General features: G+C 26.9%; 62 protein-coding genes (1 of these 62 running past the window's edge). 27 read left to right on the forward strand and 35 right to left on the reverse strand.

Annotated features, from left to right (window positions below; translation table 11 throughout):
• Positions 1 to 99: 99 nt before the first annotated feature.
• On the reverse strand, positions 100 to 1944 hold the full coding sequence (locus FDK22_RS09125; protein WP_171012957.1) for a PAS domain-containing sensor histidine kinase: 1845 nt from the start codon (positions 1942 to 1944) through the stop codon (positions 100 to 102).
• Positions 1945 to 2249: 305 nt separating this feature from the next.
• On the opposite strand from FDK22_RS09125, the gene FDK22_RS09130 reads away from it, so the two are divergent.
• The 15 genes from FDK22_RS09130 to FDK22_RS09200 all read left to right on the forward strand — a co-directional run bounded on the left by FDK22_RS09130 (position 2250) and on the right by FDK22_RS09200 (position 14026).
• Complete coding sequence (locus FDK22_RS09130; RefSeq protein ID WP_138152626.1) at positions 2250 to 3005, forward strand: SDR family NAD(P)-dependent oxidoreductase; 756 nt, start codon at positions 2250 to 2252, stop codon at positions 3003 to 3005.
• Positions 3005 to 3424 (forward strand): nuclear transport factor 2 family protein, encoded by a 420-nt coding sequence (locus FDK22_RS09135; protein WP_138152627.1) that lies wholly within the window; start codon positions 3005 to 3007, stop codon positions 3422 to 3424. The genes FDK22_RS09130 and FDK22_RS09135 overlap by 1 nt, the downstream gene beginning before the upstream one ends.
• A 6-nt stretch (positions 3425 to 3430) precedes the next feature.
• The gene (locus tag FDK22_RS09140; RefSeq protein ID WP_138152628.1) at positions 3431 to 4666 is read left to right on the forward strand and encodes an MFS transporter; all 1236 of its coding nucleotides are present in this window, start codon (positions 3431 to 3433) and stop codon (positions 4664 to 4666) included.
• A 73-nt stretch (positions 4667 to 4739) separates the two neighbouring features.
• Positions 4740 to 5288, forward strand: coding sequence for a lipocalin family protein (locus FDK22_RS09145; RefSeq protein WP_228711684.1), 549 nt, complete (start codon positions 4740 to 4742; stop codon positions 5286 to 5288).
• Positions 5285 to 6535, forward strand: coding sequence for an NAD(P)/FAD-dependent oxidoreductase (locus tag FDK22_RS09150; RefSeq protein ID WP_138152629.1), 1251 nt, complete (start codon positions 5285 to 5287; stop codon positions 6533 to 6535). Before FDK22_RS09145 ends, FDK22_RS09150 begins: the two co-directional genes overlap by 4 nt.
• A complete protein-coding gene (locus FDK22_RS09155; RefSeq protein WP_228711685.1) occupies positions 6532 to 7278 on the forward strand; it encodes a DUF1365 domain-containing protein in 747 nt (248 codons plus the stop codon). The genes FDK22_RS09150 and FDK22_RS09155 overlap by 4 nt, the downstream gene beginning before the upstream one ends.
• Before the next feature lies 1 nt (position 7279).
• The gene (locus FDK22_RS09160; protein WP_138152630.1) at positions 7280 to 8506 is read left to right on the forward strand and encodes an SAM-dependent methyltransferase; all 1227 of its coding nucleotides are present in this window, start codon (positions 7280 to 7282) and stop codon (positions 8504 to 8506) included.
• Positions 8503 to 9039 carry a DUF3833 domain-containing protein gene (locus FDK22_RS09165; RefSeq protein WP_138152631.1) on the forward strand — a complete coding sequence of 179 codons (537 nt, stop codon included), beginning with the start codon at positions 8503 to 8505 and terminating at the stop codon, positions 9037 to 9039. The genes FDK22_RS09160 and FDK22_RS09165 overlap by 4 nt, the downstream gene beginning before the upstream one ends.
• 30 nt (positions 9040 to 9069) lie before the next feature.
• The gene (gene thiD / locus FDK22_RS09170) at positions 9070 to 9837 is read left to right on the forward strand and encodes a bifunctional hydroxymethylpyrimidine kinase/phosphomethylpyrimidine kinase (RefSeq protein WP_138152632.1); all 768 of its coding nucleotides are present in this window, start codon (positions 9070 to 9072) and stop codon (positions 9835 to 9837) included.
• The gene (thiE, locus tag FDK22_RS09175; RefSeq protein ID WP_138152633.1) at positions 9828 to 10445 is read left to right on the forward strand and encodes a thiamine phosphate synthase; all 618 of its coding nucleotides are present in this window, start codon (positions 9828 to 9830) and stop codon (positions 10443 to 10445) included. Before thiD ends, thiE begins: the two co-directional genes overlap by 10 nt.
• 18 nt (positions 10446 to 10463) lie before the next feature.
• Positions 10464 to 10820 (forward strand): sirohydrochlorin chelatase, encoded by a 357-nt coding sequence (locus FDK22_RS09180; protein WP_171012958.1) that lies wholly within the window; start codon positions 10464 to 10466, stop codon positions 10818 to 10820.
• Positions 10821 to 10892: 72 nt separating this feature from the next.
• Entirely contained in the window at positions 10893 to 11174 is a 282-nt protein-coding gene (locus FDK22_RS09185; protein ID WP_138152635.1) for a hypothetical protein, read from the forward strand.
• 1 nt (position 11175) lies between these two features.
• Positions 11176 to 12234, forward strand: a complete 1059-nt coding sequence (locus FDK22_RS09190; RefSeq protein ID WP_138152636.1) for an EAL domain-containing protein — start codon at positions 11176 to 11178, stop codon at positions 12232 to 12234.
• Positions 12235 to 12245: 11 nt separating this feature from the next.
• Complete coding sequence (locus FDK22_RS09195) at positions 12246 to 13784, forward strand: ABC1 kinase family protein (protein ID WP_138152637.1); 1539 nt, start codon at positions 12246 to 12248, stop codon at positions 13782 to 13784.
• Entirely contained in the window at positions 13781 to 14026 is a 246-nt protein-coding gene (locus FDK22_RS09200; RefSeq protein WP_138152638.1) for a TIGR03643 family protein, read from the forward strand. Before FDK22_RS09195 ends, FDK22_RS09200 begins: the two co-directional genes overlap by 4 nt.
• Before the next feature lie 3 nt (positions 14027 to 14029).
• Here the strand turns inward: FDK22_RS09200 and FDK22_RS09205 are convergent, their stop codons facing one another.
• The 16 genes from FDK22_RS09205 to FDK22_RS09280 form a co-directional block, all read right to left on the reverse strand.
• Positions 14030 to 15793, reverse strand: a complete 1764-nt coding sequence (locus FDK22_RS09205; protein ID WP_138152639.1) for a sensor domain-containing diguanylate cyclase — start codon at positions 15791 to 15793, stop codon at positions 14030 to 14032.
• Positions 15794 to 15880: 87 nt separating this feature from the next.
• Complete coding sequence (locus tag FDK22_RS09210; protein ID WP_212744999.1) at positions 15881 to 16354, reverse strand: ATP-dependent zinc protease family protein; 474 nt, start codon at positions 16352 to 16354, stop codon at positions 15881 to 15883.
• A gap of 58 nt (positions 16355 to 16412) precedes the next feature.
• Positions 16413 to 16925, reverse strand: coding sequence for a lipocalin family protein (locus FDK22_RS09215; protein WP_138152640.1), 513 nt, complete (start codon positions 16923 to 16925; stop codon positions 16413 to 16415).
• Positions 16926 to 16927: 2 nt separating this feature from the next.
• Positions 16928 to 18217: a DASH family cryptochrome gene (locus tag FDK22_RS09220; RefSeq protein WP_171012959.1), complete on the reverse strand. Its 1290-nt coding sequence runs from the start codon at positions 18215 to 18217 to the stop codon at positions 16928 to 16930.
• Positions 18210 to 19598 (reverse strand): cryptochrome/photolyase family protein, encoded by a 1389-nt coding sequence (locus tag FDK22_RS09225; RefSeq protein WP_171012960.1) that lies wholly within the window; start codon positions 19596 to 19598, stop codon positions 18210 to 18212. Before FDK22_RS09225 ends, FDK22_RS09220 begins: the two co-directional genes overlap by 8 nt.
• Before the next feature lies 1 nt (position 19599).
• Positions 19600 to 20484, reverse strand: coding sequence for an ABC transporter substrate-binding protein (locus tag FDK22_RS09230; RefSeq protein WP_138152643.1), 885 nt, complete (start codon positions 20482 to 20484; stop codon positions 19600 to 19602).
• A 22-nt stretch (positions 20485 to 20506) separates the two neighbouring features.
• Positions 20507 to 21442, reverse strand: a complete 936-nt coding sequence (hemH, locus tag FDK22_RS09235; protein WP_138152644.1) for a ferrochelatase — start codon at positions 21440 to 21442, stop codon at positions 20507 to 20509.
• 59 nt (positions 21443 to 21501) lie between these two features.
• On the reverse strand, positions 21502 to 21969 hold the full coding sequence (locus FDK22_RS09240; protein ID WP_138152645.1) for an SRPBCC family protein: 468 nt from the start codon (positions 21967 to 21969) through the stop codon (positions 21502 to 21504).
• Between the two features lie 3 nt (positions 21970 to 21972).
• Positions 21973 to 22827, reverse strand: coding sequence for a TIGR01777 family oxidoreductase (locus tag FDK22_RS09245; protein ID WP_138152646.1), 855 nt, complete (start codon positions 22825 to 22827; stop codon positions 21973 to 21975).
• An 81-nt stretch (positions 22828 to 22908) separates the two neighbouring features.
• Complete coding sequence (locus tag FDK22_RS09250) at positions 22909 to 23616, reverse strand: LytR/AlgR family response regulator transcription factor (protein ID WP_138152647.1); 708 nt, start codon at positions 23614 to 23616, stop codon at positions 22909 to 22911.
• A 2-nt stretch (positions 23617 to 23618) separates the two neighbouring features.
• Positions 23619 to 24608: a sensor histidine kinase gene (locus FDK22_RS09255; RefSeq protein ID WP_138152648.1), complete on the reverse strand. Its 990-nt coding sequence runs from the start codon at positions 24606 to 24608 to the stop codon at positions 23619 to 23621.
• Entirely contained in the window at positions 24601 to 26019 is a 1419-nt protein-coding gene (locus FDK22_RS09260) for a phytoene desaturase family protein (protein WP_138152649.1), read from the reverse strand. Before FDK22_RS09260 ends, FDK22_RS09255 begins: the two co-directional genes overlap by 8 nt.
• The gene (locus tag FDK22_RS09265; RefSeq protein WP_138152650.1) at positions 26012 to 27343 is read right to left on the reverse strand and encodes a cryptochrome/photolyase family protein; all 1332 of its coding nucleotides are present in this window, start codon (positions 27341 to 27343) and stop codon (positions 26012 to 26014) included. Before FDK22_RS09265 ends, FDK22_RS09260 begins: the two co-directional genes overlap by 8 nt.
• Entirely contained in the window at positions 27343 to 28293 is a 951-nt protein-coding gene (locus FDK22_RS09270; RefSeq protein WP_138152651.1) for a YbgA family protein, read from the reverse strand. Before FDK22_RS09270 ends, FDK22_RS09265 begins: the two co-directional genes overlap by 1 nt.
• 75 nt (positions 28294 to 28368) lie before the next feature.
• Positions 28369 to 29289 carry an AEC family transporter gene (locus tag FDK22_RS09275; protein WP_138152652.1) on the reverse strand — a complete coding sequence of 307 codons (921 nt, stop codon included), beginning with the start codon at positions 29287 to 29289 and terminating at the stop codon, positions 28369 to 28371.
• Between the two features lies 1 nt (position 29290).
• Positions 29291 to 29641 carry a cupin domain-containing protein gene (locus FDK22_RS09280; protein ID WP_138152653.1) on the reverse strand — a complete coding sequence of 117 codons (351 nt, stop codon included), beginning with the start codon at positions 29639 to 29641 and terminating at the stop codon, positions 29291 to 29293.
• Positions 29642 to 29799: 158 nt separating this feature from the next.
• Between FDK22_RS09280 and FDK22_RS09285 the strand changes: the two genes are divergently transcribed.
• The 9 genes from FDK22_RS09285 to FDK22_RS15905 all read left to right on the forward strand — a co-directional run bounded on the left by FDK22_RS09285 (position 29800) and on the right by FDK22_RS15905 (position 40648).
• The gene (locus tag FDK22_RS09285; RefSeq protein ID WP_138152654.1) at positions 29800 to 31254 is read left to right on the forward strand and encodes an alanine/glycine:cation symporter family protein; all 1455 of its coding nucleotides are present in this window, start codon (positions 29800 to 29802) and stop codon (positions 31252 to 31254) included.
• A 94-nt stretch (positions 31255 to 31348) separates the two neighbouring features.
• Positions 31349 to 32476 (forward strand): sensor histidine kinase, encoded by a 1128-nt coding sequence (locus FDK22_RS09290; protein WP_138152655.1) that lies wholly within the window; start codon positions 31349 to 31351, stop codon positions 32474 to 32476.
• Positions 32477 to 32485: 9 nt separating this feature from the next.
• A complete protein-coding gene (locus FDK22_RS09295) occupies positions 32486 to 33166 on the forward strand; it encodes a response regulator transcription factor (protein WP_138152656.1) in 681 nt (226 codons plus the stop codon).
• 64 nt (positions 33167 to 33230) lie between these two features.
• The gene (gene aspA, locus FDK22_RS09300) at positions 33231 to 34634 is read left to right on the forward strand and encodes an aspartate ammonia-lyase (protein ID WP_138152657.1); all 1404 of its coding nucleotides are present in this window, start codon (positions 33231 to 33233) and stop codon (positions 34632 to 34634) included.
• 16 nt (positions 34635 to 34650) lie between these two features.
• Positions 34651 to 35145 carry an asparaginase domain-containing protein gene (locus FDK22_RS09305; protein WP_138152658.1) on the forward strand — a complete coding sequence of 165 codons (495 nt, stop codon included), beginning with the start codon at positions 34651 to 34653 and terminating at the stop codon, positions 35143 to 35145.
• A 174-nt stretch (positions 35146 to 35319) separates the two neighbouring features.
• The gene (locus FDK22_RS09310) at positions 35320 to 36672 is read left to right on the forward strand and encodes a TolC family protein (RefSeq protein ID WP_138152659.1); all 1353 of its coding nucleotides are present in this window, start codon (positions 35320 to 35322) and stop codon (positions 36670 to 36672) included.
• Positions 36673 to 36685: 13 nt separating this feature from the next.
• Positions 36686 to 37459 (forward strand): efflux RND transporter periplasmic adaptor subunit, encoded by a 774-nt coding sequence (locus FDK22_RS09315; RefSeq protein ID WP_138152660.1) that lies wholly within the window; start codon positions 36686 to 36688, stop codon positions 37457 to 37459.
• Complete coding sequence (locus tag FDK22_RS15900) at positions 37446 to 38978, forward strand: efflux RND transporter permease subunit (protein ID WP_138152661.1); 1533 nt, start codon at positions 37446 to 37448, stop codon at positions 38976 to 38978. The genes FDK22_RS09315 and FDK22_RS15900 overlap by 14 nt, the downstream gene beginning before the upstream one ends.
• 11 nt (positions 38979 to 38989) lie before the next feature.
• The gene (locus FDK22_RS15905; RefSeq protein ID WP_138152662.1) at positions 38990 to 40648 is read left to right on the forward strand and encodes an efflux RND transporter permease subunit; all 1659 of its coding nucleotides are present in this window, start codon (positions 38990 to 38992) and stop codon (positions 40646 to 40648) included.
• Here the strand turns inward: FDK22_RS15905 and FDK22_RS09330 are convergent.
• The 15 genes from FDK22_RS09330 to rplI all read right to left on the reverse strand — a co-directional run bounded on the left by FDK22_RS09330 (position 40645) and on the right by rplI (position 53772).
• The gene (locus tag FDK22_RS09330) at positions 40645 to 41874 is read right to left on the reverse strand and encodes a sensor histidine kinase (protein ID WP_138152663.1); all 1230 of its coding nucleotides are present in this window, start codon (positions 41872 to 41874) and stop codon (positions 40645 to 40647) included. The two genes, FDK22_RS15905 and FDK22_RS09330, sit on opposite strands and share 4 nt — an antisense overlap.
• 186 nt (positions 41875 to 42060) lie before the next feature.
• Entirely contained in the window at positions 42061 to 44901 is a 2841-nt protein-coding gene (locus FDK22_RS09335) for a transporter substrate-binding domain-containing protein (RefSeq protein WP_138152664.1), read from the reverse strand.
• Complete coding sequence (locus FDK22_RS09340) at positions 44898 to 45359, reverse strand: N-acetyltransferase (protein WP_138152665.1); 462 nt, start codon at positions 45357 to 45359, stop codon at positions 44898 to 44900. The genes FDK22_RS09335 and FDK22_RS09340 overlap by 4 nt, the downstream gene beginning before the upstream one ends.
• Positions 45349 to 45951, reverse strand: a complete 603-nt coding sequence (gene yihA, locus FDK22_RS09345) for a ribosome biogenesis GTP-binding protein YihA/YsxC (RefSeq protein ID WP_138152666.1) — start codon at positions 45949 to 45951, stop codon at positions 45349 to 45351. The genes FDK22_RS09340 and yihA overlap by 11 nt, the downstream gene beginning before the upstream one ends.
• The gene (gene lptA, locus FDK22_RS09350) at positions 45951 to 46448 is read right to left on the reverse strand and encodes a lipopolysaccharide transport periplasmic protein LptA (protein WP_138152667.1); all 498 of its coding nucleotides are present in this window, start codon (positions 46446 to 46448) and stop codon (positions 45951 to 45953) included. The genes yihA and lptA overlap by 1 nt, the downstream gene beginning before the upstream one ends.
• Positions 46449 to 46451: 3 nt before the next feature.
• Entirely contained in the window at positions 46452 to 46985 is a 534-nt protein-coding gene (locus FDK22_RS09355; protein ID WP_138152668.1) for a hypothetical protein, read from the reverse strand.
• Positions 46976 to 47473 carry a KdsC family phosphatase gene (locus FDK22_RS09360; RefSeq protein WP_138152669.1) on the reverse strand — a complete coding sequence of 166 codons (498 nt, stop codon included), beginning with the start codon at positions 47471 to 47473 and terminating at the stop codon, positions 46976 to 46978. Before FDK22_RS09360 ends, FDK22_RS09355 begins: the two co-directional genes overlap by 10 nt.
• On the reverse strand, positions 47470 to 48042 hold the full coding sequence (gene hisB, locus FDK22_RS09365) for an imidazoleglycerol-phosphate dehydratase HisB (protein ID WP_138152670.1): 573 nt from the start codon (positions 48040 to 48042) through the stop codon (positions 47470 to 47472). Before hisB ends, FDK22_RS09360 begins: the two co-directional genes overlap by 4 nt.
• A gap of 8 nt (positions 48043 to 48050) precedes the next feature.
• Positions 48051 to 48860: a septal ring lytic transglycosylase RlpA family protein gene (locus FDK22_RS09370; RefSeq protein ID WP_228711686.1), complete on the reverse strand. Its 810-nt coding sequence runs from the start codon at positions 48858 to 48860 to the stop codon at positions 48051 to 48053.
• The gene (locus FDK22_RS09375; protein WP_138152671.1) at positions 48847 to 50250 is read right to left on the reverse strand and encodes a lytic transglycosylase domain-containing protein; all 1404 of its coding nucleotides are present in this window, start codon (positions 50248 to 50250) and stop codon (positions 48847 to 48849) included. Before FDK22_RS09375 ends, FDK22_RS09370 begins: the two co-directional genes overlap by 14 nt.
• 38 nt (positions 50251 to 50288) lie before the next feature.
• A complete protein-coding gene (locus tag FDK22_RS09380) occupies positions 50289 to 51077 on the reverse strand; it encodes a TatD family hydrolase (protein WP_138152672.1) in 789 nt (262 codons plus the stop codon).
• Complete coding sequence (locus FDK22_RS09385) at positions 51071 to 51379, reverse strand: hypothetical protein (RefSeq protein ID WP_138152673.1); 309 nt, start codon at positions 51377 to 51379, stop codon at positions 51071 to 51073. Before FDK22_RS09385 ends, FDK22_RS09380 begins: the two co-directional genes overlap by 7 nt.
• A 71-nt stretch (positions 51380 to 51450) precedes the next feature.
• A complete protein-coding gene (hslU, locus tag FDK22_RS09390) occupies positions 51451 to 52779 on the reverse strand; it encodes an HslU--HslV peptidase ATPase subunit (protein WP_138152674.1) in 1329 nt (442 codons plus the stop codon).
• Between the two features lie 6 nt (positions 52780 to 52785).
• Positions 52786 to 53322 (reverse strand): ATP-dependent protease subunit HslV, encoded by a 537-nt coding sequence (gene hslV, locus FDK22_RS09395; RefSeq protein ID WP_138152675.1) that lies wholly within the window; start codon positions 53320 to 53322, stop codon positions 52786 to 52788.
• Complete coding sequence (gene rplI, locus FDK22_RS09400) at positions 53323 to 53772, reverse strand: 50S ribosomal protein L9 (RefSeq protein ID WP_138152676.1); 450 nt, start codon at positions 53770 to 53772, stop codon at positions 53323 to 53325.
• A gap of 160 nt (positions 53773 to 53932) precedes the next feature.
• Here rplI and FDK22_RS09405 point away from each other — a divergent pair, with 160 nt between their 5' ends.
• The gene (locus FDK22_RS09405; RefSeq protein ID WP_138152677.1) at positions 53933 to 54355 is read left to right on the forward strand and encodes a GNAT family N-acetyltransferase; all 423 of its coding nucleotides are present in this window, start codon (positions 53933 to 53935) and stop codon (positions 54353 to 54355) included.
• Between the two features lie 12 nt (positions 54356 to 54367).
• Here FDK22_RS09405 and FDK22_RS09410 read toward each other — a convergent pair whose 3' ends face one another.
• From FDK22_RS09410 to FDK22_RS09420, 3 genes are all read right to left on the reverse strand, one after another.
• Positions 54368 to 55339, reverse strand: coding sequence for a YeiH family protein (locus FDK22_RS09410; protein WP_138152678.1), 972 nt, complete (start codon positions 55337 to 55339; stop codon positions 54368 to 54370).
• A 69-nt stretch (positions 55340 to 55408) separates the two neighbouring features.
• Positions 55409 to 56050 carry a CBS domain-containing protein gene (locus FDK22_RS09415; protein WP_138152679.1) on the reverse strand — a complete coding sequence of 214 codons (642 nt, stop codon included), beginning with the start codon at positions 56048 to 56050 and terminating at the stop codon, positions 55409 to 55411.
• A 24-nt stretch (positions 56051 to 56074) separates the two neighbouring features.
• Positions 56075 to 56716 carry a recombinase family protein gene (locus tag FDK22_RS09420; RefSeq protein ID WP_138152680.1) on the reverse strand — a complete coding sequence of 214 codons (642 nt, stop codon included), beginning with the start codon at positions 56714 to 56716 and terminating at the stop codon, positions 56075 to 56077.
• 223 nt (positions 56717 to 56939) lie between these two features.
• Between FDK22_RS09420 and FDK22_RS09425 the strand changes: the two genes are divergently transcribed.
• Both FDK22_RS09425 and coaD read left to right on the forward strand, forming a co-directional pair.
• Positions 56940 to 57494, forward strand: coding sequence for a UbiX family flavin prenyltransferase (locus FDK22_RS09425; protein ID WP_138152681.1), 555 nt, complete (start codon positions 56940 to 56942; stop codon positions 57492 to 57494).
• A 2-nt stretch (positions 57495 to 57496) separates the two neighbouring features.
• Positions 57497 to 57671, forward strand: the start of a protein-coding gene (gene coaD, locus FDK22_RS09430; protein ID WP_138152682.1) for a pantetheine-phosphate adenylyltransferase. 326 nt of this gene lie beyond the right edge of the window; 175 of the gene's 501 nt are visible here — the first part of the coding sequence; the start codon lies at positions 57497 to 57499; its stop codon lies beyond the right edge, outside the window.

The raw sequence follows: 57671 nt of genomic DNA on the forward strand, positions 1-57671 counted from the left end.
TCTTGCCAAAGTCAAGATGATTGGTTATAATCCTACAGAGTCACAAGATACGGCGTCATGAAATAACTGACAAAAAATTTCAGGAGAAATTGTGCTGTGTCAGGTCAAGTCTAGTTTTGTACAGGTAATTATTACTTCAAAACATGCCCCTACATACTCTTTATTATTGTATGTAAACTTTTTATTGTATACATCTAATTTAAAGTTATGTCTTTCCCTTAAGATTTTGTCAACCATAACTAAACCTAGTCCTGTGCCCTGAGATTTATATTTTGTTGTAAAATATGGTTCGAAAATTCTATCTTTTATAGAAGAATCAATTCCCCCTGCACTGTCATAGATTCTTAAAACTAAACTGTTTCTATCTATTCTTTTTACTTCTATAAAGATATATCTATCTTCTTCATTTTCTACTAATTCTTTTAAAGCATCTTTTGCATTATTTAAGATATTAATAAAGGCTTCTGATAATTCGTTTTTACTTGCCACAATACTAATATCTTCATCTATCTTTGTTATTAGTTTAATATATGAACTATTTAATGAACTTTGAACTAAAGAGATAGAGTTTTCAATAACATTTTTAATACTAACTAAAGAAGTGCCCTTTTCATCTTTGATAAAGTTTCTAAAATTATCTATCGTAGTTGATAAATAATTAGCTTGTTTCATAACCTCTTCAGAACAATGTAAAATCTCTTCATTACTAATTGGCATTTCCATATCAACTTTTAAACTTAATCCACTAACATTTGTAGTAATTGCACTTAAAGGTTGTCTCCATTGATGGGCAATATTCCCAATCATTTCACCCATTGAAGCTAGTTTTGTTTGTTGCTCTACAATTTTTAAACTTGTTGTATCTTTTATAAATATCAAAAATCTTTGTTTATCTGGAAGTAAAGATATTGAATAATTAATTGGAATAAGCTTTTTATCAAAAGATATACAATTAGCCTCTTGGTTTTCAATAAAACCTTTTTCTAGAGCTATTTTAATTCCATTTAATAGTTTATCTTTATATTCTTCTACAAGGAGGTCTAAAAAATTCATTTTAAATGAGTTTTTTTCATCAAAGGCAAAAATAGTGATAAACTCTTTATTAAAATTGAATATATCAAGTTTTTTGTCAATAACCAAGATTGCATCCCTTGAATAATTAAAGATTGTTTCAAACTCCTCTTTTTGTTGAACCAATCTATTCTCATATTCTTTTTGTGCAGAGATATCTCTCATAGAGCAATAAACTAACTCTTCATCAAAGACTTTAATTCTAACAATGCTTACAAATACATCAAAAAGTGTTCCATCTTTTCTTTTATATTTTGATTCAAAACTTATGGGTTCAAAGCTTGTTTTATTTATATTTTCTAAAATCACCTCTTCTTCATGAATAGCTTCAAAATCTGTAACCTTGAAAGTTAATAACTCTTTATCTTCATAGCCTAATACTTTTTTAAATAATTTACTATATTCAATAAGATTTCCTCCTAAATCAACAATAAAGATTGCATCCGATGAGTTTTCTAATAAATACTTATATTTTTGTTTTTCAAAACTTATCTCTTCTTGTAGTTTTTTTTCTGCAGTAAAATCTCTACCAATACCTAAAACTCCAATTATTTTCCCACTATTATTTAAAACTTTTGTTTTTGTAGTTTTAAGATACTCTTCATGCCCATCATTTTTAAAAACTACTTTTTCAAAATTAGATAATGGGACATCTGATTCCATAGCATTTTTATCATGTTCAGTAAAAAATTCCGCCAACTCTTTATCTACAAAATCAAAATCTGTTTTTCCTATGATTTCTTCTTTTTTTGCACCAAAAAACTCTTCAAATCTTTTATTACACTCTAAAAATACCCCATTTTTATTTTTTATCCATAATAGGTCTGGAATATCATTTAATATAGTATCAAACTCATTTTTTCGAAGTTCCATTTTTTTCTCAAAACCTTTTTTCAATATAAAAACAATGATTGATAAAATTATTAGATTAAAAAATAAAAATAGATAAATTATTTGCGAGGATAAACTGATATGATACTGCTTTGTATCAGCAGAAAAAAGAAAAACTGTAAGAAATATTAAACTTAATATAATTTTTGTTTTCATTCTAAAACTCTCTATATGATTTAAATGATGCCTTAATAACTATAAAAACACAATAAACTTTCCTCTAAAAGGACATAAAAACTATACAAAAATACACATATACTCAATAAAATAAATAAAAAAGATTTATCATGGAAACAAATAATAGAATTTGGATTATTGGTGGAAGTAGCGGTATTGGACTTGAATTAGTGAAAATACTATTAAATAATAATCATTATTTAATAGTAAGCTCCAGAGATACAAATAACAATGAAGCCTTACAACTACTGCAAGAAAAATTTCAAAACAACCTTTATTTATTAGATTTAGATGTTAGTAAAGATAACTTTAAAAATGAGATTCAAGAGGCTTGGCAAGTATACAGAGGTTTAGATATTTGGTTTTACAATGCAGGAACTTATGAAGTTATGGATATAAACAATTGGAATAAAGAGCACTTTATTAAAATGAATGAAACAAATTACTTAGGCGTTGTAAAATTAATGTGTGAGATTATTCCATATTTTAAAAACCAAGGTTTTGGGAAATGGATATGGAATCTAAGTCTCTCTACATATTTTGGCTTACCAAAAGGTGGAGGTTACTCTGCACCTAAATCTGCTTTATTAAACCTTGCTCAATCTATTCATCCGGAGCTTGATTCCATTGGAGTTAAATTAAAAGTTATAAACCATGGTTTTGTAAAAACTAGACTTACTTCAAAAAATAATTTTGAGATGCCTCAACTAATGAGTGCTAGTTATGCAGCAAAAAAAATTAGTGAAGAGATATTTGATGATAAGAAATTCGAAATTTCATTTCCTTTTAAATTAAAAATGTTTTTAAAATTTCTATCTATACTTCCTTACAAAATCTCTTTATTTATTACAAGAAAGATGATTTAATGAAAATAGAAGAATATGCTTCTTTTTTTGAAAATATTAAAGAAGATACAAAAAAACAAGAATATGAAAAATATTTTAGTGAAGAGGTGAATTTTAAAGACCCTTTTCATCAAGTAGAGGGTATTGAAAACATCTATAATATTTTTCAAAATATGTTTCAAAACCTTGATAATACAAAGTTTGATGTCACTGAAATAGTTTCAAATAAAAAGATAGCTTATTTAAAATGGGATTTTACCTTTTCATTTAAAAATAAAAAAGAGATAAATAGATTTACAGGAGTTAGTAGAGTAGTTTTCGATGAAAACAACAAAGTTTTAATACATGAAGATTACTGGGATGCAGCACATAATATTTATGAAAAATTCCCTATTCTTTCAAGCTTGCTAAAATTTGCAAAATCAAAAATACAGAACTAAAATCAAATGAACTATTATTATCCACTAATTGCTATGCCCCTTGCAATACTTGGTTTACCATTATATATCTATCTTCCAACATATTATGCTGTTGATTTAAATATTAATATCACCCTTGTTGGTGTAGTTTTATTTTTAGCAAGATTAAGTGATGTATTTAGTGATCCTTTAATTGGGTTTTTAAGTGATAAATCCCAAAGGGTTTTAAATAGTAAAAAACCTATAATGTTTATAGGCTTTTTATTAGCCACATTTTCATTTTATGCCCTAATAAATCCAATCAAAGAGTATGCTTTATACTTTCTAATATTTTTCTCTATTTTAATCTATTTAGGGTTTAGTATGATTATGGTTCCTTATTTAACATGGGTTTCTGAAATAAGTGATGATTATAATGAAATTAGTTCCTTAAATAGTAATAGAGAACTTTTTACAATAATAGGTTTAGTTTTAGCTTTAATTGCCCCTACAATGATTGATTCCCAACAACTTTCCCAAAAACTAAACCTACTTTTTTTATTATTTATATTTTTATTTACCCCTTTATTTTTAATAACACTTTTAAAAATGAAAACAAAATTTACAAATAATCAAACTGAGATAAAATTAAGTATATTAAAACTACTTTATAAAGAGAAAGAGGATTATAAATATTTACAAATAGGATATTTTTTTAATTCTTTAGCAAATGCAATTCCTGCAACACTATTTATTTTATTTATTCAAGTAGTTATTCAAGACAAAAATTCTAATGAGTGGATTTTAATAGTATATTTTCTTGCAGGAATTATTGCTTTACCCTTTTGGAACAAACTATCAAAAAGCAAAGGTAAAAAACAAGTCTGGGTATTATCAATACTTTTAGCTTCCATAAGCTTTTTCTTTGTAGTTTTTCTAAAACAAGGGGATATCTTATGGTTTGCATTAATCTCATTTGTTACAGGCCTTAGTCTTGGCGCTGATATTGCTTTTCCAACTGCAATTCAAAGTGATATCATACAAAACTCAAAATATAAACAATTATCCTCTACGTCATTTGGAATATGGACGATGTTAACAAAACTTGCCCTTGCTAGTTCTGTTATGATAACTTTCTCAATTTTAGGATTAATTGGTTTTGATGAAAACAACATAAATCAAAATATGATTTTGACACTATCTTTACTTTATGCCCTTTTACCAGTTATTTTAAAACTTTTCTCTTTATATTTTATTCTTAAATTTAAAGAAAGAAGAAAATAATCTTATAAAAAGACAAAATATTCATACAAAAAAACTTCATTTGATTATAAAATCGTTTTCAAGAGGAGTTCATATGAAGAATTTTACATTCCTAGTAATATTTATGAGTATAGTTTCCTTAATAATTTTGACTAAAACTCCCTCTTACGCCAAAGCCCCAGCCCCCGTGATTTATGTAAACCCAATTGAATTCAGCGGGCTTTGGTACGAAATTGCAAGAACATATAATAGTTATGAAGAAAATTGTGTTGCACCTACTGTTGAATATAAAAAAATTTCTAAGACAAAACTTGAAGTATACAATAGATGTTTTAAAGAAAAAATTGGTGCAGATTTAAAAGAATATAAGGGTGTTGTTGAGCCTTTAGGCTCTAATGGCAATATGTCTTTAATGGAAAAAACATATTACTGGATTTTTTCTGAAGAGTATAGGATTATTTATCTAGACAATTATGAAACTGCAGTAGTAGTTGATGAAAATATGGAATATGTTTGGATAATGAATAGAAAACCTACTATAGAAAATAAAAAGTTAGGAGATATTATCTCAATGTTAAATAACTACATTGATACAGATAAATTAATATTTCCCTTGCAAGATAAAAATGGAAGATACAAATGAGTGAAAAAAAACTAAAAATTGCAGTAATTGGAGCTGGGATAAGTGGTCTTGGCTCAGCATACCTTTTAAGTAAAAAGTATAATGTTGATATTTTTGAAAAAGAGAATAGACTAGGAGGTCATGCAAGAACAACTCAAATTATGAATGATGGTAAACAGTTTGGAGTTGACACAGGTTTTTTGGTTTTTAATCATCAAACATACCCTCTTTTAACAAAACTATTTAAAGAGTTGGATGTAAAAATTGAAAAGAGTGATATGAGTTTTGCTTTTTGGGATAAAACATCAAATATAGCTTATAATGGACAATCATTAAAAGGGATGTTTGTACAAAAAAAGAATCTATTTAATCTAAGCCATTATAAAATGATAAGTGATATTTTAGATTTTAATAAAAAAGCAAATGATGATTTGGAAACAAACTCAAAGGATTTAGATGTTAGCTTAGAAGAGTATTTAAAACCCTATTCTAAATATTTTAAAGATAGATATATAATACCAATGGGTGCATCTATTTGGTCTACTCCAACTCAAAAAATGAATGAGTTTCCAGCAAGAACATTTTTGACTTTTTTTAAAAATCATGGTTTATTAGGTGTTGATACACACCACCAATGGTTAACTGTTAGTAATGGCTCTATAAATTATGTAAATAAAATCAAATCAAAAATCTCTGGAAAGATTTTTCTAAATTCAAATATAATATCAGTAAAAAGAGAAGATGATAAGGTTTATATCACAACAAAAGAAGACGGTGAATTAGAGTATGATAAAGTTGTTTTTGCCTTACATGCACCAGATGTATTATCTATTTTAGATGAGCCTTCTGTTGAAGAGTTAACTATTCTTTCATGTTTCAAATACAAAAAGAACAATGCTGTATTACATAATGACACTAAAGCTTTATACCCTAATAAAAAATCATACGCAGCTTGGAATTATAAAACAAATGGAAATGAAGAATCAGTTACCTTATCTTATTGGTTAAATTTACTTCAAAATCTAGATTCAAAAAAAGAGTATTTTGTTTCTTTAAATGAAACAGATTCTTTAGATAATGTGATTGAAAGAATTGAATACTCACATCCGCAATTTGACCAAAAAGCAATCAATGCTCAAGAAAAAAGAGAATTAATTAATGGAAAAAACAATACTTACTATGCAGGGGCATATTGGAGATACGGTTTCCATGAAGATGGTTTATATAGTGCAAATACTATAGCAAAAGAGTTTGGATGTGAATTATGATACAGCATAATTACCTTGATGGTTCAATTTTTCATAAAAGATTTCATCCTAAAACCCATGATTTTAAATACAAATTTTTTATGATTGATATTGATTTAAACTCTTTTGAAAAGTTAAATAACAATAGGCTATTTTCTTATAATAGTTTTAATCTATTTTCATTTTTTACAAAAGATCATTTTGGCAAAAGTGATGATTTTTTAAGAAATGTCGATGAATTATTAAGTAAATATAAAATAAAAAAAACATCAAAAATGAGATTTATAACCCTTCCTCGAATCTTAGGTTTTGTCTTTAATCCAATTAGCGTATTAATTTTATTTGAAAATAATAAACCTACATTTATGTTTGCAGAAGTTCACAACTATAATGGAGGAAGAGTTGTTTATCCAGTTGAATTAAAAGAGAAAAATGAAAAAACCCTAACTGGTAAAACTAAAAAAGATATGTATGTTTCCCCTTTTTTTAAAAGGGATGGGGATTATAGCTTTGATTTAACCTATGATGAAAATGATTTTCAACTATCAATTAAACTATATGAAGATGGCAAAAAGGTTTTAGTTTCAAACCTTATAACTAAAAAAATAGAATTTAGTGATAAAAAAACAATGAACTTGTTTTTTAAACACACCCTACTAACTTTTTGGGTTGTTACAAGAACAATCTACCAAAGTATAAAATTAAGGTTAAAAGGTCTTAAATGGACTAAACCAATTCCACAAGATCAAACAAGGAGAATATAAAATGGAAGCTTTCTGGAAAAAAATTGGGGAAAATTTTTTATCAAAAATTGAAATTGGAAGTTTAGAAGTTATATACCCAAATGGGGAGATTAAAAAATATGGAAAAACTTCATACCCAAAGGCAAAAATTAAACTTTATACAAATAAATTTTTTAAAAGAATAATGTTTTATGGGGATATAGGATTTGCAGAAAGTTATATGGATAAAGATTTTGATTGTGATGATTTAACCTCATTGATCAAGATTGCTTTATTAAACTCATCATCATTGCAAACAGTAAGTAATTATGAAAAAAACTTTTCTTTGTATAACCTATTTCCTTTTATAAATAAAGTCAAGCACTACTTAAGAAAAAACTCTAAAACAAAGGCCAGAAAAAACATCTCAAAACATTATGATTTGTCAAATGATTTTTTTAAACTCTTTCTTGATGATACAATGATGTATTCAGCAGCAGTTTTTAAAGACCCAAATGAACCATTATTTGATGCTCAAAAAAGAAAAATTGATATTTTAGCAAAAAAACTAAATCTAAAAAAAGGCTCAAAAGTTTTAGAGATTGGTTCAGGATGGGGAGCAATGGCTAGTCATTTAGTTAAAGAATATGATTGTAAAGTAACAACATTAACCCTATCTAAAGAACAAAAAAAACTATGTGAGGATAGATTTAAAGAGAACAAAATAGAAGAATCTATTGATGTTTTATTAAAAGATTACAGAGATATGGAGGGAAAATTTGATGCCATTATTGCTGTTGAGATGTTTGAAGCTGTAGGACGTGAATATTTTGATGTATTCTTCAAAAAATGTGAAGACTTATTAAAACCATCTGGAAATCTTGTTATGCAGATTATTACAATGCCAGACCAAAGATATGATTCATATTGTAAAGGGACTGATTTTATTCAAAAATATATCTTCCCAGGTGGCCACTTACCAAGTGTTTCTAAAATTTTAGATGTAACAACTAATCATACAAACTTAAACCTACTTCACATGGAAGAGTTTACAGAGCATTATGCAAAAACATTAAATATCTGGCATGATAATTTCAATAAAAAAATTGAAGAGATAAAAAAGCTTGGTTTTGATGATTATTTTATAAGAATGTGGAAAATGTACCTTTGTTATTGTGAAGCTGCATTTTTAACAAGAAATATTGGATTAGTTCAAATTACCTTAACAAGGTATAACAATATCCACTTAAACCAAGGTCTAGTAGCATGAAAAAACTACTTGCCTTATTAATATTTCTAACATTTTTTTTTACAGGATGTACGAAGATGCAATTAGAAGATTTTAAAGATAAAACACCAGAATTTATCCCACAGGAATATTTTAATGGAAAAATGACTGCTTATGGTTTAGTAAAAGATAGAAGTGGTCAAATTATTAGAACCTTTAAAGGTGTACTTATTGGCTCATGGGATGAAAAGGGAATTGGAACATTAGATGAAAAGTTTGTTTATGATGATGGGGAAGAGTTAACAAGAGTTTGGACTTTAAAACCTACAGGTGAAAAATCATTTGATGCAACCGCACATGATATAGTTGGAACTGCAAAGATGAAATCTCTAGGAAATACTGTAATGATAGATTATGTTATGAGAGTACCATATAATGATTCTACAATAGATATTAGTGTTAGAGATTGGTTACATTTGCAAGAAGATGGAGTAATAATCAACCACTCAAAAATGAAAAAGTTTGGATTTACAGTTGGAGAGCTTGTTATTACCATAATTAAAGACTTTCCATGATAAATTATTAAAAATGAAATAAGGATTTTTATGAAAGTCGTTTTAACTATTGCCGGTAGTGATAGTAGTGGTGGAGCAGGAATTCAAGCTGATTTAAAAACTTTTGAGAACTTTGGAGTTTTTGGGGCATCAGTTTTAACTGTCCTAACAGCTCAAAATACAACAGGTGTAAAAAGTATTAGTCAAATTGATTCAAATTTTGTAAGAGAACAACTTGAGATGGTTTTTGATGACTTTGAAGTTGCAGCTGTAAAAATTGGAATGCTTTTTTCAAATGAAATTATTGATACAGTTAGAGAATTTATAAAAAACTTAGATATTCCAATAGTACTTGACCCAGTTTTTGTATCAAAGGCTGGTTCTAAACTTTTAAGCGATGATGCAGTAGAAAATATGAAATCTTTATTTCCATACGTTACATTAATAACACCAAACACCTTTGAAGCAAAGGGTTTATTTAACTTCAATGAAAACAATAATAGTGGAGTTGAAGAGATAAAATCTTTACCTTGTAAAGTTTTAATTAAAAATATAAAAAAAGGAACTCAAAGTATAGATAGATTATATTCAAATGAAAATATCATAGAATTTGAATCTGCTTTTTTGAATTCTGAAAATACCCATGGTACAGGTTGTAGTTTTAGTAGTGCAATAGCCGCTAACATTGCCTTAGGTAAAAACTTAGAAGATGCAATTTCAGTTGCTAATAAATTTGTTTTTGAAGCAATTAAAAATGCCCCTGAACTAGGAAAAGGTAAAGGGCCTATTGCCCACAAAAAAGGATTTGAATGTCTATAAAATTAAATGGATTATATGTTATTAGTGATGATATCTTAACCCCTAAAGAAGTACTATTTGAAAAGATAGAAGAAGCTTTAAAAGGTGGGGCAAAAATTGTTCAGCTAAGAGATAAAAAATCATTAGATGAAGAGATAGAACAATTGGTGATAAACTTAGACGCTTTATGTAAAAAATATGAGGCATTATTTATTTTAAACGATAGAATTAATCTTGCTATAAAACTTCAATGTTCAGGTTTACATGTAGGTAAAAGTGATTACGAAAAAATAGATTATATTAGAGAAAATTTCAAAGGTATTCTTGGTATTTCATGTTATGGTGATTTAAAAACAGCAAAACTTATGGAAGAAAAAGGTGCTAACTACGTTGCCTTTGGATCTTTTTTTGCTTCACCTACTAAACCACAAGCAAAAGTGGTATCAAAAGAGATATTAAAAGAGGCTAAAAAACTATTAAACATTCCAACATGTGCCATTGGAGGAATCACTTTAAAAAATGCAAAAGAATTATTAGAAAATGATGTTGATATGTTAGCTGTTATTAGTGACATATGGAAAAGTGATAGTATTGAAAATAGATGTAATCAATTTTCTAAACTATTTTAATTATAAATGGAAAAAAAAATGAAAGCAATAATATTTATAGCCCATGGTAGTAAAAAAGAGCAATCTAATAATGAGTTTGTAAACTTAATTGAAAAAGTTTCAAAGGAAGATACTAAATATGACTTAAAAAAAGCAGCTTTTTTAGAACTAGCAACTCCTAGCGTCCAAGAATTAGCTGTTGATTTTATAAAAAAAGGTGCTAAACATATTAGTTTTTATCCATATTTTTTAAACTCTGGGAAACATGTATTAGTTGACCTTCCAAATATTATTGAAGATTTAAAAAAAGAGTATCCCCTTATAGAATTAAAATTACTTCCACACTTTGGAAAATCAGAAAAAATCAAAGATATAATCCTTTCTGACATAAACTAAAACATCATAAACTTACATTTTTTTACTACTAATATCTTCTTAAAAATAGAATAATTACAAAAAGGAGTTTATATGTTTAATGATATTGTTTTCACAGCGCTTGGTGCTACAAAAAAGATTAGAAAAAGTGTAAAAAAAGAATTAAAGTCTTTAGAAAAAAAAGGGATGCTAAGAAAAGAAGATTTAAAAGCATTTGTTGATAATCTTGAAGCAGAGGGAAGAATAGAAGATAAAAAGATAAAAAAAGAGATTAGATCAATGTTAAAAGAGATAATCAATGAACTTGGCCTTGCTACAAAAAAAGACCTTCAAAGACTAAAAGTAGAGCTTTTAGAAGAATTAAAAGGTAAATAATTTGAAATGTGACAAATGCAATGAAAAACTAGGGTTTGAATCATTACCATCAAAAATATATTTTGTAAGTGAATTTGATGAACTTATGGCAAAAAGCCGAATATTTTTAATGAAATTAGGTTTAAACCTATTTAAAATTCATGATTTACACTATATAAAAGTTGAGGATACAAAAGAGTTTTTTAAATCAAATATTGATGCAATAAAAAGTCACTTTAATCAAATGTCAGCACAAGATATAAAAGTTTATGTCGATTATGAAAATTTAGGTTTTTCATACAAAATGGTTTTACATGCAAAACCATTACAAAGATATATAAACATGATAGATGATAAAGAGTTTTTTGATGTGATAAATAATCAATCTTTAACTTCGTATTTCCAACCTATAATTGATGTAAATACAAACTCAATTTATGGGTATGAAACTTTAACAAGAGGAGTTAAAGCCGATGGTTCTTTAATCTATCCAGATGAATTATTTGAAAAATCTGCAAGAAATGATATGAACTTCAAACTAGACAGAATGTGTAGAGAAAGTGCTTTAAAAACTGCTGCTACTAAAAAAGTTAATAAAAAAGTATTTATTAATTTTTTACCAACTTCTGTTTATGACCCTGAGTTTTGTTTAAAATCAACTGTTAAATGGGCAAAACAACTAGAAATAGATCCCTCAAACATAATATTTGAAGTTGTTGAAACAGAAAAAGTAACAGACCAAAACCATCTAAAATCTATTTTAGAATATTATAGAAATGAAGGTTTTAAAATAGCATTAGATGATGTTGGAGAAGGTTATTCAAGTTTAAATATGATAATTGAACTAAAGCCTGATATCATTAAAATAGATAGAAATATTATAAAAGATATAGACAAAGATGATTATAAAGTCTCTGTTTATAAAGCATTAGTTAGTTTAGCAAGGGATAGAGGTATTAAAATATTAGCTGAAGGTATTGAAACAGCTTATGAGTTAGAGATAATAAAAGAGATAGGTGTTGACTATCTTCAAGGTTATTATTTTGCTAAACCATTACCTGAACCAATTAGAAAAATTTAGAAGGATAAGTTATAAAATATTTTTCACCATTAAGGGTTTATCAAGTATTTACATTTTTATTAACAATATATTTAGTAATAAAAAGAAAAAAAAGTTTTTTACTACTAAAACCTTTAAAACCTAAAAAGCTAAAGGAGACTATTGTAAAACTAGGAGCTAGTTTTATTAAACTTGCCCAAGTATTAGCTACAAGGTCTGATTTTTTTACAGAAGAGTATCTTAATGAACTAAAAAATCTCCATGACCAAATCCCTCCTATGAATCATAAACAATTTAATGAGGTATACAATATAGCTTTTAAAGATAAAGATATTTTTAAAAGTTTCCAAGAGTCACCTATAGCTTCTGCTTCAATTGGACAAGTTCATGTAGCATATCTTAAAAATGGGAAAAAGGTAGCTGTAAAACTAAGAAGAGTTGGAATAAAAGAACAAGTTTTAGCAGATATAAAAATCATTTCGATTTTTAACTTTTTATTTAAACCCCTATTCTCTTCTTATACAAAAAACTCTATAGAAGCTGTAGTTTCTGAATTTTCAAAAATGATAGTTGAAGAGATTAGTTTAAACCAAGAATTAAAAAATCTTAAAAACTTTAGAAGAGTTTACAAAAAACAAAAAGTTAAATTCCCAAAAGCTTATAAAAAATACTCTTGTGATGATGCGATGGTTATGAGTTTTGAAGAGGGATTTAGATTTGATGATAAAGAAAATATATTTAAAAACAATATTGATTTTAAATCAATAATCTCAAACTTAGTTGACTTTTATACAACTCAAATGTTGATAACTGGATTTTTCCATGCAGACCCACACCCAGGTAACCTATTAGTAAATAAAAAAGGTGAACTTATATTACTTGATTTTGGAATGGTTAAAACTGTACCAAATGACAAAAGAATAGCTATTATTGAGCTTATTAAAGCAGCAAATGAAAAAGATTATGAAACTTATATTAGTGCAAGTAAAAAACTAGGAACAATTGCATATGAAGCACCAACAAGTGAATTAGCAGAGTTTACTTCAAAAATGTTTGATATATTTTCAAATGATAATTTAGATAGTGAATCTATGCAAAAGCTTGCCTTTGAAATTCTTGAAACTACAAGAGATTTACCTTTTAAACTACCAAGTGATGCAATTTATATTTTAAGGGTAAGTGCAATTATAGAAGGTCTTGGCACAACATATATAGAAAACTTTAACGGGGTAAAAGACATTTTGCCAATATTGACTCAAAATCTGCCAAAGGCTTTAGGAACTAAAAGTACCATAAGTGAGACAATTATTGCGGAAGCAAAAGAACTACCATTTATCATAAAAGATTTTAAAGTGATGGTAAAAAAAGCTAGTGAAGGAACACTTGAAGTTGAAGTAAGTAGAAACCAGCTTGAGTACATAATCACAAGTTTAAAGAAAGTTCTTAAATCATACGCAATATCTTTTGGTTTTGTTTTAGCTTCTATGTTTTATTTAATGTATGGCTTTGAGCCTAAAGAGATATCAATTGTTTTATTTTTATTAGGATTTATAAGGGTATTTTACAAATGAAAAAAATCAATCTAAATGAAGAGGATAAAAACAGACTTATACAAATGGCCTGGCAAGATAGAACAACTTTTGAAGGTATAAAAAAAGAGTTTGGTCTAACAGAAAATCAAGTTAAAAATCTAATGAGAAAATTAATATCAAAAAATGGCTTTAAAAGATGGAGAAAAAGAGTTCAAGATAGAATAACAAAACATGAAAAAAAAGTTGACTTTAAACCTATTAGATTTAAAGGACCATGGTAAAAACTAAAGAACTACAACTTTATTTCTACCATCATCTTTAGCTTTATATAATGCATCGTCGGCTCTTTTTAAAATTGTACTAGCATCATCTTCTAAATCAAATAATGTTAATCCAAAACTTGCTGTAACAGTTCCCACAGTTTCAAAGCTTTCAGATTCTATTATCTTTTTTAAATCTTCCATAAGTTTTAAGGTTCCTTCTAATGAAGTTTCAGGACAAATTATAACAAACTCTTCTCCACCCCATCTTCCAAGGTAATCAACATTTCTAATATTTTCTTTTAAAATTTTAGCAATTTTAATTAATACACTATCACCTACTTGATGCCCATAATTATCATTTATACTCTTAAAATTATCAATATCAATAATAGCAAATCCAAAAGCATGATTATATCTTTTTGAACGAACTATCTCATTTTGTAGGAGCTCATCAATTTTCAATCTATTATTTATACCTGTAAGCTTATCAGTAATAGCAAGATGTTCCAATTGAGTTTTTAATTTTTCCTTTGATTCAAGCATATTATTTAAATAAACTGCCATTTGATTGAACTCTTTAAATAATATTTTTTTACTATCTATTTTTGTTTTTTTACTACTTGATTTTTCAAAAAAAGTATTAAATTCTTCTATTGATTTTCTAATGCGTCTATTCCACCAAATCATTGAATATAAAGATAAAAGAGTCAAACAAATCATTAAAAACCCAACTATATAAATTCTATTTTTTTGTTCCTCTTTTTGTTTTAAAGCTTTATAAAATATCTCTGATTTAATATCATCTAAATGTGAACCACTTCCAATATACCAATCCCAGGGTTTAAAGCCTTCTATATAAGTAAATTTAGTTGTTTTTTCATTGGAATCAGGCTTTTTCCAAATATATTTAACAAAACCACCCTCTTTTTCCTTTGCTACTTTAATAAACTCTTTTACAACAAATAAACCATTTTCATCTTTAAAATTTAGCATATTCTTCCCTACAAGTTGAGGATTTAAGGGATTCATTAAAACTGTCCCATCTAAATTGTTTATAAAAAGATATTCGTACTTTCCATACCTCACTTCATTTAATCTATTTAGAACCTCATTTTGAACAATTTTTTCATAATCTTTAAGATATTCAGAAGTTCCTATATATAAATCAAAAGGTTCAAAATATTTTATAAAACCAATTTTTTTACTTTCATTTTCCTTATTGTCTGTTCTATAAAAGTAATATTCAACATATCCCTCTTTTTGTTTTGATGAAGCAATGTATTTAAATAAATTATGAAGATTTATACCATGGGTATCTTTATAATCTCTAAGAAAATAGGTGCCTTCATATTGAGGAAAGATAGGATGTAAAATAGCTTCCCCATCTAATTTTAAAATAAAAAAATACCCTCTACCATCAAAAAATCTAAATTCTCTTAAAGACTCTTTTATTATTGAAATAATCTCTTCATCTGATTTTGTATCTTTAAACTTATTGTATAAATTATCTGCAATATGATAGGCATCATAAATTTTATCTTTCAAAACTTCTTTTAGATTGTTTTCTGCATTTATTCTTTTATATTTTATATAATCAATTGCATTTTCAACTTGATTTTTAAGTAGAGTTTTTCTTTGTTCTAGTTGCATATTTTGGTAATTTTTGATAATTTGTTCAGAACTAAACCTTACTTCAAAAAACCAAAGTAGTGTTAAACTAAAAGTAAAGAAAAAAGAAACAAAAAGTATAATATTTGTAAAGGAAAAATGCTTCAAGTATTTCATTATTTTTTTCCTATTTTTCTGCTTTTATTTTCATTTTACCATAAACTTACCTTTTATAATAAAATTATTTAAAATTAAATTTTTATTTTAATTTTTATTCTTGAAAGATATATATTCTTTTCTTACATCAACGATAAAACCTTTTTTTAAAAATTCCCTACCCAATAAAATAGGATAATTCATCTTTTTTCTATTTGTTAATGTAAACTCAGTTTCTATATATTTTCCAAAAATAAAAACTTTTGTTAATATAACGTATCTTTTTTCTAAAATTCCATTGGAACTTCTAACCTTTGCAACTCTTTTAATTGGAAGTTTAAACTTTTCATTTTCATATTTTTTATGAGTTTCATCCAGAACATCAAAAACCACATATTTATCATCAATTGATTCAATAAAACTACAATGTAAAGATGAAGTTTTAGCTCCAGTATCAACTTTTGCTCTTATATCCTTTAAATTTAATAAAGGTAAATCTACTCGATCATATTTTCCTATTACAATATTATCTGCGTATAAACTTGTAAGAAAAAAACATAAAACTAAAATTTGTTTAATCAAATTATCTCTTTTATAATATAAAATTTATAAGATATTATATGATAATTTGATTATAAAATTACTCTTGTATTGTCCAAATAAACTTTGAGGTGTCAAAACCATTTTTGAAGGCTATATCTATTAATCTTTTTTTTATTTTCTCATCAATTGTTTTAGTTCTACTTAATATCCATAGATACTCCCTACTTGGACTTCCAACTAAAGCGTATTTATAATTTTTATCTAAAGAAATTATCCAATAGTCCCCATAAAAGGGTCTAAAAAAACTAACTTTCAATTTTGAGTTTGTACTATCAGTAGAATATGCTACCCCTTTTGCTTCTTTCTTTTCACCACTTTCTATTTTAGTACATCTATTAATTACTCTAATTTGTTCATCTTCAAGTAAAGAATAATTTGCTGTAACATTTTTACATCCCTTTTCAAAGAAATGTTCAAATCTAGCTATTTCATACCAAGTACCTAAATATTTGTTTAAATCAACTCTAGATTCTGTTGATAGATTCTCATATTTTGTTGAACAACCCACAAAAAAAATAATAGCTACAGTTAATATTAATTTTTTTATCATTATTAATCCTTTATTTTATATATCTTTTCTTTTACATCTAGTGCCATTTGTTTATAATCAAAATCAGGTAAAGTCTCTTCTTTTTCAAGCCACTTTTTGACATACTCTTTCCCGCCATAAAAGCTTGATTGTTTAACTGGGTCAAAAACCCTATATTGTTTATCATTTCCAACTCCAGATTGATAAGCAAAATTTCCATAATTTGAGGCAGGAGAAAAATCTAATAAATACTCCTCAAAAAATGCAGCACAATATCTAAAATCCAAGCCAAGATTTTTTATAAAGTAACTTGATAACAGCTGTCTTTGTCGATTACTTATCCATCCAGTTTTTTTTAGTTCTATTATCCCTGCATCAATAATATCAACACCTGTTTTTGCATTAAAAAATAGTTCTAATTTATCTTTATTTTCTGAAAACTTGTAAACTTTATAGGACAATCCCTCTTTTAGAAAAAGTTTATTACCACTTTGAAGCATTACTAAATGAAAAAAATCTCTCCAAAGTAATTCAAAAAAAATCCAATAAGAAGATTTTGAAACCCCAAGTTTATTTTCATACTCTTTTATTTTATAATATAAGGTTTTAGCACTAATACATCCACTTGCTAGATAAGGAGAAAACTTTGTGGAATTGTTAAAACCATCCACTAAACTTCTAGTATCATAATAAGTGTGTAAATGTTTAGATAAATACTCATCAACCCTATTTAAAGCATCTGTTTCTCCACCTTTTAAAACTCTTTTATTTTCATCTAAAGATAAGTTAATCTCTTCAATTTTTATACACATAAAAAGTTTATCTTTTGAATCAATCACTTTTACAGGTTCGTTTATAGTCATTTTTTCTGCTTTTTTTCTAAAATGACTGAAACTTTTTTTATAATCGAACTCAAATGGTTCTAACATTGTTTGATTAAAAAAGCTTTTACCCTTGTATTTTTCTAACTTCTTTTCAAACTCTTTCTCTTCAACTCCAATCTCTTTTTCAAAAAAAACCCTTAAATCATAATCTTCATTTAAAATCTCTAAAGTTTTTTCTATATCATCAACGATATAAAGCCAAATATTTTTTTTAAGTAAGTTTTTCTTTAAATCAATTAAAGACTCATATATAAACTGTTTTCTAAACTCTCCACACTTATTAAAACCTAAGTTTGTTCCTTTTAAAAGTTCCAAAGAATAAAGAGATATCATATTCTCACAACATTTTGAAGCTTCATTTAAAGCTAAGTTATCATTTATTCTAAGATTGTTTCTAAAAACTGTAATACAAAGTTTTGGCTTATGCATTAAATAACTCCTCTTTAAATCTATTTGCATTTTCTAAATGGTTTAGGAGTTTTTTTTCATCCATTTTATTAAGTAATGAGATTTGCATTTTCATTCTTGGGTTATCTTTAAAAAGATGATTATATTTATATAAAAAGCTCCAATACAAACCATCCCAAATTTCACACCAATCTTCACTTTTTTTATAATCATTTGACATTTTTAAAATATAATTAGAACTACTAATATATGGTTTAGTTGTAATTGACCCACCATCACTAAAACCACTCATACCATATACATTTCCTACCATTACCCAATCATAAGCATCAATATAGTTTGCCATAAAAAACTCATATACCTTATTTGGCTTTATCTCTAAAAGTAAAAATAAATTCCCAATTATCATAAGTCTTTCTATATGGTGATTATAAGAACTTAGCCTTAGTTTTTTTATTGCATCATCAAAGGGTTTTAAGGAAGTAGTCCCTTCATATACTTTTTTTGGAATCTCATTTTCAAAACCAAAAAAATTTGAGTTTCTTAAATTTACATGGGAACTTTTATAAATAGAGAGCATAAACTCTCTCCAACCTATTATTTGTCTTAAAAATCCCTCTTTTGCATTAAAAGGTACATCAACTTTTGAAGCTTCTTTTATTAGATATTTTAAATCTAAAAGTCCAACATTTAAACTTGAAGAGATGTTGGAGTGAAACAAGAAAGAGCCATTTTTTACAATAGCATCTTGATAAACACCATATTTTTCAAATTTATTTTTTAAAAAATAGCCCAAATTTGCCTTTGCTTCTTCAAAAGTTATGGGGTAAGTAAACTGTTCACAAGTTCCTATGCTTTTAAATTTTTTACAATATTCTTTTGCTTCATGTAAGTATTTATTTTCAAAATTTAGTATTTGAGGAATCAATTCATTTTTTGGCATCTTTTTTCTATTTTCACTATCATAACTCCATTTCCCACCATAAGGTTTCCCCTTTTCTATAAATAGATTTAAGTCTTTTCTTCTATTTATATAATATTTATGTAAAAATTTATTTTCATCACTTACATTTAAAAAATTTGGATTATCAAAAATACTTAGATCTTTAAAATTTATTTTTATTTTTTTTAATAACCAATCATCCACAACATCATAAATAGATACCTTTTTTTCTTTATAAATATCTAAATAACTTTCATCTTCATAATATTCCACATCTATATCATTTTGTATTAAATACTCTTCATAAAACTTCATTGAAGCTCTATGAAAAATAAGTTTTTGAATATGAAAAGTATATAAAGTAAAAAACAAAGGCTCTTCAATTAAAAGAACCTTTTTATTTTTTAAGTTCTCAATATTTTCAAATAGTTGATGGGGATATAAAATAAAAATACTCAACTTAGCTCCAAATTGAATTGTATTGAGATTCTTCTAATCTAACAATTTCAAGCTCTTCTAAAAAGTTTGTTAATTCAAGCCATTTTTTGTTGTTAGATTTGATTTTATCTTTAAATCTTGGAATTGTATCTTCAATAATTTTATCCATAAGTAAGGATTTCTCCTCTTTAGAATATTCATAATATAACGCTTTTACCTCATCAATATTCTCTTTACAATATTTAATCATATCATTGGTGATTTTTATAAACAATTTTATCTCATCACCTTTTTTCTCTAAAATTTCTTTTGAACTCATAAACTCTAAAGCTGAAAAGTTAGGGAAAGGAGATAGATAATCATCAATAAAAATATTCTCAAAGTTTTCATATTCGGCTTCAATACCTTCAAAATTATAAAAGCATAACCATGCACCATCAAAGCTTTCATCATTTTTCATATTTGTTATATGCCAAAAATCTGTTTGTACAAACTCTACATTTTCAAAATCAAGTTCAAAGTTGTTAACATTTGCATATCTTTTTAAAATTTCAAAACCAATTTTATTTGTTATCTCATTAGCTGCAGGTGTAGTAATTTTAATTTTTTCATTAGCTTTTAGTTTTTCAAGCCTATCTTTTCTAATCATCACACCACCTCTAGTCTCAAAGAAGCAACCCAATGATTTCAAGCCCTCATAATAGTGTTCAAATAAATGAATTGGTTCATTACAATGTATATCAATAGTACCTTTTTTTAACTCTTCAAATCCATCATAATGTTCTGTTGGTACAATTATATTTACATCAAGAGCAAATTGTTTATAAACACCTTTTTTTATCCCAACAATCATAGGTAGATGGTCAGGGTTTAAAAACCATTCTAAGGCAACATCTATTTTTGTCATTTATCCCTCCTTTCTATTGTGCTTATGCACATCTATTTTCAAATAAATCTTTTAATGTTTCAAGAAAATATTGATTATGATTTGGAGCACGTGCAACTCTATAATCTTTTATTCCAACCTCATCAGCAATCTCTTTATACTCAATATCAAGTTCAAATTGTGTTTCAGAGTTATCTACTGTAAAAGATATTGGATAAACGATAACTTTTTTATCTTTCATCTCATGGAGTTTATCATCCATATATGGTCTAATCCACTCCATAGGTCCAAGTCTAGACTGATACGCTGTATGTATGTTTTTAAACTTTATACCTTGTTTTTCTAACTCTTTTTTTGCACACTCTACATTTGCAAGAATATGTTTTTGGTAAGGGTCCCCTTTATCAATAGTTCTTTGAGTTAAACCATGGGCTGAAAAGATTAATTCAAACTCTTCAGGATTGTCATAGCCTAAAGACTCTTTTATTCTTTCTACTATTGCTTTATTATATAACTCATGGTCGTAATAGGAATCAAGGGTTCTAATTTTACCTTTAACTCCTAATTTTTTTGCCCATTTTTCAAACTCTTCAATTGATGATTTAGTTGTAGTTGAAGAATAATGTGGATACATTGGAATTGCATAAATTTCATCATAAGGTTTTAAGTGTTCTAATACATCTTTTGCAAAAGGTGGTGTATATCTCATTTTATAAAAGACATCAGCATCAACTATTTTTTCTAATCTTCTAGCTAATCTTTTTGTATGACCTACTATTGGAGACATACCCCCTAAAGCTTTATAGTTTTCTTTAGCTTCTTTTTTTCTCATACTTGTAATAAAAAAGCCTATCATTGCTCTTATTGGCTGGGGAGCACCAATTATATATTTGTCATTAAACATATTTGTTAGGAAAACCTCAACCTCATCTAGGTTATTTGGTCCTCCCATGTTCATTAATACAATTGCTTTTTTCACTTATATCCTTTTTATTAGGATAATATTCAATTTATCTGTTTTTTTGTATGTAATTCTTGTTAGTTTATATTATTTTGTTGAGATAAAATTTCTTTTGTGACTTTATGTCTATAGTTAAACATCTTCTCTAATTCTCTTTCCACAAAGAAATTAAAAAGTTTACCTATTTTACCAAAGGGTAAGACATATAAAACCTCATCTTTTAATTCCACACTATTACCTCTTTTAGTAAAGATATGGGAATGTTTCCAATACCTAAACGGAGATTTCATTGCAAAATCAACAAGAAGATTAGGTTTTTGATTTTTTAATATTTTAACTTCCCAATATATTGGTATTGGCATAAATTTTTTTTCAGTTTTTAATCTTAGAATTTCATCTTCTTTTGCTTCAAAGCTATCGTTTAGCATGGTTACTTTCATATCAGGAGGAGTAATTTTTACTAAGTTATTTGAATCAAGATGAAATTCATACAAATCCTCCAAAGTACAGTTTTTTATTAATGAAGTTTTTTCATACCTAAACATTTTTTATCCTACTAAGTCTTCTATAGTATCTTCTATATTAGTATATTTAAATTTAAAGCCACTATCAATTAATCTTTTTGGTTTCGCACATTGACCATCAGTTAATACCTTAGCTCCTTCACTAAATATTAAATTTAATGCAAATTCAGGTACTGGTAATATTGTAGGTCTGTTTAAAGTTTTTCCTAAAGCTTTTGTAAGTCCTAAATTAGTTGTTGGTGTTGGTGCTGTTAAGTTATAAACACCATCACATTGTTTATTTTCTATTACATACTCATATGCATCTAATAAATCACTTATATGGATAAATGAAAAATCTTGTTTACCATCTCCAATAGTACCACCAATTCCAAGTTTAAATGGAGTTAACATCTTTTTTAAAGCTCCACCATCACCTAATACAATACCAAATCTAAATATAGCTGTTCTTATATCTAAATCTTTGGCCTTTAAAGCTTCGGTTTCCCAATCTCTTGCTAATACTCCTAAAAAATCTTTTGAATAGCTAAAGTCCTCTTCACTATAACAACTAGCGTTGTCATATATACCAACTGCTGAAGTTGATATAAACACCTCAGGCTTTTTTTCTGCTTTACTAAAAGCATTGATTAAAGCTTTAGTAGTATCTATTCTACTTGAATATAATAGTTTTTTGTAAGACTCAGTCCATCTGTTAATAATATTTGCACCAGCAAGATTAATAACAACATCCGCTTCTTCTATAATTTTTGTAAGTTCATTTATATCTTTAAGGGTTTCTCTTTTTATTCCTATTACTTTAAAACCCTTATTTTCAAATCTGTTTTTTATACTAGTACCAACAAAACCACTTGAACCAGTTATTGCTAAAGTTTTCATATTCACTCCTTTGCAATTTAATTTTACAAATTATAGTATATTTATGATTTATTAGTATATTTTATTTGTTAGTTAAAATTTTTAAAAGCTTCTTTTATCTAGATATTCTCTAAAGTCTTTTGCCCCATCTTTAGAGCTTGTTACAATATCATCGATTCCATTAAATGATATCTCTAGTTTAGATTGTTCTACACTTTGCATAGATTTAATTTTATCTACATTTACAATATATGACCTATGTACCCTAAAGAAGTTTTTCCCTTCTAATACAGATTGCATATCACCAATCTTTTTTCGTAAATAGGCATCGGCATCTTTGATTTTTATGATAACTTCATCTAAGTCCGCTTTAATATAAAAAATATCATCTATATCAATAAGATAGATTTTATTTCCTCTTTTTGCTACAAGTTTTTTTGTTTCATCAGCTTTTACAATATATTTTTCCATTTTATTCAATGAGTTTCTTATTGATTCATTGGAAATAGGTTTTAGTAAATAATCAATACCCCCACTTTGGAAAGCTTCAAGGGCATGTTCCTCATAAGCAGTTTGAAATACGATAAAAGTTTTTGGATTTAAGTTTACAATAGTATTTGCTAATTCTAAACCATTCATTTCAGGCATTGATATATCTAAAAAAGCAACATCAAACTTCTCTTTGGTTAAAACTTTTATTGCTTCAATAGCACTAGAACAAGCAGTAACATCTAAAATCCCTTCTTCATTTAAAAGTCTATTTAACCTACTAAGTGCTAGTTTTTCATCATCAACTATCAATACTTTCAATATCAATCCTTCAAGCTTATTATAAATTTCATATTAGAACCATCTACTTGATGGCTTAATCTCCCAACATTAAGTAAATCTAATCTTTTATCAAGATTATTTAAACCTGTTCCATATTTTATTCTTTGGGATAGTTTACCATTATTTATAATAATAATCTCCTTTGAAGAGACTAATATATCTATTTTCAATCTATTTCTATTGTATCCATGCTTAATTGCATTTTCTACTAACAACTGAATAGAAAACTTAGGTACTAAAATATTTTCATCATCTTCATTTAACTCAACATTTAATTCTATATTATTCTCAAACCTAATGTTTTCAATATTTAAATAGGTTTTAACCATCTCAATTTCAGTTTTAATTGGTATTAAACTCTCTTTAGTAATAGCATTACGTAAAAATCTTGACAACTCAAGGGTTGCCCTCTCTGCATCTTTTTTATCTACATAAATTAGTTCAGAAATTGAATTTAAAGCATTAAATAAAAAATGTGGATTTAATTCATTTTCCAAAGCTTTGATTTTTGTTTCTAAAACTTGTGAGTTTATATTTTCATATCTATGTTTCATTGATACAAATTGGTGTAAAATCAATCCAATTAAAAAAGTTAAAAAACCAATAATTATAGAGATAAAAAACCAATAAGCACTTATAAACTCTACAATTTCAATTTTGAAAAAAGAACCAAGATAAAAACTAAAAGAAAAACCTAAAAATCCAGATAAAAAAGAAAAAATGAAACTAATCAAATACCAGAATTTCTCTTTTAATTTTGGGAGAATAAAATCATTTGAAATTGTAATAAATACAAATGAGAATAAAGAGATACAAAAAGCTGTTAAACTACTAAAAAGTACTGTATATATATTTTTAAATTCTTCATTTAAAAAATAAAAAAACCAAGAGATTAAAAACCCAAAACTAGTTCCAATAAATACTATATAAAGCCAGTCTTTTTTTGAAATTTTTAATTTTATTCTATCCATTAAATTCCTTGTTTAAAGCCTTTACCCCAATTGCAACACCAGGCCAACCTTGACCTGCAAATACTGAATCGCCTATATTGTATAAACCTTTAAAAGGTGTTTTAGCACTTGGAGTAGAAAAAACATTTTTCATAGTGATAGCCCTACCTCCACAATTATATCTATTTATATATCTGTTAAAAGTAAGGGAAGAAGCACTAAATTTTTTAATTATATCCTCTTTTTTTATAGTATTAAGTTTCTGCAATAGTTTATCGATTATAAACTCCTGAGTTTGTTCTTTTTTTAGCTCATATTCTTCTTTATTTAATTTTTTCCAAAATGAAGCCTTAGTATGAGAGGAGATAGTTATAGAATAACCTCTATTTGACATCTTTTCATCATCTTTACTACTAATAGAGATAAAAAATGAATTTGAAATACAATTTGGTATTTGCTCATCAAGAATTATTAAATAATGGTGTAAAAGATCATAATTTTTTTCTAAAACCAAATTTACCACAAAAGCACTTTGGTCATTAAAGTCAAAGCTTTCATAATATTTTTTAATTCTTTCATCTTCAAAAAGTTTTCCACTATCATAAATAGTAGAATTTAATACTACATTTTTTGATAAATATTCATCTTTATTTGAAATAAGTCTAAAATAGTCTTTTTCTAAAACTATTTTCATAATCTCCTCTTTTTTCTTAGTTTCAATATTTTCAAGTAATCCATCAAATAAACTACCCATTCCACCATTTACATAAAACACATCATGAAAAGGGTATGAAAGTCCTAATGCCAAAGAAAGTAATGATATATCCTTTGATGTTGTTTGTAAAGTAATTAAAAGCTGTGCATCAATAAAATGTTGATATTCTAAACTTATATCTCCAAGGGTTTCTTTTATAAAACTATTTGCACTTTTAAATACTTCAATATTAAAACTTTTAAATAGTTTTATTAATGTATTTGCACTAAGTATATATGACTTTAAAGAATATTTTCCATAATAGATATCATGTATTTGCCAAAACTTTTCATCAAGTTCTTTTATCTTTGCCCAAAAAACTCTATTGTTTTTATTAGGAAAAGCTTTATTTATTTGGTCTAAAAACTCTTCAAAATCTTTTACTCTATCGATTGTTTTTTCATTTTGTAAAACTCTAAAAGCTATATTGCTTTTTTTAATATCAGGTTTATAATCAATATTATCAAAAATCTCTTTTACGGGATGTCCTGTTTCATATCCTACAAAGGTAGTTGCTCCACTGTTAAAATAACTTCCATATCTTTTAAAAGTACTTGCACATCCACCTAAGTTTGAATCTTTTTCAAAGACAACAATATCTTTATCTTTGTTAAGTGAGGCAAACATACTACCTCCCATTCCAGAGCCAATTACGCAGACTTCATAATATCTACACATTTTTAGCCTCTTTGAATCTGTCAATTGCCATTTTTCTAGATAATGATATATCAACCATAGATTTTGGATAATCAACAAATAAATTTGATTGAACACCATTTTCAATATGAAAAAGTCTAGGGGATAAACTTTCAAAATCTTTTATAACTGATTTGATAAATATCCCATCTTTATCAAATTTTAAAGATTGTGTATAAGGATTAAATACTCTAAAATATGGTGCAGCATCTGCTCCTGTACTTGCTCCCCATTGCCAAGAACCAACATTTGATGAACATTCGTAATCAAGTAGTTTTAAAGCAAAATACCCTTCTCCTTTTTTCCAATCTATAAAAAGGTTTTTTGTTAAAAATGAGCATACAATCATTCTAAGACGATTATGCATAGTTCCTGTTTCATTTAGATGTCTCATAGCTGCATCTATAATAGGAACACCAGTATTTCCCTCACACCATTTTATAAAATCATCTTCATTTTCATTCCACTTTATACTCATACCATTGAAATTATCAAATTGTGAATATGGGAAGTGGTATAAAATATAATTGTAAAATTCTCTCCAAAAAAGCTCTCTAATAAAACCCTCACTATAATTATATTTTCTGTAGTAATTAAATAATTGTTTAGGAGATACTATTCCAAATCTTAAATGCACAGATAGTTTTGAAGTTCCATCTTTAAAGAAAAAATCTCTATTTTCTTGATATTCTTCTAATTTTGAAGTAAATTCTTCCATTAATATACAAACATTTTTAGTTAAAAACTCAGGAAGCTCAACTTTTTCAAAACCCATATCTTCTAAACTTGGAATAGTTTCATAATCAAACTCTATTTTTTTAAGTGATTCATTAAACTTATATGTTTCTATACTACTAGAAGTAGTTATCATATTCATAGATTTATAATATGGTGTAAAAACTTTATATGGGGTACCATCATTTTTTAAATGTTCATTTGGGTGGGTGATAAAAGAATCGTAAAACCTTTTCATTGGTAAAAACTCTTCTATTTGCTTATCTCTATTTTTTGCATAATCATCAAAATCACATGAGCATAAAATCTCATCAAACCCATCTTTTAAGTTTTTAATAATATCCTTTGGTTTTCCATAAAAAATTGCTAAATCGAGACCTTTTTCTTTTAATTGTTTTTTTAAAGATAAAACCGTTTCATAAATAAAAGTTACTCTCTTATCATCTTTTGGTAATTTATCTAAAATATTTTTATCAAAAATAAAAATTGGCAATACTTCATCTTTTGCATTTGAAAGTATCGCATTATCTTCGATTCTAAGATCTCTTCTAAACCAAAGGATTTGTTTCATTATTTAAAAGCCTCCACTTTTGATCTAAGTGCCATCTCTTTAGGATATGGAGTTAAAAACTTTTGTCTTTCAAGATATTCAATATTAAATCTTTTTACATAAATTTTTATTATTTTAATAACTGCAACCAAAGGTATAATATGTTGTTTAAACTCTTCCAATGAAGTTAAAATCTCTTCTTTTTCATCTTTTGTGATATATTTTTTAAAATATCCGAAAATATGCATTAAAACATTGTAAGTGTTTGAAGTTCTACCTTTTAAAGCAATAGCTTCCAAAAATCTTTGTTTATATAAAGCTAATACCTCTTCAAGAGTTTTCTTTTCATGATTTGCAACAATTTGACCTAACTCTTTATATGACTTGTGTGATTTTGAATAAATAAGATATTTATATGAAGTATGGAAATCAACTAACTCTCCAAATGTTGGTTGCGTTTTCATAAATTCAAAGATATCTTTGTAAGCAAATACTTGCATTAAAAAGTTTTCTTTTAACCATGGGTCACTTAATCTTCCCTCCTCTTCAATTGGAAGTAAAGGAAACTTTTCCATAAGCTCTTTAGCAAAAACTCCTACTCCGACATTTTCACTTTGACCTTCACCATCAGGATAGATTTTAACCCTTGCCATTCCGCAAGTTGGAGATTTTGATTTTAAGATATAACCACAAAGCTCATCTTCACTAATACTATCAACTAAACTTTTAGAAACGTCAACAATCTCTTTTGTTACATCTTTTTTAGTGTTAGTAGTTCTTATAATAAGTTCACCATTTATTCTTACTTGTCTAATGGCTTCTCTAGGAGTTGGGTATATTTGCCCTTCTGGACAAAAAGATCTAAATTCAAAATGTTTTGACAATTCATCATAAACAAATTTATCCTTAGAATGTTGACCATCATATCGACACTGTATCCCAAGTAAACATGTAGAAATACCTATTTTCATCTTAAAGCCTTTTTTTGTTTTATTGTAACAAATTAAGGTATTTTTAGTATATTTCAGATGTCAGTTTATCAATTTTTACATAAATAAAAATATTGCAATAGGGATATAAAATAAAGAGATTAAGATAGAGATAAATACAGTTAAAGACATCATTTCAGGTTTTAAGTTTAAAAGTGTTGCAATTGTAACTGTATTTCCTGCTAAAGGAACAATAGAATATAAAAACATTACTTTATAAAACCCTTCATCAAGAAGAAGTAAAAAATTTCTATCTATATATATAAATAGTAAAACAATTCCCGGCCAAAGTAAAAATTTTAAAGAAAGAGCGTATGAAATAAATTTAACATCAAAAGCCTTTGCACTTTTTAGTTTTTCCATCCCCATACCTAAAAACATCATTCCTAAAATTGCATAACATCCTTTTAAATAGATTATATAGTTTAAAAACATCTCAGGCATTTTTATACCTAAAAAATTAAAAACAAAACCTAATATAAATGCATATAAAACAGGAAGCTGAATAACTTTTTTTAAACTTTGTCTAGCTGTAAAACTTCCCTTTGCTGTAATGAAATATCCAACTGAATTTTGATAAAGCATTGTTCCTAAAACAGCAAAAATAAAAACATCCACAAGATGATCATCAAATAAAATTATAGCTATAGGAATACCAATATGACCAGTATTTCCAGTAGAACTAGCAAAGGCAAGAAGATTTGAAGTATTATCTTTCCATACTTTTTTAAATAAAAAAAGTAAAACAAAAGCCATAATAGAACTTGCTAAAAAGAAAAAAACAGGTAAAAAGACAACTGAACTATCAAGCTTAACACTCATTGTTGCATTAAAAGCAATTAATGGACCTAAGATATAAAATAAAATCTTGGCAATAGTTTCTTTATTACAACCTAATAATCTAGTGCTTATAAACCCTAATATAACTGAAAAATAAAGAGGAACAATCTTTGAAAAAAGTGCAAAAAATACTGACATTTTAATCTACTAAAGTTATCTCATCCTCTTTTGTAGTAATCATACATAAAAACTCATATGGTTTATCAAAACAAGCTTCATAATAATGAGGGACTCCAGTTGGGATATATAAAAAGTCACCCTCTTTTGCATGAATTATCTCATCACCAATTTTAACCTTTGCCTCACCTTTTAATACATATTGTTGATGTTGTATTAAATTTGTATGATTTGGCATAGTTCCACCAACTTCTAAAGTAACTTTTCTAACAATAAAGTCTTTATCAATATTTGGAGTTAAAACTGCAATTGTAGCACCATTTGTTTTTGGTATCTCATTTGTTACATAATCTTCAATATTTTTACAATACATTTATAACCTTTATTATATTCTAATTTAAAAGTTTAATTAGTGAATATTTATTTAATTAAAAAACCATTATAGACAAAATCTCCTTTATTTTTGAATCTTTCTTGACACTTTTACCCCACTTCGCTTAGTTAGAATTTATTTTTGAAAAGGAGAAAATTATGTTAGCAGAAATCAACAGTTTCTTAAATGACCTTATATGGGGAAATATTTTAATATATTTATTACCATTATTAGGTATATTTTTTACAGTAAGTTCTAGGTTCGTTCAGTTTAGATATTTCTTTAAAATGTTTAGTATTTTAAGACATACAGAACATGATAAACATGGACATATTAGTTCATTTCAAGCACTAATGCTTAGTGTTGCAGGACGTGTTGGTGGTGGGAACATCGCAGGTGTTGCTGTTGCAATTACAATTGGTGGTCCAGGAGCAGTTTTCTGGATGTGGATTATTGGACTAATTGGTATGAGTACAAGTTTCTTTGAGTGTTCACTTGCACAATTATATAAAGAAAAAGATGCTCAAGACTCTTGTGTTTATAGAGGTGGACCAGCTTATTATGCAACTAAAGCTTTAGGTCAAAAATGGGTTGGGGTTATCATTTCTATTTTAATTATGATCACTTTTGGTTTTGCTTTTAATGCAACACAATCTTTTATCATAACTACATCGTTTGAGTCTTCATTTAATATTCCAACATGGATTACAGGTATTTCTTTAACTTTAATTTTTGCATTAGCAATTTTTGGAGGGATTAAAAGAATTACTAAATTTTCTGAATTTATTGTTCCAATTATGGCAGTTGGTTATTTACTAATTGCAATTATTGTTATTGCATTAAACTTAAGTGAGATTCCATCTTTAATTTCAATGATTGTACATGAAGCTTTTAATCCAAGTTCTGCAATTGGTGGTGGTATTGGTGCTGTTATTTTACAAGGTGCAAAAAGAGGAATGTTCTCAAACGAAGCTGGATTAGGTTCTGCTCCAAATGTTGCAGCTGTTGCTTATGTAGCCCATCCTGTTCAACAAGGTATTGTTCAATCATTCTCTGTATTTATTGATACAATTATTCTTTGTTCTTGTACTGCATTTATAATTCTTTTATCTGGTGTTTATCAACCAGGAGTTGAAGGGGTTCAAGGAGTATTATTAACTCAAAATGCTTTAATTGAACATATTGGTCCTTATGGAGGATATTTTGTAACAATTGCCCTATTCCTATTTGGTTTTTCATCTATGTTATATAACTACTACTTAGCTGAGAACTCTGTAAACTTCTTTATAAAAGGTAATGTTACTGCATTTAATATCTTTAGAGTTATTGTAGTTGCACTTATTATTTGGGGTTCATTCCAAGATTTAGGTTCAGTATTTTCATTTGCAGACCTTTCTATGGGACTTCTAGCAGTTATTAACTTAATAGTAATTGCCCTACTTTATAAACCAGTTTTACAATTAATCAAAGGTTATGACAGACAACTTAAAGAGGGTAAAAAACCTGTTTTAAGATATAACGATTATACTGATTTTAATATTGACAAAAAAATCTGGAAAGAGATTGTTGATACTATTCAAAACAATAGAGCAAAAGGTGAAAAAGACCTTTAATATTTAGTAGACTAAAGTCTACTAAATATCAAAACTTTTAAGTAAAAATAAGACATTATATAAGCTGGAAAAGAAAATGACACAAAGGTTTTTTATGTTCAATAAAGAAGGTATCCCTTTTTTTATTATTACTATTCCTTTTTTAAGTATATTATTTATCTCTTTTTTCACTCTTTCATATTATTTAAAACTCTCAAATGAAAATTTTGAGAAAGATATAAATGAGTACAAAAAACTATATGCTTTAGAAAGTAATATTACAAAAAAACAAATTGAGGAAAAAATATCTTTAAAAATAAAAGAGCATGAAGAAACAGAAAAAAAATTTAAAAGATTTATTGTACTCACCACTGTTTCTATCTTAATTTTTATGGCTTTATTTTCACTATTAATGACTACTATTATAAATGATTTGATAAAAAAATATAAACTTCAAGTTCAATACAAAGAGAATAAACTCCAAAAGTTAAATAGAAATTTAGCTTCTAAAGTTGAAGAAGGGATTGCAGAGGGTAAAAGAAAAGATAAAGCTATGTTACAACAATCAAAGTTAGCAAGAATGGGTTCTATGATTAGTATGATTGCCCATCAATGGAGACAACCACTTACTGAACTTTCTGGTATTTTAATGGAGCTTGAAACTGCAACTAGATTTAAAAAAGTTAACGAGGAGCATATTTTAAACTCAATTGAAAGAAGTGATACTATGATTGAATTTATGTCAAATACCATTGATGATTTTAGAAACTTTTATAAACCAGATAAAATCAAAGAGGATTTTTATTTAGTAGAATCATGTAAAAAAGCTCTAAGTTTAATTAGTGCAACATTAAGTGAAAATCAAATAAAACTTGAATTTGATGTAAGACAAGATAGTAAAATTCATGGATATCCCACTGAATTTTCCCAAGTAATTTTAAATTTATTGATAAATGCTACGGATATTTTAATTGAAAAGAAAATTCAAAATCCAAAAATAAAGATTAAAATTGAAAAAAGAGAAGATACCTCAATAATAATTGTTAGCGATAATGCAGGAGGGATAAAAGAAAAAAACTTTGAAATGATTTTTGACCCATATTTTTCAACTAAAGAATCATCAAAAGGTACAGGCTTAGGATTGTATATTTCAAAGCTTATTATTGAAAAAAATATGGGTGGAGAACTAAGTGTTAGAAACGACCAAGAGGGTGCAGTTTTTAAAATAGCTTTAATAGGATAAAAAATAAGAATGGACGAAATATTATTAGAAAATTTAAAAAACATACCAATTTTGTGTGTTGAAGATGAAGATGGAATTAGAAAAACTATTGTAGATACTTTAAAATATTACTTTGATGAAGTTTATGAAGCAAGTGATGGAAATGAAGCTTATGAAATATATTCAGAATATAAACCAAAAATCATTTTAAGTGATATACAAATGAAAAACTGTGATGGAATAGAATTTGTTAAAAGAATTAGAGAAAATGATATGTCAACAACAATCATTATGCTAACAGCTTATTCAAATGAAGAGTATCTCATGGATTTAATAAATTTAAATATCAACCACTTTATTTTGAAACCTCTAAATCTAAAAAAACTAAATACAGCTCTTCTGAAATATTTAAAAAAGTCCCATAAACCTATTGTCCTATGCGAGAATTTAGCTTTAGATTTAAATAAAAGGGAACTACTTTATAAAGATGAAGAACCTATTATTTTAAGAAAAAGGGAAAAAGAGTTTTTAGAGCTTTTATACCAAAGAAATGGTTCAATATTATCATATACAGATATTGAAGAAGAGCTTTGGACAGATAAAGAGATGACAACCCATGCTTTAAAATCTTTTATAAAAGAATTAAGGGCAAAATTGCCAATAAATATTATAAAAAATATACCTCAAGAAGGTTATGCCTTAAATATCTAAAATGACCACTTTTTCCCTACTTTTATATATTATAATTTTTTAATTATTTAAAAAAAGGGAAAAAGTGAAAAAAGAATTCAGAATCGAAAAAGATTTTTTAGGGGAAAAAGAGATTGAAAAAGATGCTTACTATGGGATTCAAACACTAAGAGCAAGTGAAAACTTTGATATAACTCATACTAGTTTATCTTTATTTCCAACATTTATAAAATCTATAGCAAAAGTAAAAAAAGCTTGTGCCTTAACAAATTATGAGTTAGGTGATTTAACAGATATACAAAAAAATGCAATTATTCAAGCATGCAATGAGATTATTGATGGAAGATATCATGATCAATTTATTGTTGATCCTATTCAAGGTGGAGCAGGAACTTCAACAAATATGAATGCAAATGAGGTAATTGCAAATAGAGCCTTAGAGATTCTGGGGGAAGCAAGAAGTACATATGAGATTATTCATCCAAATAATCATATAAATATGTCTCAATCTACAAATGATGTTTATCCAACAGCAATTAAAATTACCCTACATGAATTAATATATAAATTAAAAGATTCACTTAGATATTTAAGAGATAGTTTTGATGAAAAGGCAATTGAGTTTAAAGATGTTCTTAAAATGGGAAGAACACAACTTCAAGATGCAGTTCCTATGACTTTAGGTCAAGAGTTTAAGACCTATGCAGTTATGGTTAACGAGGACATAAATAGATTAAAAGATTGTCAAACTTTATTAAAAGAAGTAAATCTTGGAGCAACTGCAATTGGAACAGGAATAAATACAAAAGCAAAATATCAAAGAAGAGTTATAAGTAACCTAAGAGAAGTTACTGGAGTTGATTATATTAGTGCTGGGGATTTAATTGAAGCAACACAAGATACAGGTGTATTTGTTCATATTTCAGGTGTTTTAAAAAGAGTAGCAATCAAAATTTCAAAAGTTTGTAATGACTTAAGACTTTTAAGTTCTGGTCCAAGAGCTGGATTAAATGAGATTAATCTTCCTAAAATGCAACCGGGAAGTTCAATTATGCCAGGGAAAGTAAATCCTGTAATTCCAGAAGTTGTAAATCAAGTAGCATTTGAAGTAATTGGAGCTGATACTACTATATCTATTGCTTGTGAAGGTGGACAATTACAATTAAACGTATTTGAACCTTTAGTTGCATATAAACTATTTACATCAATTAATATTATGAGAAGATCATTTCATACCCTTGCAGATAAATGTATTAAAGGGATTACGGCAAATGAAGATGTTTGTATGGAAAATATTTTAAATTCTGTTACAATAGTAACTTGTTTAAATCCAATTCTTGGATATGAAAAAAGCTCTGCATTAGCAAAAGAGGCTCTTGCAACAAATAAAAGAATATATGATATTATTTTAGAGCAAGAACTATTTACAAAAGAGGAGTTAGATAAACTTCTTCATCCAAAAAATATGGTAACAAACTATCAAGGGTAAAAATTTAAGGAATAAAATGAATATAACTATTATAAATACTGGTGGAACATTTAATAAAAGATATAATCCAATAAAAGGACAACTTGAAGTACCAAGTGATAATATAGCATTAGACAAGATTACACAATCTTGTCATAATGTAGAGTTTGAAATCAAAAATATTGTTTCAAAAGATAGTCTTGATATGACTGATATTGATAGACAAACTATAACTGATGCTGTAATAGAATCAAAAAATGAGAAAATTATAATAATTCATGGAACTGATACAGTTGATTTAACATCAGCATTTTTAAAAGAACAAGTAAAAAATAAGAAAATTGTTTTTACTGGAGCAATGGTTCCAATGAGTATAGATGAAGTTGAAGCAACAATGAATTTTTCAATGGCACTAGGTTTTTTAAGTGCAGATATTAAAGATGGAATTTACTTAGCTATGCATGGTGTAGTTGTTGATGCAAGTAAACTAAAAAAAGATAAATCAATTGGTAAATTTTTAATTCAAGAATAAAAATGGAAAATTTAGAGAATGAAGTAATAAGTTTTGGTATAATTGCATTAGTAGTGTTACTTTTAGCATACTTAACAAAGAAAAAAGAAGATAATTACAAGTAATATTTGTTTTTTTACTTTTTTTAATTTTTTTCTTGTATAATCCCCTCAAAAAAAGGCTTTAGGATGGGATATGTATAAATTTTACTTATACTTATTATTACTCTATTCATATGGTTTATCTCAAACTATAAATTATGAAGATGTAATTTCACAAACTTTAGAAAACAATAATAATCTTAAACTTCAAGAATTAAATATTGAAGCTTCTAAATTAGATATACAAAAAGTTAATGGCTTTTCTTACGGTAAACTTGAGTTAAGCCATGAAGTAATGAGAACAAATCATCCTGGATATATTTTTAATTCAAAATTATCATCTAGGGAGGCTTCTTTTAATGATTTTGGAGCTTTAGACTTTACTGGTCCTTCTGCAATTAATGTTATTCCAGATAATCTAAATAATCCAGAACCTAGAAATAATTTTTCAACAAAAATAACTTATGATATACCTCTTTTTACAGGGTTTAAACTCTCAAATCAAGAAGAGCTTTTAAAAATAAAAAATAAAGCTGAACTACTAAAACTAACACTTGATAAAAGAGCTTTAGAGTTTGAAGTTTTAAAAGCTTACAATGCAGCAGTTGTAGCAAAAGAGTTTATAGAAGCTACGAAACAAGCTAAACAAGCAGTTTCACAATTCGTAAAATCAGCAAATGAGTTTTACAATGAAAGTTTAGTTACTAAAATTGATACAAAACAAGCAAAAGTTCAAGAATTAAAAGTTCAAAGTAAAGTTACCCAAGCACAAAATAAATTTGATATTGCAATTGCATATTTAAGATTTTTGAGTTCAAATGAAAAATTATCAAATGTAAAATCTCTAAAACTTTTTAGATTAAACAATAATCAAGAACTAAAATCTTTATACAAAGAAGCAATTGAAAATAGAGTTGATTTAAAAATGCTTGATATCTCAAAAGATGCTATGGAAAAAAATGTTGATTTAAATAAATCCTCTTTTTATCCAAATTTATATTCCCATTTAGAATATGGTTTAAATGATGATACACTAAATTTTAGTTCTTCAAAAGATTATTATATGGGCTTATTAGGGCTTAAATATACAATTTTTGACACAAGTAGAGATGCAGATTTACAAAAAAGTAAAATAGAATTAAATAAAACAAAACTAAATTTAAATCAACTTCAAAATGCTATTAAATTAGAATTAGAAAAAGCTTTTTTAAATCTAAAGGCAAAGGAAAAGATACATTTAGAAAAAATTGAAGCAAAAGAGTTATCTTTTGAAGTTTTAGAGCAGTCTAAACTCATGTATAAAAACCAATTAATATCAATGACAGAACTTCTAAAACAAGAAGCATCTTACAGAGAAAATGAAGCAGAATTAATAATGGCTAATTATGAAAAATCTATAGCTCAAGCAAGATTAAAACTTGCTCTTGGAAAAAGCTTAAGGGATTAAAGGATTATAAGTAATGAAAAAAAGATCAATAACTTTAATAATATTTTTAACAAGTGTAATAAATTTAAATGCACTTGAATTAAGTGGTACAGTAATTTCTGATAATGAAAAAATTATCACAAGTAGATATATGGGATTTATTGAAAAAGTATATGTAAGTGAAGGAGATTTTGTAAAAAAAGGTGAACTTTTATATAAGATTGATTCTTCAAATATTGATAGTTTAAAAAGAGAAGCTCAATTAAATCTTCAAATCCAAGAAAATAATTATAACAATGTAAAAACAAATTATGAAAGATATAAAAGATTATATGAAAAAGATTTAGTTCCAAAATATGATGTTGAACAACTTGAGCTAAAACTAAAAAATATAAAAAATATGATATCAATTGCAAAAGCAAAACTAAAAGAGGTAGAATCTCAATACAATTATTTAAAAATTGTTGCTCCAAATGATGGTTTAGTTATTAAAAAAAGCATTAAAAGTGGCGAAATGGCTATGCCTTCAAGTCCAGCTATAATTCTTTCTGATTTAAATTCACTTAAAATAAAAACAGATATTAGTGAAAGTAATTTAAGAAAAATAAAAATTGGGAAAGAAGTAGAGATTCAAATTGATTCATTAAATTTAAATACAAAAGGGAAAATTGCCTCTATAATTCCAAATGTTCAAAATATGACACACTCTTTTACAATAAAAATCTCTTTTGATTCAAAGGGAATGAATATCTACCCTGGTATGTATTCAAAAATATTTATTAAAGTGGATGAGAATGGAAAACAATAATCTAAATATTGCAGGAAGACTTGCACAAATTTTTATTGACCACCCTTTAACTTTTATATTAGGTACATTTACTTTGATTCTTGGAGTATTATCTTTAGAATTTATGCCAAGGGAAGAAAACCCACAAATAAAAGTTAGCGGTGGAGCAGTAATTGTTGCCCTACCAGGAGCAAAACCAAGCGAGATAAAAAAAGTAATAATTGAGCCTTTAGAAAAGAAAATAAAAGAGATTAAAGGTGTTGAACATATCTATTCTTATGCAAAAGATTCAGTTGGTATAGTTCAAGCTCAATACTACATCGGTGAAGATAAAGAGGAATCAAATTTAAAACTTTATGACCAAATAATGAGAAATATAGATATGCTTCCTAAAGGGGCAATGCCACCAATTGTCAAAACTATGGATATAGATACAGATATTCCAATAGCAACTATTGCTTTTTATCCAAATCAAAATAAAATTTCTCAAACTGAACTTTTTAATGAAGTAAATAAAATAGCTTTTGAGATAAATAAGATTGATCAAGTTGCCCTTGTGGATTTAAAAGGGGAAAAGAAAGATCAATACAATATTGAAGTAGATTCTAGCAAGCTATCAGCTTATAATTTATCATTAGGACAGATTGCAAAACAAATTAAAGCTTTATCTTTAACTACCCCTAATATGGTATCAGATAACTTACATGATTCCTTAACTGTCTTAAGTATTAAAAATGCTATTGAGACAAAAGAGGATTTAGAAAATATCATTATTTCATACAACTTCAATACACCAATATATTTAAAAGAAGTTGCAAAAATCTCTAGAAGTTTTGATATACAAAATAAAAAAGAAGCACTTATTTTTACAAAAGAGAATACAAAAGGATTAAATCAAATAACATTAACGGTATCAAAACTAAAAGGTGCAAATTCAGTTACCATTAATGAAAAGATTTTTAAATATATTGATTCAATAAAACCTGAATTAGAAAAGAAAAATATAAAAATGGTAATCACAAGAGATGATGGATATACAGCCAATAATGCAGTTAACTCTTTAGTTCAAAACCTGCTTATCTCTATTTTGATTATTGCCATATTACTTATTTTTTCTTTAGGTTTTAAAGAAGCAATGATTGTATCACTTCTTGTTCCATCTATTTTATCAATTACCCTTTTTGTAGGATTTATGATTAATGAAACAATAAACAGAATCACTTTATTTGCATTAATAGTAAGTCTTGGGATGCTTGTTGATGCAGCAATTATTGTAATTGAAAATATTGTTAGACATAAAAAAGAAGATGGTGGTAAAACTGATATTAAAACTATTTCAATAAATGCTACAAACGAAATAGGAAATGCCACAAACATAGCAACAATAGCTATTATTATGACATTTATTCCAATGTTTTTTGTGGGAGGGATGATGGGACAATTTATGCACCCTCTTCCTGTATTTGTTCCTATAGCTTTAATAGTTTCACTAGTTGTAGCTTATGTTTTTACACCATATTTTGTAAAAAAATTTTTATAAGGAGATAGTAAATGAAATTAGAAAAATTTATTTATAATATTATTGAATCTCCTTCCAAATCAATGTTAGTTTATCTAATAACATTAGCACTTTTTGCCCTTTCAATTGCTACATTCCCAACTGAAATTATAAAAGCAAAAATGCTACCAAGTAAAGATTCTGACACCTTTTCTGTATATGTTGATTTAAAAGATGGAAGTTCAACAAAACAAACAAAAGAGGTTACTTCTTGTATCTCAGAAAAACTAATATCTAAAGAGATTGTGACAAATGTTTCTATATTTATTGGCGAGGGTCAACCCCTTGATTTTGCTGCATTAGTTAAACAAAGTGCCTTAAAAGACAAAGAATCCCAAGCAGAAATTATGGTAAATATTAAAAAAGCCCATAACAGAGATATTCAAAGTTATAACTTTGTTAGTGAAGTGCGGGATGAATTACAAACATGTTCTAAATATGATGCTAATATAAAATTAATTGAGCTACCTGCAGGACCACCTGTATTAGCTTCAATAGTTGCCGAAATATATGGCGGAAACTCTTTTGAAAGTAGAAGAGAATTTTCAAAAAAAGTTGCAAAAGTTTTAGAGAAACAAGAAACTTTGGTTGATGTTGATATCATGGCTGATGATGAGTATTCTAAATTCGAAATTGAATTAGATAATAATAAAATCATCAAAACAGGTATCTCTTTAGAGCAAATTAAAAATGTCCTTTATATAGCCTATGAAGGTATCACTTTATCAGTTGTTAATGAGAGTGATACAGAATCACAAGTTCCAATTTTTTTAAGATTAGATGACTCAAGGGTTTTTAATTCTAATAATATTGAAGATATTTTAAATAAACTATCTACACTTAAACTTATGAGTAAAAATGGTTTTTTAGTTCCTCTTAGTGAATTGATAAGTATAAAAAAAGTGATTAAAGAACCAACATTAACTTCAAAAAATTTAACTCCAATGATAAATGTAATCGCAGAAACAAATAAAGATAGCCAGATATACCCTTTATTAGACGCAAGAGATGCTTTTTTAAACAACTTTGATAAAAACTATGAAGTGAGTAAATCTAATCTTTTAAACCTAGAATTCAAAGATAAAAACACAGGTGAGAAGTTTGAATTAGTTTGGGATGGAGAACTTAAGGTTACCATTGATACTTTTATTGATTTAGGGGGAGCTTTTATTATCGCTTTAGTTTTAATATTCTTCCTAATGGTTATGTATTATAAATCTTTTGCAATCTCTGGTGGAATAGTGTTAGCCTCATTTATTTCAATTATTGGAGTAATATTTGCACATATAATTATGGATATGATTACAACAGATACTTTCTATTTAACTGCTACTTCACTTATAGGATTTATTGGGCTTATTGGTATTAATTCAAGAAACTCTACATTAATTATTGATTTTTCTAAACAATTAGTTGAAGATAAAGGATTAACAATAAATCAAGCAGTTGCACGTGCAACAGCAACGAGATCAAAACCAATTATTCTTACAGTTTTAACTATGGTATTTGCCTCATCTTTACTTGCAACAGATGCTGTATTTGGAGGATTAGGAGTTGCTCTTATTGGAGGAACATTAATCTCTTATGTAGTTTCAATGTTTTTTGTTCCTGTAATTATTAGAAATCAAATGAAAAAAATTATAAAAAATTAATCAGCAATATGGATTATAAACTCTAATCCATCGCTGATATTCTTAGCACTTATCTCGCCCCCAATTTTCTCCACAATATTTTTAACTAGATACAAGCCAATTCCTGTACCTTCCTTTTTTGTAGTATAATGTCTATCAAATAATCTTTCTAAAGTATAATCACTTACTCCACCTGCATTGTCTTTAAAAACAATACTAAAGCCAGTTAAATCTTTTTTTGTATATATATCTATATTTCTAACTCTTTTTTTATTTTCCACAAAGGCATCAATCGAGTTGTTTATTAAATTAATAAATACATGTGTAAACTCATTTTGATGTACATGTATATAAAAGTTTTCATCTATATCAATATTTAAAATTACATTGTTTTTTACTAAAACATCTTTTAATAGCATTCTTACATATGTAATTAATTTTAAAAGCTTTACACATTGAAGTTCACCTTTTGGCTTTAAAAAATCTCTAAACTCTTTAAGTGTTGTAATTAAATGATTAATATTGTCAATTTGTTCTTGGGTATAGTTTTCAATTGTTTTTTTATCAAGTCTATCTTTTTTACACTCATTTTTTATAAATTCAGTTCTAACTTTTATACCATTTAAAGGGGATATCCATTGATGGATAATTATCTCAATTAACTCTCCCATGGAAGCTAACCTTGATTGTTCTTTTAACATTTCAAGTTGGTTAGAACTTTTTTTCATCTCTTTATCAACTAAATGTTGAAGATTTTCCTTCATCTCATATTGTTGTTGAATATCTATTAATATAAAAAAATAAAGATGTTTATTTATTGGATGATTAATTGCTTTAATTTGGAATCTTCTAGTTGAATTATCATAACACTTAAAATTAATTTCCAAATCATTTATTAAATACTCTTTATAGCTCATCCAATTAAGAAAAGTTTCTAATGTCTCCTTTGGAATAAAGGAAGTAAAGTTTGTCTTAGTATTAATTTTTTTAAAATATTTTTCAACATAATTATTGACTTTTTCTATTTTAAAACTATCATCAACTATAAAACATGGGATTGGAGCATTGAAAAAGAGTGTAGTAAATTCTTCTTGATTTTCAAGTATATTATCTGCAGTAGTTTCATTTTTGTATGTTTTAATCTCTTGAATAATACTATACACATCTTTTTCACTTATAGTACTACTCAAACTGTTGTTATTTTTGTTTAATCTTAAAAAGATTTCATGGCTTAAATTATCTTGCATAATTAAATTCTATAAATTATCAAGTTAGCTTCATCATATAGTTAAATTACAATAATTTATATTCTCCCGTCTATATATTATAAATAATATCTTATCATATATTTTTAGTATTTTTTATTAATCTTTCTGTATTTATTAAAAAAAAATTAAAAAAAACAACTATTTAATATAGTTAAGTATAGAAGTTTATATATTTTTAGAAAGTTGAATAGTAAAAACAGCCCCTTCAGTTCCATTTTTAACTGTTAAAGAACCGCCACAATGATCATTTATAATAATTTTACTCATATATAAGCCTAGTCCCGTCCCCTCTTTTTCACTTTTTGTTGAAAAATATGGATCAAAAATCTTTTCAATTATCTCTTCATCAATTCCATTTCCATTATCACTTATTTCAATATATACATTTTGCTCATCACTATATGTTCTAATTTTAATTTTTGAATCTAAAACTAAATTTTCAACTAACACATCTTCAGCATTTTTAATTATGTTCAATATAACTTGATTTATCTCTGTTGCATGAACCATTACTTCTTCATTTGAGTCTAATTCTATTTCCAACTTTATATTATTTGATTCTAAAGAACCTTTTATAATTGAAACTGAATTATTTATAATATTTTCAAGACAAATAAGAATTTTTTCCTTATCACTTTTAAAGAAATTTCTAAAATCATCAATGGTAGTAGATAAGTGAATAGAGTAATCACTTATTAAAGATAACTCTTTTTCTAAATTTTGTTTAGGAAGTTTTTCATCTAACATCAATCTTATTAAAATATTATTTGTAGTTGCAGAGATTGCAGTTAATGGTTGTCTCCATTGATGGGCAATCATTGATAACATCTCACCCATTTGAGCTAACCTACTTTGTTGAATCAATTGTTTGGTTTTTTCTTCATTTTTTGCAATTTCACTTTGTACTTTTTCTTCAAGTTTAATTGTTAAAGAATTTAATTCATCTTCAATATCTTTTCTTTTTTGAATATCTCTCCACACAATATGGATTAATTTTTTATCTTGAAATTCAATTGCTGTAATAACAACATCAAGCCATATTAATGTTCCATCTTTTTTCTTATGAAGCATTTCAAAGGTGCAAGAACCCTCTTCTATAGTTTTATGTAAATATTTATCTATTAACTCTAAAGAATTGCTTCCATCTGGTTGAAAAGGTGGTAAAATATTTTCTCTATTAGTATTTATAAACTCTTCTTCACTTTCAAAACCTAATAATTGATAAGATTTAGGATTACATTTTACTATTTTAGTTTTTCCATCAAATGTTGCCAAAAAAACACCATCAGATGAATCATTAAAAGTTTTTTCAAATAGAATTTTTTGGGAATGAAGTTCTAATGTTTTTTCTTCAAGTTCTTTTGATTTTAATTCAATATTTCTATTTGCTTCTTGAAGTTTTTTATTATGGGTATTTAATACTATTTGTCTATATATCATAATTATAAGGATAATTAAAATTACAATTGCAATTTGCCAAAACTTTGTATAATCAACAAAGTTTTCATATTTTACAGACATCCATTTATTTTTCAACTCTTGTATTTTAGCAATGGAAATAGACTTAATCGCCTTATTTACAATTGAGACTAATAAATCATAATCTTCTCTAATCATAATTCTAAAATCTAAATTAAATTCGGTAGTTCCAGAGATTTTTATATCATTAAAGCCATATTTTCTAATATAATGGGATAATTCAGGAAGAATGTCAATAATTGCAAAAACCTCATTATTCGACAATCCTTTTAAAGCATCAAAATTATTTTTATAACTTGTAAACTTTATTTGTGGATATTTTTCGATTAAAATTTTATATATTCCTGTATCTTTTACAATTCCAACTTTTTTACCATCTAAAATAGAAGTATTTGTAATATATCTTTTGTCAAGTTTTGTTGCAATAGCAAGGGGATAAGACATATATGGAATAGAAAATCTGCTATATGAAACTTTATCTTCTGTAACTACAGCAGCAAGGGTTAAATCAGCTTCTTTATTTTTAATTTTTTCTTCAATTTTTTCATAGCTATCAACAACTTCACAGGAAGAATCAATTAAAGCTTTTTCTTTTATTATATTCCAAAAATCAACAGAGATTCCATGGGGTTTATCATTTACAAAAATAAAAGGATGCCAATTTGTAGTGATACATTTAATTTTCTTCTCAACTAAAAACAATCTCTCTTTTGCTTCTAATTCTTCAATTATATTTGCTTTTTCTTTCTCTAAACCATAGGTATCAATCCATTTTTTTCTTAAATTACTCCACTCAATTTTAGAAATAGAATCAAAAGATTTTTTCATAATTCCATAAAGAATTTTATTCTCTTTTGTTATTCCAAATCTTAAATCAGTTTTTTTTAGGTTTGGGAGGTTTAGTTCATCTAACACTTTCATATTAGTATATTGCTTATTTTTAATTGCATTTTGAGTACTTAAAAGGTGTCCAAAGATAATATCAACTTCACCAAAAGCTAAGGCATCTAATTTTTTTTCAAAACTTTCATATTCAACTATTTTAAATAAATTTAAATCTTCAATTAGATTTTTATAAAAAATGTTTTTTGTCATACCTAGTTTCATATTTTTTAATGAATTTAGGTCGGTATAATCTGTTAAATCTTTTCTTGAGAAAATCATTAAAGGGATTTCAAAATAAGGTTTTGTGTAGTTTGTAAAACTTAATCTACTATCACGATAAGAGATTGCATCAATTATATCAATCTTTTTTTCTTTGAATTTTTTTAGATTAACTGGCCATTTATTAACTTCATATTCAAAGTTTAAAGAACTCTTTTCTGATATTAATTGTAAAATATCATAAGAGAATCCTTCTATTTCCCCATTTTTTAAAATAGAAAAAGGTGGAAAGTCTGGTAACATTGCCACCTTGATTTTATTGTTTTTTATATACTCTTTTTCTTCTTGTGAAAAATTTAATTCTGCAAAAAGTGTAAGTTTAAAAAGTAAAAGTAAAAATAAAAATTTTAACAATCTACTCATAAATCATAAACCATTGCAATTTCATCACAAACAGGAAAGTGTTTACATCTAATACAATCAGCCCATATTTTATGTTCTGGTATTTTCTCTTTCTCTATTTCATAAAATCCCAATGATTCAAAAAAACCTTTTTGATAAGTTAAGGAAAGGATTTGTTGTAAACCCAAAGTTTTAGCCTCTTTTATACAAGCTTCTACTAACCTCTTACCTAATTTTAAACCCCTAAAGTTTTTAGACACAACTAAGCTTCTTACTTCAGAAAGTCTTGCTGAATGTACGTGTAAAGCAGTAAAACCTGCCATTACACCATCAACTTCTACAACTGTATATGATCTAATTGTATTAGCCATTTCATCTTCTGTTCTAAGAAGAATAATTCCATTTTCAACTTCTTCTTTAACTAATGATTGCATTGTAGCAATATGGCTAACATCTGGTTTATAAAATTTAATTTCCAAAAAGATATCCTGTAATTCTATCTTGAAGTTGTTGTAAACCTCGTTTTTTTAAGTTTGAAATAAAAATACCCTCAGGGTATTCTCTTTTTAACTTTTGTAAATCATTTTGTTTCAATTTATCAATTTTTGTAAAGGCATTAATGATAATTTGATCGCCTCTTTTTATTGTCTTTAAAAACTCATCTACATTTTTGTCAATTGCTAAATCTGGATGTCTTGAATCAATCAAATGAACAAAAATCTGTAAACAAGGTCTTTGTTCTAAATATCCAGTTAAGTTTTTATTCCAATCTCTTTTTAAACTTTTTGAAACCTTAGCATATCCAAAACCTGGTAAATCAACAAATCTAGAATAAACATAAGGTAACTCTTCATCTTCTGTTTTAAACTTAATATCAAAATAGTTTATCAACTGTGTTTTCCCTGGAGTAGAAGATGATTTAGCTAAACCTTTTCTATTTGTAAGGGTATTTAATAAAGAAGATTTACCAACATTACTTCTTCCTAAAAAAGCAACTTCTGCTTTATCTGGACTTGGAGAATCCATAATACTTTGAGCTGAAGTTAAAAACTTTGCATCAACAATTTTCATTATTTCTTCTCTTCTTTATTTTTATCATTGTTATTAACATTAATGATAAATCTTACTGGTTTATTTTGAGTTCCTTTAACCTTTGCATTACCTGTCAATTGGTTAATAAAAATAGTTTCCCCAAAAAGTTCTCTTTGTTCACTTTCTTCTTTTACGTAACCATTACCAATGATTGTATATTCTTGTTTTTTTGGAGAATAGATAACTCTATTACCTTTCCCTTTATATATTTTACCATTACTATAAATTTCAAAATCTGCATTACCTGAAGCCACATATTTAAATGGGGTATTAGACTTACCCTTCTTATTAGCTTCCATAAAAATCTCTAATTTATATGCATTTAGTTTATCTTTGCCCATTTTTAATTTTACATTACCAGTAAAGATAGTTATTCCTTTTGAATCATCCGATTCAAAACTATCAGCATCAATAATTAATTTATCATTTGCAAAAATCAAAGTTGTAAAAAACAACAATGTTATAAAAAATTTCATTTATTAATTTCCTTTATTTGTATCAATTTCAAAATGAGTGTTTTTAGCACTCATATAATATTTATTTAAATCAAGATATATATTTTCACCCTTAATGTAATTTTCATAATAATTACCGTCAAAGGGTTTTGAATTAAACGCAATTTTCGTTTGTGCATTATAATCTAATTCATCGGTATTTAAATTAACATAATCATTTCTAGTAAACTTTACATTATTTAAAAATTTGAACTTTTCAGCTCTTTTTACAATTTTATCAGCCAATAATGTATCAGTTATAATATCACCCTTTGAGTTTATATTTCTTGTTGTTAAAGAACCATTAAGTAATACATCTTTTGTTTTATATCTTATTGCCTTTTTTGAATAAACAATCCTATTCATATTTTGTGGACTTAATGTATACATTATTGAATCATCAAACACTAAAAGGGGCAAATCTTCAATTGATTCTTTTTTATCCACTTTATCAAAGGGGATAAAGTAGCTAAAAGTTGCAAGAATCAACAAGGATAAAACAAAAATTCTTATAACCATGCTTTAATAAAATCCTCTTCTATCCCATCTTCTTTTATAATATACTCAATCATCTCTCTAACCGCACCTTTACCGCCATAAGATTTACATTGAATATTTACAATCTCTTTTATATATTTTGAACCATTAGCAGGAGTAAAAGATATAGCAGCTTTTTTTAGCATCTTATAATCATTTAAATCATCACCAATAGCTGCAACTTCATTCCAAGTAATACCCTCTTCTTCTAGGATTTTTTCTAACACTTCATCTTTATTATGAACACCTTGATATAGATGCTCAATTTTTAAATCTTTAGCTCTTCTTTCAACTATTAAAGAGTTTCTTCCTGTAATAATTGCAGCTTTTTTCCCAAGCTTTTTTGTCCATGTTGCAATTGCTAAACCGTCTGCAACATCAAAAGTTTTAAGTTCATCACCATTATTTGAATATGTAATTCCACCATCTGTTAATGTTCCATCAACATCAAGAACAATTAACTTAATCATAAAACACCTTTTGTACTTGGTATTCCAAGCTTTTCATTTTTTGCTAAAGCTCGTCTAAGTGCCACGGCAAAGGCTTTGAAACTAGCTTCTAAAATATGGTGTTTATTTCTTCCTCTATCATTTATAATATGAACTGTTAGACCTGCATTTCCTGAAAGGGCATGGAAAAACTCTTCGGCAAGCTCAACATCAAACTCTCCAACTTTTCCAGTTACATTAACCTCATAAACTAAAAAAGGTCTATTTGATAAATCTAAAGCACATGTAGTTGCCGCTTCATCCATTACAACTGTTGCATTTCCATATCTTTCAACATTTTCGATTGGGAAAATCTCTTCTTTTAAAGCTTTTCCTAAAACAATACCACAATCTTCAACTGTATGGTGTGCATCAATATGTAAATCACCTTTACAAGTTAAATCTATATCAATACCACTATGTTTTGAAAGGGCTTCAAGCATATGGTCAAAGAAACCTACTCCTGTATCTATTTGAGAGGAACCATTACCTGATATATCAACTCTACATTTAATATCTGTTTCTTTAGTTTGTCTATTTAATTCTGTCATCTATTTTCCTATTCAGCAATAATCATTGCCCCAGTTAAACCATTATTTGTTCTATAATCTCTAGCTTCTTCTTCTGATCTAAACCCTGCAATCCAAACTCTGTTTATTGGTTTACTTTCAAAAGTACCTTCTTTAATAACAACATTATACCTATCTTCTAATGCTAATTCAAATTTTCTTTTTGTAATTTTAGCACCTTCAAGTCTTCTAAATGCACCAACTTGAATATAATATTTTCCAACAGTTGCAGTTTCTTGTTTTTCCTCTTTTGTTTGAGCAATTTTTGCATGGAATCCAAGAACTGTAATTTTAACATTAGCAGTTCCCTTTTTTACCATATCAACATCATGGGCAGCTTTATTTGAAAGGTCAATAATTCTTCCACTTACAAAAGGCCCTCTGTCATTAATTCTAACAATAGTTGATTTACCATTATCAAGGTTCTCAACTTTTACCATTGTATTCATAGGTAAAGTTTTATGGGCAGCAGTTTGAGCATACATATCATAAATCTCACCATTAGAAGTTTTTTTTGCATGAAAATTTGGACCATACCAAGATGCAATTCCCCTTTGTGTATCCCCAACTTTTGCTAAAGTTGGATAATACCATTTCCCAGCAATTTTATAAGGCCTCATAGTTGCTCTATGCATTGCTTTAGAATTTTTAATTTCTTGAGATCCAAGTGGCTTGTGTACTTTTTTACCAAGAATAGGTATATAACTACCATAATTTGTTGATTTTGAAGAACATCCAGTAAATATTACTCCAAAAGCTAAAGCTGAAAAACTAAATTTGATTATTTTATCTGATAACAAGTCTATCCCCTATTTTAAGAAAACTATCTTTTAAATTATTATCTTTCATAATTTTCTTAACATCAACCTTATATTTTCTAGCAATAGAATACAAAGAATCACCGCTTTTAACAGTGTATCTTTTTTTAGTAGGTCTACTACTCATTTTAAAAATATTTCTATTTTTTATCATATCATTTGGAATTGGCAATAAAAGTTTTTGCTTTAATGATAAAAATGATGATTTTAATTTATTTTGTTTTTTTATCATTTCAACTGTGATATTATACTTTTTTGCAATACCAATTAAGGTATCTCCACTTCTTACAGTATGAACTGCATAAACAGTATCTTTAATGCTGTTTTTATTTAAATTAAATCTACTTAATCTACTATATGGGATATTGATTGTATAAAAATTTTCACTTGGAGGGACTATTCCTCTTTTTAAGTGTTTGTTTAATTCATATAACTCTTCATATTTCATACCAATTGCTTTTGCAATATTATTTAAATGCCAACCACCTTTAACAGGAACAGTTGCAATTGTTTTTGAAATACCCATATTTAATAAGTGTGAATTAGCATCATTTTTTATGAAATTTTGTGAATTTAACATAGCTAATGAGATAATCTTTCTAATATATCTTCTAGATTCTTTTGGAAGATATTGTCTATCTAAACCTTTTTGTTCTTGAAGTAAATCTTCAATATCTGGATTGATTCCCCAAGTTTTAACCTCTTCATATACATCTCTTAATTTATAATAAGAAACTCTTCTTTTTTGGTATTGAGCAATTGTTTTTCTAAATTCATATATCTTTTTACTTCTTTTTTGTGAAGGGTGTTTTTCCACATAAATATCTAAAATAGCTCTAGTTAATGCTTCTATAACTCTTCCTTCACCACAGTTATATGCAATTGCAGCTAAATACCATTTATCAAATCTATCATGTAAGGCATTTAAATATTTTGTTGCAGCAATTGTTGATTTAACGAGATCCATTCTCTCATCAACATAAAAATCATTTTTTAAACCATACATTTTTGCAGTTCCATGCATAAATTGCCAAAGACCTGTTGCTCTTACATAAGATTTAGCATCAATATCAAAATTTGATTCTGCCATTGCCATATAAATAAATACATCTGGAATATTTTGTTGTCTTAGTATATCTTTTACTCTTGGTACAAATAATGATGCTTCATTAAGTTTTTCTAAGTAATTATGGGAATTTCTTCTATTTTGAAATTGCTCATACACCTCTTGAAGTTTATAGTCAGTTATAAAAGAAGATTTAATATCTAAATCTTCCAGAATTTGTAAATCTCTTTGTGTGAAATTTGAACCTATTAAGGATGCATAAGAATAAATAGAAAAAACAAAAATTAGTAATAATAGTTTTTTCAAATTCACTTTCCTATATATAAAAATAGACAATAGTATAGCTAAAGTATCGTAGAAAATTCCTTAAATAGCCTTATTGCGTTATTTGTGGTAAGTTCTTCTATCTCATCTTTTGTCATATTTAATAATTCAGCCATTTTCTCTGCCACTAAATTTGTATAAAAAGGCTCATTTCTTTTCCCTCTATGAGGATGTGGCGTCAAATATGGACCATCAGTTTCTATAATAAGTTTTTCTTTGGGAACTTTTGATAAAACCTCTATAAGTTTTCTTGCATTTTTAAATGTTAAGACTCCACCAATTCCATAATAGAAATTATGTTCAGATAAAGGAAGAAGATGTTCACTTGCATTATAGCAATGTAAAACTCCACCAACCTCTTTCGCATTTGTATCAATTAATATTTCTCTTGAATCGTTTGAAGCATCTCTAATATGAACAATAAGAGGTTTTTTTACTTTTTTTGCAAACTCAATTTGAGCTATAAAAACCTCTTTTTGTTTTTTTATATTTTGTTGTTTTTCTTCTTCATCTTCAGGAAGTCTATAATAGTCAAGCCCACATTCACCAATTGCAATACATTTTGGATGATTTACATATTTTTCCATAATTGCTTCATCATACATATCAATATCATAAGGGTGTATTCCAACAGCAAAAAAAACTTCATCATATTTTTCTGCTAGTTTTATAGCTTGAGGTAAATCGTTAAAATCTGCTCCTGGAATTAAAAAGCCTTTAACTTTATTTTCAAGGGCACGATTTATAACTTCATCTATATCTTCATAGTATTGTTTATTATCAAGATGTATATGTGTATCTATTATGATGCGAAATACCTTTTCTCAATTAAATTTAATAAACCATTGATATCTTCAATATCTTCAGTTTTAATCCAAGCATCAACACCAAAGTTTTTAAAGGCGTCAAAATCACTTTCATCATCAAGCAATGCAATAGAAATAAATTTTTCAGCACACGCTTCTAATTTATTCTCTTCAAAATCAAATATTGTATTAATATCTAAGATTGCAATTTGTGCACCACCACTGTTTCCACTTTCAAAATGCTCAACATCATGTTTTGAATCAATAACTGAATCATCTACATCACAAAAAGTTACAATTTTCATATACGACTCCTAAAGAAGATTTTATAAATTCTATCCAAAAAAAAATAATAATAAATTAAAAATTAAATTTTTTAAAGAATATATCTCGCTGTATCCTCATTTTCTACAATATCTTCAAGTTTCTCTTCCACAAGCTCTTTTGTGATAATAACTTTTTCACCTGATTTTTCATCGGCTTCATATGAGATATCTTCAATCACCTTTTCAATAACTGTGTGAAGTCTTCTAGCTCCAATATCTTCAGTTTTTTCATTTGCACTTACTGAATATTTAGCAAAAGCTCTTATTGCTTCATCATTAAACTCTAGTTCAACTTTTTCTACTGCTAAAAGTGCCTGATATTGTCTTAAAAGAGAATTTTTTGTATTAGTTAATATTTTATATAAAGCTTCTTCATCCAGATTTTCTAATTCTACTCTTAAAGGAAATCTTCCTTGTAACTCTGGGAGTAAATCGCTTGGCTTACTAACATGAAAAGCCCCTGCTGCAATAAATAAAATATGGTCAGTCTTAATTTGTCCAAATTTAGTATGAACTGAACTTCCCTCAACAATTGGAAGTAAGTCCCTTTGAACACCCTCTTTACTTGGGTCTTGATTTTGATTATTTTTTCCTGTTGCAATCTTATCAATCTCATCTAAGAAAATAATACCACCATTTTCAGATCTTTTAACTGCTTCTATTTTAATAGCCTCATGGTCAAGTAAAGAATCACTAGCTACATCTTTTAACAATATTTTTGCATCTTTTATTGTAACTTCTTTTTTGATTTTCTCTTTATTTAAACCACCAAGCATTTTACTTAGGCTTTCTTGCATAGAGCTCATATCCATTGGCATAGATGAATCAATAATTTCAACATGAGTCTTTTTAGGAACTTCTATTTCGATTTTTCTATCATCTAAATCACCATTTAAAAGTTTCTCTTCCATTTTATTGTAAGTTTTAATAAATGACTCTCTTGCACTTTCACTTGCACTTTCAGGAAGAGGTGGTACTAATTTTTCAATTATTTGTTTATTTACTTCATCATCAATTTTATCTTTAATTTTATCTTCAAATTCTCTTGTTACTAAATTTATTGATTCATAAACTAAATCTCTAATCATAGATTCAACATCTCGACCAACAAATCCAACTTCAGTATATTTTGAAGCTTCAACTTTAATAAATGGTAATCCCATCATTTTTGCAAGTCGTCTTGCTATTTCTGTTTTACCAACTCCTGTACTTCCAATCATCAAAATATTTTTTGGCATTATCTCTTCACGTAAGATTGGCTCAACATTCATTCTTCTATATCTATTTCTCAAAGCTAGGGCGATAGTTTTTTTAGCATTATCTTGCCCAATTACATAATCATCTAAATATTTTACAATTTGCTTTGGTGTCATTTCCATTTAATATTAATCCTCTATCTCTAAAATCTTTATATTTTGATTTGTATATATACAAAGTTCACCTGCTATCATTAGTGATTCTTTTACTAAATCAACTGGTTTTAAATCTGAATGTTTTGCAAGTGCTCTTGCGGCACTAATAGCAAAGTTTCCTCCACTACCAATTGAAGCTATACTTCCATCTTCAGGTTCAACAACATCACCAGTACCACTTAATATAAAAATATGTTCTTTATTTAAAACAATCATCATAGCTTCAAGTCGTCTAAGAACTTTATCTTTTCTCCACTCTTTTGAAAATGCAACTACTGCTTTTAATAAATCACCCTTAGATGTTTCTAAGTGACCTTCAAACATATCAAATAGATTAAAAGCATCAGCTGTACTTCCAGCAAATCCAGCTAAAATCTGATCTTTATAAAGTCTTCTAATTTTTGTAGCATTTCCTTTTAAAACTGCATTACCAAAAGTAACCTGACCATCGCCGCCAATTACAGCTTGTCCTTGACCTTTGTAAGCAAGTATGGTTGTAGCTTCAAACATCTATTCAACTCCAATAATATCAACTTTTAAACTTGCATGAATTGCATGACCTAATTTACAATCAACTGTAAAAATACCTGTTGCTTTAATTTTTTTATCTAAAGTGATAGCTTTTTTATCAATAACAATTCCAAAATCTGCTTCTAAAGCTTCACTAATCTCTTTATTTGTAACTGAACCAATCAAGTGACCATTTGCACCAACTTTATGTTTTATAGTTAATTTAGTTGATTCTAATTTTTCCGCAAGTTCTTTTGCATCTGCAATCTCTTGTGCTTCTGCAGCTGCTTTTATTTTTTGTTCCTCTTCAAAATTTGCAATAACTTCATCAGTAGCATGTAAAGCAAAACCTTTTGCAATTAAAAAGTTTTTTCCATATCCATCTTTTACATCTTTAATGTCACCTGCTTTACCAGTTCCTTTTACATCTTTAATTAATAGTACCTTCATAATTTCTCCAATTCTTTTTAAAAAGTTGATTATTTTACAATAAGTTGTTTGAATTGAGTATTAAGATTTTAAGACATGAAAATTTATCTCTCATTATTTCAAGTTAAGTTTTAGAATATATAATTTGAATATATAGTTCTTACTTAAAGGAGTGTTGATTATGGTAAATATAATAAAAGCTGAACCGATACATGTTTATGATATAAAATCTCTTTTACTACAATTAGGTTATGAAAGTGAAGAATCGCAATTATTATCAGCTTTATCTTTAGAGGATAAAAATTCTGAAGTTTTTATTGCTATAAAAGAATCAAAAGTCGTAGGGCTGATGTCACTTATTTACTTTCATTATTTTCCTATTCAAAAATCTCTTTGCCGTATTACTTCAATTGTTGTAAATGAGAACTCAAGAAATACAGGTATTGGAAAAAAGCTTATTGATTTTGCTCTTAATCAAGCACAGGCAAAATCTTGTGCCCAATTAGAAGTCACAACATCTTTATCACGTAAAGCAACTCAGGCATATTATGAACAACTAGGATTTACAAAAGCCTCATACCGATATTATTTAAATATTAACTGATATTAACTACATTTATTGTTGTAAGATTATAATCATAAGCAAAGAAAAGATAATTTGAAATTTAAATACATAGCCAGCTAAAACAAACGCATCCCAACCACTCTCTTTAATAGCTTTAAATGAAATTTTAAGTCCAATTGCACTCATTGCTATAATTAAAAGCATTTCAGAACTCCAAGAGATCCCTTCAACTATTTTTTCAGGCAAAATTCCAACTGAAGCTAAAATAGAAAAGAAAATGAATCCAAGTATAAAAAGTGGCACTTGAATCTTTTGTGAAGTTTCTGTTGTAGTAGTTGATTTTTTAGCAACAAAATAGATAAGCCATAGAATCACAGGTGTTAAAAGTAATATTCTTCCCATTTTTACAATTGTCGCACTTTGCCCAACTGTTTCATTTACTCCAAAACCTGCAGCTATTGCATGCCCAACAGATTGTAATGTGTTTCCTAATAAAATCCCTATTTGAACATCACTTAATCCTAATAAAACTCCAATAATAGGCAAAACAAATAAACCAATGGTTCCTAATAAATTAACAATAGCAATAGCTAAAGCAGATTTTTCTTTATCAAGTTTTACTATATCTTTTGTTGCGGCAATTGCAGCACTTCCACAAACTGCATTACCAATACCTAAAATTAAAGCGAATTTAGTATCAAAATTTTGTTTTTTTGCAAGAAAATTTGTAAAAACTATGGTTGATATTAATGAGATTATAATTAATAAAATTGTTCCAAAACCTAACTCTTCTAAAACATTAAAATCTAAATTAATTCCTAATAGCGAGATAGCAAGAGCTAAGATAGTCTTTTCACTAAAAGTTATTCCTGAATTGAATTTTGAAGGTAATTTAATTAAATTTCCAACTATAGCACCTAAAATAATTGCTATTGCAACAGAGCCAATTGGTATATAAGAAGATAAAAAAAAGGCAAAAAAGGCAACTAAAATACTTAATAAAATTCCATATATTTTTTCCATGGCGAATTATATAAAAAAATTTTATAATTAAAGCTTTGAGAAATAAAAGTTTTACTTATACTTGACTATTTAACCCCAGATTTGCATAGGAGGAGTATTAGCTACTGCTTTTAAAATATTTGCCCGTGAAACAATTCCTAATAAATTATCATCTTGGTCAACTACAGGTATTGCCGTTAAGGAAAAATCAACCATAACCTTAGCAACCCTTCTAATATCAGTTATGGGATCACTAGTTATAACTTCATTAAAATCAAAAGTTGATAATTCTCGTTGCATAATGTTTTGAGCAAATTCTAAATCACCAACAAGTAAATCTAAAATAAACTCTTGAGTTACCAAACCAATAATTTGATTATCATCTTTTTTTAAAACAGGAATTTGTCTAAATTCATGTTCTTGCATCAATTCGTAGGCTTCAAGAAGAGTATTATCCTCATTTAAACTTATTACATCCCTTGTCATTAAATCTTCTACATGAAAAATTGGCTCTTTTGTATCAATATTAGCCATTTTTTTGTAAACAGCTTTAGCCTCTTCAATATTTTGATTTTCATAAAGCTTTTTTTTAGATTTTAAGCTATGGTCTTTAGGAAGACCCTCTTCTGTATTGTTTCTAACCCTTGCAATTGAATCAACATTGGAAAGAGTATATAAATTATCAATTGTGCTTCTAAAACTCAATCCATTGTTGTTATAAATTGCAAACATTTAATTAGCCTTTTTCTTAGAGTTTCAACTAGCTATGTCTAGTGTATTTGGCAAAGAATGTCTAATATTTCTTTTTTTAACATAATTGTTCAAACCAATATGATTATTATATCCTAATAGTTTTGCTATTTTTCTAACTGATAATCCAACAGCTAATAACTCTTCTATTTTATCTCTTTGTTTATCAAACTTAGATTTTTGAATTGTTCCTTTTGGTTTTCCTAAACTTTCACCTTTTAATTTTTTTGCAGTTAGAGCTTCTTTTGTTCTTAAACTCATTAAATCCTTTTCAAGGTTTACAGTCATCGAGATAACACCAAGTATCATTTGTGTCAACATATCTTTATCATCAATTAAATCAAGATTTTGTTTAACAATAATAATTCTAATTTTATTTGAAAGTAAAAACTTAACTATCTCTAAAATTGTCTCAATGGTTCTGCCAAAAACATTTAAATCATAAACAACAACAGTTGAAGAATGCTCACAGCTTTTTAAAAAGTCCAGAATATTTTTCTCATCATCAGGAGTATCTATAACTATTTCAATCTCTTTATTAATAGAAATATTGTTCTTAGAAATATATTCTTCTAAACCTTTTTTTTGATCTTTTGTATAACTCTCATTATTGTTGTTAACTCTAACATATGTGAAAACTTTAGACATATTAATTCCTTTACAAAAAATATAATTAAATATATTTAATAAACAAATTGTTAAATTATATATATTTAAAACTTATACAAAATGATATACTTTTATTTATTAATTTAAGCTTAAAAAAAGCTTATTTAGATAATTTTATCAATGATATTTATTATTCTTTTGAAAATAAAGTCTTTTTTGGCTAATATCTCCTTTTATTAGTACTTTATGAAGGTTTTTAAAAGTGAAATTAGTAATTGGAATAACAGGAGCAAGTGGCGCTAAACTTGCACTTAAATTTGTACAAAAACTGCCTTCAAGTGTTGAAGCTTTTGTAGTGGTATCAAAAAGTGCCCGAAAAGCTTTGAAACTGGAGCAGAACATCGACATAAAAGATGAACTTTTAAAAAGGGAAAATACTCATATTTTTAAAGAACATCAAATAGAAGCGTGTATCTCATCTGGATCTTTTAAAACTGACAAAATGATAATACTTCCTTGTTCAATGAATACCCTTGCAAAATGTGCTGTTGGTATTTCAGACAATCTTATAACTAGAGCTTTTACAGTGATGTTAAAGGAAAAAAGAGAGGTTGTTTTAGCACCAAGAGAGATGCCTTTTTCTACTCTTGCTTTAGAAAACATGCATAAACTATCAACTCTTGGAGTGATTATTGCCCCACCTGTATTAGCCTACTATTCAAAACAAGATTCTATAGAACTTATGGAAGATTTTTTAATAGGAAAATGGTTTGATTTATTAAAAATTGAACACAATCTATATGAAAGATGGAAATAAAAATGGGAAATTGCAAAAGAGAAAAAAATGTAGAAGGAACTTATAAGAAAGCTATTTATAGTGGAACTTTTGATCCTATTACAAATGGTCATATGGATATTATTTGTCGAGCTTCAAATATTTTTGAAGAAGTGATTATTGCTGTTGCACAAAGTGAAGCAAAAAATCCAATGTTTG

Origin of the sequence: Arcobacter arenosus (assembly GCF_005771535.1) — a bacterium.
Taxonomy (GTDB): domain Bacteria; phylum Campylobacterota; class Campylobacteria; order Campylobacterales; family Arcobacteraceae; genus Halarcobacter; species Halarcobacter arenosus.

What these genes read in the sequence shown, in the direction of transcription:
- FDK22_RS09385 (WP_138152673.1), bottom strand. Translation starts at nt 51,379, where the DNA reads ATGAAAATTGTAACTTTTTGTGATGTAGATGATTCAGTTATTGATTCA.
- FDK22_RS09220 (WP_171012959.1), bottom strand. Translation starts at nt 18,217, where the DNA reads ATGCATAAGCCAAAACTTTGTATTACAGTTTTTAGAAACAATCTTAGA.
- FDK22_RS09160 (WP_138152630.1), top strand. Translation starts at nt 7,280, where the DNA reads ATGGAAGCTTTCTGGAAAAAAATTGGGGAAAATTTTTTATCAAAAATT.
- rplI (WP_138152676.1), bottom strand. Translation starts at nt 53,772, where the DNA reads ATGAAGGTACTATTAATTAAAGATGTAAAAGGAACTGGTAAAGCAGGT.
- FDK22_RS09135 (WP_138152627.1), top strand. Translation starts at nt 3,005, where the DNA reads ATGAAAATAGAAGAATATGCTTCTTTTTTTGAAAATATTAAAGAAGAT.
- FDK22_RS09125 (WP_171012957.1), bottom strand. Translation starts at nt 1,944, where the DNA reads ATGGAACTTCGAAAAAATGAGTTTGATACTATATTAAATGATATTCCA.
- FDK22_RS09255 (WP_138152648.1), bottom strand. Translation starts at nt 24,608, where the DNA reads ATGGATAGAATAAAATTAAAAATTTCAAAAAAAGACTGGCTTTATATA.
- FDK22_RS09315 (WP_138152660.1), top strand. Translation starts at nt 36,686, where the DNA reads ATGAAAAAAAGATCAATAACTTTAATAATATTTTTAACAAGTGTAATA.
- FDK22_RS09410 (WP_138152678.1), bottom strand. Translation starts at nt 55,339, where the DNA reads ATGGAAAAAATATATGGAATTTTATTAAGTATTTTAGTTGCCTTTTTT.
- FDK22_RS09405 (WP_138152677.1), top strand. Translation starts at nt 53,933, where the DNA reads ATGGTAAATATAATAAAAGCTGAACCGATACATGTTTATGATATAAAA.
- hslU (WP_138152674.1), bottom strand. Translation starts at nt 52,779, where the DNA reads ATGGAAATGACACCAAAGCAAATTGTAAAATATTTAGATGATTATGTA.
- hisB (WP_138152670.1), bottom strand. Translation starts at nt 48,042, where the DNA reads ATGACAGAATTAAATAGACAAACTAAAGAAACAGATATTAAATGTAGA.
- FDK22_RS09180 (WP_171012958.1), top strand. Translation starts at nt 10,464, where the DNA reads ATGAAAGCAATAATATTTATAGCCCATGGTAGTAAAAAAGAGCAATCT.
- FDK22_RS09165 (WP_138152631.1), top strand. Translation starts at nt 8,503, where the DNA reads ATGAAAAAACTACTTGCCTTATTAATATTTCTAACATTTTTTTTTACA.
- thiE (WP_138152633.1), top strand. Translation starts at nt 9,828, where the DNA reads ATGTCTATAAAATTAAATGGATTATATGTTATTAGTGATGATATCTTA.
- FDK22_RS09230 (WP_138152643.1), bottom strand. Translation starts at nt 20,484, where the DNA reads ATGACAAAAATAGATGTTGCCTTAGAATGGTTTTTAAACCCTGACCAT.
- FDK22_RS15900 (WP_138152661.1), top strand. Translation starts at nt 37,446, where the DNA reads ATGGAAAACAATAATCTAAATATTGCAGGAAGACTTGCACAAATTTTT.
- FDK22_RS09260 (WP_138152649.1), bottom strand. Translation starts at nt 26,019, where the DNA reads ATGTGTAGATATTATGAAGTCTGCGTAATTGGCTCTGGAATGGGAGGT.
- FDK22_RS09355 (WP_138152668.1), bottom strand. Translation starts at nt 46,985, where the DNA reads ATGGTTATAAGAATTTTTGTTTTATCCTTGTTGATTCTTGCAACTTTT.
- FDK22_RS09140 (WP_138152628.1), top strand. Translation starts at nt 3,431, where the DNA reads ATGAACTATTATTATCCACTAATTGCTATGCCCCTTGCAATACTTGGT.
- FDK22_RS09330 (WP_138152663.1), bottom strand. Translation starts at nt 41,874, where the DNA reads ATGCAAGATAATTTAAGCCATGAAATCTTTTTAAGATTAAACAAAAAT.
- FDK22_RS09280 (WP_138152653.1), bottom strand. Translation starts at nt 29,641, where the DNA reads ATGTATTGTAAAAATATTGAAGATTATGTAACAAATGAGATACCAAAA.
- FDK22_RS15905 (WP_138152662.1), top strand. Translation starts at nt 38,990, where the DNA reads ATGAAATTAGAAAAATTTATTTATAATATTATTGAATCTCCTTCCAAA.
- FDK22_RS09270 (WP_138152651.1), bottom strand. Translation starts at nt 28,293, where the DNA reads ATGAAAATAGGTATTTCTACATGTTTACTTGGGATACAGTGTCGATAT.
- FDK22_RS09420 (WP_138152680.1), bottom strand. Translation starts at nt 56,716, where the DNA reads ATGTCTAAAGTTTTCACATATGTTAGAGTTAACAACAATAATGAGAGT.
- FDK22_RS09285 (WP_138152654.1), top strand. Translation starts at nt 29,800, where the DNA reads ATGTTAGCAGAAATCAACAGTTTCTTAAATGACCTTATATGGGGAAAT.
- thiD (WP_138152632.1), top strand. Translation starts at nt 9,070, where the DNA reads ATGAAAGTCGTTTTAACTATTGCCGGTAGTGATAGTAGTGGTGGAGCA.
- FDK22_RS09360 (WP_138152669.1), bottom strand. Translation starts at nt 47,473, where the DNA reads ATGATTAAGTTAATTGTTCTTGATGTTGATGGAACATTAACAGATGGT.
- FDK22_RS09290 (WP_138152655.1), top strand. Translation starts at nt 31,349, where the DNA reads ATGTTCAATAAAGAAGGTATCCCTTTTTTTATTATTACTATTCCTTTT.
- FDK22_RS09245 (WP_138152646.1), bottom strand. Translation starts at nt 22,827, where the DNA reads ATGAAAACTTTAGCAATAACTGGTTCAAGTGGTTTTGTTGGTACTAGT.
- yihA (WP_138152666.1), bottom strand. Translation starts at nt 45,951, where the DNA reads ATGAAAATTGTTGATGCAAAGTTTTTAACTTCAGCTCAAAGTATTATG.
- FDK22_RS09265 (WP_138152650.1), bottom strand. Translation starts at nt 27,343, where the DNA reads ATGAAACAAATCCTTTGGTTTAGAAGAGATCTTAGAATCGAAGATAAT.
- FDK22_RS09145 (WP_228711684.1), top strand. Translation starts at nt 4,740, where the DNA reads ATGAAGAATTTTACATTCCTAGTAATATTTATGAGTATAGTTTCCTTA.
- FDK22_RS09335 (WP_138152664.1), bottom strand. Translation starts at nt 44,901, where the DNA reads ATGAGTAGATTGTTAAAATTTTTATTTTTACTTTTACTTTTTAAACTT.
- lptA (WP_138152667.1), bottom strand. Translation starts at nt 46,448, where the DNA reads ATGAAATTTTTTATAACATTGTTGTTTTTTACAACTTTGATTTTTGCA.
- FDK22_RS09305 (WP_138152658.1), top strand. Translation starts at nt 34,651, where the DNA reads ATGAATATAACTATTATAAATACTGGTGGAACATTTAATAAAAGATAT.
- FDK22_RS09185 (WP_138152635.1), top strand. Translation starts at nt 10,893, where the DNA reads ATGTTTAATGATATTGTTTTCACAGCGCTTGGTGCTACAAAAAAGATT.
- hslV (WP_138152675.1), bottom strand. Translation starts at nt 53,322, where the DNA reads ATGTTTGAAGCTACAACCATACTTGCTTACAAAGGTCAAGGACAAGCT.
- FDK22_RS09215 (WP_138152640.1), bottom strand. Translation starts at nt 16,925, where the DNA reads ATGATAAAAAAATTAATATTAACTGTAGCTATTATTTTTTTTGTGGGT.
- FDK22_RS09295 (WP_138152656.1), top strand. Translation starts at nt 32,486, where the DNA reads ATGGACGAAATATTATTAGAAAATTTAAAAAACATACCAATTTTGTGT.
- FDK22_RS09155 (WP_228711685.1), top strand. Translation starts at nt 6,532, where the DNA reads ATGATACAGCATAATTACCTTGATGGTTCAATTTTTCATAAAAGATTT.
- FDK22_RS09415 (WP_138152679.1), bottom strand. Translation starts at nt 56,050, where the DNA reads ATGTTTGCAATTTATAACAACAATGGATTGAGTTTTAGAAGCACAATT.
- FDK22_RS09130 (WP_138152626.1), top strand. Translation starts at nt 2,250, where the DNA reads ATGGAAACAAATAATAGAATTTGGATTATTGGTGGAAGTAGCGGTATT.
- FDK22_RS09310 (WP_138152659.1), top strand. Translation starts at nt 35,320, where the DNA reads ATGTATAAATTTTACTTATACTTATTATTACTCTATTCATATGGTTTA.
- FDK22_RS09240 (WP_138152645.1), bottom strand. Translation starts at nt 21,969, where the DNA reads ATGTTTAGGTATGAAAAAACTTCATTAATAAAAAACTGTACTTTGGAG.
- FDK22_RS09150 (WP_138152629.1), top strand. Translation starts at nt 5,285, where the DNA reads ATGAGTGAAAAAAAACTAAAAATTGCAGTAATTGGAGCTGGGATAAGT.
- FDK22_RS09205 (WP_138152639.1), bottom strand. Translation starts at nt 15,793, where the DNA reads ATGAAATACTTGAAGCATTTTTCCTTTACAAATATTATACTTTTTGTT.
- FDK22_RS09200 (WP_138152638.1), top strand. Translation starts at nt 13,781, where the DNA reads ATGAAAAAAATCAATCTAAATGAAGAGGATAAAAACAGACTTATACAA.
- FDK22_RS09275 (WP_138152652.1), bottom strand. Translation starts at nt 29,289, where the DNA reads ATGTCAGTATTTTTTGCACTTTTTTCAAAGATTGTTCCTCTTTATTTT.